Source organism: Paraburkholderia sabiae (assembly GCF_030412785.1).
GTDB lineage: Bacteria > Pseudomonadota > Gammaproteobacteria > Burkholderiales > Burkholderiaceae > Paraburkholderia > Paraburkholderia sabiae.
Genome location: NZ_CP125295.1, coordinates 6,087,706 through 6,145,376, shown reverse-complemented (window position 1 = coordinate 6,145,376; position 57,671 = coordinate 6,087,706). Strand labels below are relative to the sequence as shown.

Annotated in this window: 47 protein-coding genes, 2 tRNA genes and 3 rRNA genes (1 of these 52 running past the window's edge); 32 read left to right on the top strand and 20 right to left on the bottom strand. The window is 61.9% G+C overall.

Features of this window, described 5'->3' with window-relative positions; genetic code table 11:
- The 7 genes from QEN71_RS27570 to rpe form a co-directional block, all read right to left on the bottom strand.
- Positions 1-582, bottom strand: partial view of a CYTH domain-containing protein gene (locus QEN71_RS27570; RefSeq protein ID WP_201655602.1) — the 5' portion only. It extends 54 nt beyond the left edge of the window; the window shows 582 of its 636 coding nt (coding positions 1-582); it begins with the start codon at positions 580-582; the stop codon falls past the left edge of the window.
- Positions 583-612: 30 nt separating this feature from the next.
- Positions 613-1,398, bottom strand: a complete 786-nt coding sequence (gene trpC, locus QEN71_RS27565) for an indole-3-glycerol phosphate synthase TrpC (protein ID WP_201655605.1) — start codon at positions 1,396-1,398, stop codon at positions 613-615.
- A gap of 18 nt (positions 1,399-1,416) precedes the next feature.
- Complete coding sequence (gene trpD / locus QEN71_RS27560) at positions 1,417-2,448, bottom strand: anthranilate phosphoribosyltransferase (protein ID WP_201655651.1); 1,032 nt, start codon at positions 2,446-2,448, stop codon at positions 1,417-1,419.
- 17 nt (positions 2,449-2,465) lie between these two features.
- Positions 2,466-3,053, bottom strand: coding sequence for an aminodeoxychorismate/anthranilate synthase component II (locus QEN71_RS27555; RefSeq protein WP_201655608.1), 588 nt, complete (start codon positions 3,051-3,053; stop codon positions 2,466-2,468).
- 12 nt (positions 3,054-3,065) lie between these two features.
- Complete coding sequence (trpE, locus tag QEN71_RS27550; protein ID WP_201655610.1) at positions 3,066-4,559, bottom strand: anthranilate synthase component I; 1,494 nt, start codon at positions 4,557-4,559, stop codon at positions 3,066-3,068.
- A 417-nt stretch (positions 4,560-4,976) separates the two neighbouring features.
- Positions 4,977-5,705: a phosphoglycolate phosphatase gene (locus QEN71_RS27545; RefSeq protein WP_201655613.1), complete on the bottom strand. Its 729-nt coding sequence runs from the start codon at positions 5,703-5,705 to the stop codon at positions 4,977-4,979.
- A 1-nt stretch (position 5,706) separates the two neighbouring features.
- Complete coding sequence (gene rpe, locus QEN71_RS27540; protein WP_201655616.1) at positions 5,707-6,390, bottom strand: ribulose-phosphate 3-epimerase; 684 nt, start codon at positions 6,388-6,390, stop codon at positions 5,707-5,709.
- 267 nt (positions 6,391-6,657) lie between these two features.
- On the opposite strand from rpe, the gene apaG reads away from it, so the two are divergent.
- Complete coding sequence (gene apaG / locus QEN71_RS27535; RefSeq protein WP_028369623.1) at positions 6,658-7,032, top strand: Co2+/Mg2+ efflux protein ApaG; 375 nt, start codon at positions 6,658-6,660, stop codon at positions 7,030-7,032.
- A gap of 24 nt (positions 7,033-7,056) precedes the next feature.
- On the opposite strand, the gene QEN71_RS27530 is transcribed toward apaG, so the two are convergent.
- The gene (locus tag QEN71_RS27530) at positions 7,057-7,230 is read right to left on the bottom strand and encodes a hypothetical protein (protein ID WP_201655619.1); all 174 of its coding nucleotides are present in this window, start codon (positions 7,228-7,230) and stop codon (positions 7,057-7,059) included.
- Between QEN71_RS27530 and mltA the strand changes: the two genes are divergently transcribed.
- The gene (gene mltA, locus QEN71_RS27525; protein WP_201655622.1) at positions 7,151-8,383 is read left to right on the top strand and encodes a murein transglycosylase A; all 1,233 of its coding nucleotides are present in this window, start codon (positions 7,151-7,153) and stop codon (positions 8,381-8,383) included. The two genes, QEN71_RS27530 and mltA, sit on opposite strands and share 80 nt — an antisense overlap.
- A 102-nt stretch (positions 8,384-8,485) precedes the next feature.
- Here the strand turns inward: mltA and paaK are convergent, their stop codons facing one another.
- The 5 genes from paaK to paaN all read right to left on the bottom strand — a co-directional run bounded on the left by paaK (position 8,486) and on the right by paaN (position 14,198).
- Positions 8,486-9,790: a phenylacetate--CoA ligase PaaK gene (gene paaK, locus QEN71_RS27520; protein WP_201655628.1), complete on the bottom strand. Its 1,305-nt coding sequence runs from the start codon at positions 9,788-9,790 to the stop codon at positions 8,486-8,488.
- Between the two features lie 78 nt (positions 9,791-9,868).
- Positions 9,869-10,330, bottom strand: a complete 462-nt coding sequence (gene paaI / locus QEN71_RS27515) for a hydroxyphenylacetyl-CoA thioesterase PaaI (protein ID WP_201655631.1) — start codon at positions 10,328-10,330, stop codon at positions 9,869-9,871.
- A 1-nt stretch (position 10,331) separates the two neighbouring features.
- Positions 10,332-11,123: a 2-(1,2-epoxy-1,2-dihydrophenyl)acetyl-CoA isomerase PaaG gene (gene paaG, locus QEN71_RS27510; protein WP_201655634.1), complete on the bottom strand. Its 792-nt coding sequence runs from the start codon at positions 11,121-11,123 to the stop codon at positions 10,332-10,334.
- Between the two features lie 42 nt (positions 11,124-11,165).
- On the bottom strand, positions 11,166-12,368 hold the full coding sequence (gene pcaF, locus QEN71_RS27505; protein ID WP_201655637.1) for a 3-oxoadipyl-CoA thiolase: 1,203 nt from the start codon (positions 12,366-12,368) through the stop codon (positions 11,166-11,168).
- Positions 12,369-12,506: 138 nt separating this feature from the next.
- On the bottom strand, positions 12,507-14,198 hold the full coding sequence (gene paaN, locus QEN71_RS27500) for a phenylacetic acid degradation protein PaaN (RefSeq protein WP_201655639.1): 1,692 nt from the start codon (positions 14,196-14,198) through the stop codon (positions 12,507-12,509).
- A 136-nt stretch (positions 14,199-14,334) separates the two neighbouring features.
- Between paaN and QEN71_RS27495 the strand changes: the two genes are divergently transcribed.
- The 6 genes from QEN71_RS27495 (at position 14,335) to rrf (ending at position 20,875) form a co-directional block, all read left to right on the top strand.
- On the top strand, positions 14,335-15,111 hold the full coding sequence (locus QEN71_RS27495; protein ID WP_201655642.1) for an enoyl-CoA hydratase: 777 nt from the start codon (positions 14,335-14,337) through the stop codon (positions 15,109-15,111).
- A 458-nt stretch (positions 15,112-15,569) separates the two neighbouring features.
- Positions 15,570-17,100: ribosomal RNA gene (locus tag QEN71_RS27490) — 16S ribosomal RNA — on the top strand.
- Between the two features lie 64 nt (positions 17,101-17,164).
- A tRNA-Ile gene (locus QEN71_RS27485) sits at positions 17,165-17,241 on the top strand.
- 60 nt (positions 17,242-17,301) lie between these two features.
- Positions 17,302-17,377 (top strand) — tRNA-Ala (locus tag QEN71_RS27480).
- 305 nt (positions 17,378-17,682) lie between these two features.
- Positions 17,683-20,563: ribosomal RNA gene (locus QEN71_RS27475) — 23S ribosomal RNA — on the top strand.
- A 198-nt stretch (positions 20,564-20,761) separates the two neighbouring features.
- Positions 20,762-20,875, top strand: a 5S ribosomal RNA gene (gene rrf / locus QEN71_RS27470).
- Together the 16S, 23S and 5S rRNA genes with 2 tRNA genes alongside form the textbook arrangement of a ribosomal RNA operon.
- Positions 20,876-21,151: 276 nt before the next feature.
- Here the strand turns inward: rrf and QEN71_RS27465 are convergent.
- A complete protein-coding gene (locus QEN71_RS27465) occupies positions 21,152-22,345 on the bottom strand; it encodes a M20 aminoacylase family protein (RefSeq protein ID WP_201656062.1) in 1,194 nt (397 codons plus the stop codon).
- 169 nt (positions 22,346-22,514) lie between these two features.
- Between QEN71_RS27465 and QEN71_RS27460 the strand changes: the two genes are divergently transcribed.
- Both QEN71_RS27460 and QEN71_RS27455 read left to right on the top strand, forming a co-directional pair.
- Positions 22,515-24,593: a molybdopterin-containing oxidoreductase family protein gene (locus QEN71_RS27460; protein ID WP_201656039.1), complete on the top strand. Its 2,079-nt coding sequence runs from the start codon at positions 22,515-22,517 to the stop codon at positions 24,591-24,593.
- A 160-nt stretch (positions 24,594-24,753) separates the two neighbouring features.
- Entirely contained in the window at positions 24,754-26,427 is a 1,674-nt protein-coding gene (locus QEN71_RS27455) for a long-chain fatty acid--CoA ligase (RefSeq protein WP_201656036.1), read from the top strand.
- 205 nt (positions 26,428-26,632) lie between these two features.
- Here the strand turns inward: QEN71_RS27455 and QEN71_RS27450 are convergent, their stop codons facing one another.
- Positions 26,633-27,793: a porin gene (locus tag QEN71_RS27450; protein ID WP_201656033.1), complete on the bottom strand. Its 1,161-nt coding sequence runs from the start codon at positions 27,791-27,793 to the stop codon at positions 26,633-26,635.
- A 291-nt stretch (positions 27,794-28,084) separates the two neighbouring features.
- On the opposite strand from QEN71_RS27450, the gene coq7 reads away from it, so the two are divergent.
- The 18 genes from coq7 to lpxC all read left to right on the top strand — a co-directional run bounded on the left by coq7 (position 28,085) and on the right by lpxC (position 48,422).
- Positions 28,085-28,714 carry a 2-polyprenyl-3-methyl-6-methoxy-1,4-benzoquinone monooxygenase gene (gene coq7 / locus QEN71_RS27445; protein ID WP_201656031.1) on the top strand — a complete coding sequence of 210 codons (630 nt, stop codon included), beginning with the start codon at positions 28,085-28,087 and terminating at the stop codon, positions 28,712-28,714.
- A gap of 402 nt (positions 28,715-29,116) precedes the next feature.
- The gene (gene mraZ, locus QEN71_RS27440; RefSeq protein ID WP_041763615.1) at positions 29,117-29,545 is read left to right on the top strand and encodes a division/cell wall cluster transcriptional repressor MraZ; all 429 of its coding nucleotides are present in this window, start codon (positions 29,117-29,119) and stop codon (positions 29,543-29,545) included.
- A 27-nt stretch (positions 29,546-29,572) separates the two neighbouring features.
- Complete coding sequence (rsmH, locus tag QEN71_RS27435) at positions 29,573-30,514, top strand: 16S rRNA (cytosine(1402)-N(4))-methyltransferase RsmH (RefSeq protein ID WP_201656028.1); 942 nt, start codon at positions 29,573-29,575, stop codon at positions 30,512-30,514.
- Positions 30,511-30,861 carry a cell division protein FtsL gene (gene ftsL / locus QEN71_RS27430; RefSeq protein ID WP_201656025.1) on the top strand — a complete coding sequence of 117 codons (351 nt, stop codon included), beginning with the start codon at positions 30,511-30,513 and terminating at the stop codon, positions 30,859-30,861. Before rsmH ends, ftsL begins: the two co-directional genes overlap by 4 nt.
- A complete protein-coding gene (locus tag QEN71_RS27425) occupies positions 30,858-32,732 on the top strand; it encodes a peptidoglycan D,D-transpeptidase FtsI family protein (protein WP_201656022.1) in 1,875 nt (624 codons plus the stop codon). Before ftsL ends, QEN71_RS27425 begins: the two co-directional genes overlap by 4 nt.
- Positions 32,729-34,267: a UDP-N-acetylmuramoyl-L-alanyl-D-glutamate--2,6-diaminopimelate ligase gene (locus tag QEN71_RS27420; RefSeq protein ID WP_201656019.1), complete on the top strand. Its 1,539-nt coding sequence runs from the start codon at positions 32,729-32,731 to the stop codon at positions 34,265-34,267. The genes QEN71_RS27425 and QEN71_RS27420 overlap by 4 nt, the downstream gene beginning before the upstream one ends.
- Positions 34,264-35,679: a UDP-N-acetylmuramoyl-tripeptide--D-alanyl-D-alanine ligase gene (locus QEN71_RS27415; RefSeq protein ID WP_201656016.1), complete on the top strand. Its 1,416-nt coding sequence runs from the start codon at positions 34,264-34,266 to the stop codon at positions 35,677-35,679. Before QEN71_RS27420 ends, QEN71_RS27415 begins: the two co-directional genes overlap by 4 nt.
- Before the next feature lie 17 nt (positions 35,680-35,696).
- Entirely contained in the window at positions 35,697-36,866 is a 1,170-nt protein-coding gene (gene mraY / locus QEN71_RS27410) for a phospho-N-acetylmuramoyl-pentapeptide-transferase (protein ID WP_028371738.1), read from the top strand.
- 47 nt (positions 36,867-36,913) lie between these two features.
- A complete protein-coding gene (murD, locus tag QEN71_RS27405) occupies positions 36,914-38,428 on the top strand; it encodes a UDP-N-acetylmuramoyl-L-alanine--D-glutamate ligase (RefSeq protein WP_201656013.1) in 1,515 nt (504 codons plus the stop codon).
- A complete protein-coding gene (gene ftsW / locus QEN71_RS27400; protein WP_201656011.1) occupies positions 38,425-39,696 on the top strand; it encodes a putative lipid II flippase FtsW in 1,272 nt (423 codons plus the stop codon). Before murD ends, ftsW begins: the two co-directional genes overlap by 4 nt.
- Complete coding sequence (gene murG, locus QEN71_RS27395) at positions 39,693-40,811, top strand: undecaprenyldiphospho-muramoylpentapeptide beta-N-acetylglucosaminyltransferase (RefSeq protein WP_201656008.1); 1,119 nt, start codon at positions 39,693-39,695, stop codon at positions 40,809-40,811. The genes ftsW and murG overlap by 4 nt, the downstream gene beginning before the upstream one ends.
- The gene (gene murC / locus QEN71_RS27390; RefSeq protein WP_201656005.1) at positions 40,808-42,202 is read left to right on the top strand and encodes a UDP-N-acetylmuramate--L-alanine ligase; all 1,395 of its coding nucleotides are present in this window, start codon (positions 40,808-40,810) and stop codon (positions 42,200-42,202) included. The genes murG and murC overlap by 4 nt, the downstream gene beginning before the upstream one ends.
- Positions 42,199-43,140, top strand: coding sequence for a D-alanine--D-alanine ligase (locus QEN71_RS27385; RefSeq protein ID WP_201656002.1), 942 nt, complete (start codon positions 42,199-42,201; stop codon positions 43,138-43,140). Before murC ends, QEN71_RS27385 begins: the two co-directional genes overlap by 4 nt.
- A 15-nt stretch (positions 43,141-43,155) precedes the next feature.
- A complete protein-coding gene (locus tag QEN71_RS27380) occupies positions 43,156-43,908 on the top strand; it encodes a cell division protein FtsQ/DivIB (protein ID WP_201655999.1) in 753 nt (250 codons plus the stop codon).
- 27 nt (positions 43,909-43,935) lie between these two features.
- On the top strand, positions 43,936-45,168 hold the full coding sequence (ftsA, locus tag QEN71_RS27375; RefSeq protein ID WP_007747080.1) for a cell division protein FtsA: 1,233 nt from the start codon (positions 43,936-43,938) through the stop codon (positions 45,166-45,168).
- 123 nt (positions 45,169-45,291) lie between these two features.
- Positions 45,292-46,485 carry a cell division protein FtsZ gene (gene ftsZ, locus QEN71_RS27370; protein ID WP_201655996.1) on the top strand — a complete coding sequence of 398 codons (1,194 nt, stop codon included), beginning with the start codon at positions 45,292-45,294 and terminating at the stop codon, positions 46,483-46,485.
- Between the two features lie 238 nt (positions 46,486-46,723).
- The gene (locus tag QEN71_RS27365) at positions 46,724-47,233 is read left to right on the top strand and encodes a peroxiredoxin (protein WP_201655993.1); all 510 of its coding nucleotides are present in this window, start codon (positions 46,724-46,726) and stop codon (positions 47,231-47,233) included.
- Between the two features lie 271 nt (positions 47,234-47,504).
- The gene (lpxC, locus tag QEN71_RS27360) at positions 47,505-48,422 is read left to right on the top strand and encodes a UDP-3-O-acyl-N-acetylglucosamine deacetylase (RefSeq protein WP_201655990.1); all 918 of its coding nucleotides are present in this window, start codon (positions 47,505-47,507) and stop codon (positions 48,420-48,422) included.
- A gap of 93 nt (positions 48,423-48,515) precedes the next feature.
- Here the strand turns inward: lpxC and QEN71_RS27355 are convergent, their stop codons facing one another.
- Positions 48,516-49,019: a DciA family protein gene (locus QEN71_RS27355; protein ID WP_201655987.1), complete on the bottom strand. Its 504-nt coding sequence runs from the start codon at positions 49,017-49,019 to the stop codon at positions 48,516-48,518.
- A gap of 308 nt (positions 49,020-49,327) precedes the next feature.
- On the opposite strand from QEN71_RS27355, the gene secA reads away from it, so the two are divergent.
- The 4 genes from secA (at position 49,328) to QEN71_RS27335 (ending at position 54,875) form a co-directional block, all read left to right on the top strand.
- Entirely contained in the window at positions 49,328-52,138 is a 2,811-nt protein-coding gene (gene secA / locus QEN71_RS27350; RefSeq protein ID WP_201655984.1) for a preprotein translocase subunit SecA, read from the top strand.
- Positions 52,139-52,287: 149 nt separating this feature from the next.
- A complete protein-coding gene (gene argJ / locus QEN71_RS27345; protein ID WP_201655981.1) occupies positions 52,288-53,529 on the top strand; it encodes a bifunctional glutamate N-acetyltransferase/amino-acid acetyltransferase ArgJ in 1,242 nt (413 codons plus the stop codon).
- 39 nt (positions 53,530-53,568) lie between these two features.
- Positions 53,569-54,438 (top strand): ATP-binding protein, encoded by an 870-nt coding sequence (locus QEN71_RS27340; RefSeq protein WP_201655978.1) that lies wholly within the window; start codon positions 53,569-53,571, stop codon positions 54,436-54,438.
- A complete protein-coding gene (locus QEN71_RS27335; protein ID WP_201655975.1) occupies positions 54,435-54,875 on the top strand; it encodes an NUDIX domain-containing protein in 441 nt (146 codons plus the stop codon). The genes QEN71_RS27340 and QEN71_RS27335 overlap by 4 nt, the downstream gene beginning before the upstream one ends.
- A 28-nt stretch (positions 54,876-54,903) precedes the next feature.
- On the opposite strand, the gene QEN71_RS27330 is transcribed toward QEN71_RS27335, so the two are convergent.
- The 4 genes from QEN71_RS27330 to QEN71_RS27315 all read right to left on the bottom strand — a co-directional run bounded on the left by QEN71_RS27330 (position 54,904) and on the right by QEN71_RS27315 (position 57,644).
- Positions 54,904-55,098: a DNA gyrase inhibitor YacG gene (locus QEN71_RS27330; protein ID WP_201655972.1), complete on the bottom strand. Its 195-nt coding sequence runs from the start codon at positions 55,096-55,098 to the stop codon at positions 54,904-54,906.
- 59 nt (positions 55,099-55,157) lie between these two features.
- A complete protein-coding gene (gene zapD / locus QEN71_RS27325) occupies positions 55,158-55,913 on the bottom strand; it encodes a cell division protein ZapD (RefSeq protein WP_054918789.1) in 756 nt (251 codons plus the stop codon).
- 195 nt (positions 55,914-56,108) lie between these two features.
- Entirely contained in the window at positions 56,109-56,711 is a 603-nt protein-coding gene (coaE, locus tag QEN71_RS27320) for a dephospho-CoA kinase (protein ID WP_201655969.1), read from the bottom strand.
- A 3-nt stretch (positions 56,712-56,714) separates the two neighbouring features.
- Positions 56,715-57,644 (bottom strand): prepilin peptidase, encoded by a 930-nt coding sequence (locus QEN71_RS27315; RefSeq protein WP_201655966.1) that lies wholly within the window; start codon positions 57,642-57,644, stop codon positions 56,715-56,717.
- Positions 57,645-57,671 lie beyond the last annotated feature (27 nt).

Genomic DNA, 57,671 nt, shown 5'->3' with positions numbered 1-57,671 from the left:
ATCGGGACGCAAGCCATGAACGGCGTTCGCCAGTTCCGCCGACAACGTGTTCAGCGCGCTCGCCTCGCCGTGCTTCAGTTCCAGCTCGACTTCGCAGATCGGCGCACGACGCTGTTCGCCGTTCACGTCGGCGAGAACTTCGCCTTGATCGATGGCCGCTTCGATATCCGCGCCGTCGACGCTCACATGCCAGATCGTGCGCGAGAAATTCGTGCTGAACAGATGAATCAGTTCGTCACGCGCGCTGCGCAGCGCTTCTTTCGACGGCTCGTCGTCGCACGCTTCGAGCAGCGCGTCGATTTCGAGCGCGTTGCCTTTGACGGGCATTTCCCACTCGTGCCGGCTGTGCAAACCGCCCGTCGACGTGCCGACTGTCTTGTACGTCTGCAGCCAGCCGTCCGGCGTGCGGCGCACGCGCACCGCGCTTTTCGCGCGCGCGAGCGTCAGCGACGGCGTGTCGAAATAGCTGTTTTCCAGCGTGATCGTGCGGCCCGCGCCGCCTGCACGCTGAATGAACCATTGCGTGGCCGCGCCGACCTGATCGGTCGGCAGCGCCAGCTTGATCTCGTGTTCCATGCCCATCGCCAGACTCGCTTTTGACGTTCGCCGAACTCAGAAGAACATTCGCGCAAGTTCTGCGCCCGGCTCTTCCGCGCGCATGAACGCCTCGCCGACGAGGAACGAGTTCACGTCCATCGCGCGCATCCGCTCGACGTCGACGCGCGACAGGATGCCCGATTCCGTCACGACGATCCGGTCGTCCGGCATCATCTCGAGCAGGCCGAGCGTCGTGTCGATCGACGTTTCGAACGTGCGCAGATTGCGGTTGTTCACGCCGATCAGCGGCGTTTTCAGCGTCAAGGCTTCGACCAGTTCGTTCTTGTCGTGCACTTCGACGAGCACCGCGAGACCGAGCGAGTGCGCATACGCTTCGAGATCCTGCATCTGCGAGGTTTCGAGCGCGGCGACGATCAGCAGGATCGCGTCCGCGCCCATCGCGCGCGCTTCGAGGATCTGATACGGATCGACGATGAAGTCCTTGCGCAGCACGGGCAACTGGCACGCGGCGCGCGCTTCTTCCAGGTACTGCGCGCTGCCCTGGAAGAACTGCACGTCGGTCAGCACAGACAGACACGCCGCGCCGTGCTTCGCGTACGAGCGCGCGATGTCGGCAGGGACGAAGTTGTCGCGCAGCACGCCTTTCGACGGGCTCGCCTTCTTGACCTCGGCGATTACGGCCGCGAGACCGGCTTCGTGCTTCGCGCGGATCGCGCCGACGAAATCGCGCAGATCGCGCGAGGATGCCTGCAGACGCAGCTCTTCGAGCGGCGCGCTTTGCTGCGCGACGCGCACTTCTTCGCGCTTGACGCCGATGATGCGGTCGAGAATATCGCTCATGTGAATTCCGTTACTTGATCAATGCTTGAACTGCTGCGTGAAGCGGACCAGCTCGTCGACTTTCGCGCGCGCCTTGCCGCTCGCGATCGCTTCGCGCGCCATCAGGATGCCGTCGGCGATCGACTCCGCGACGTTCGCCGCGTACAGCGCCGTGCCCGCGTTCAGCGTGACGATTTCGCGCGCGACGCCCGGCTTGTTGTCGAGCGCTTCGAGCAGCAGCACCTTCGATTCCGTCGCGTCGGCCACTTTCAGCGTCCGGTTCGACACCATCTGCATGCCGAAGTCCTCGGGGTGAATCTCGTACTCGGTCACTTGACCGTTACGCAGTTCGCCGACCTGTGTCGCCGCGCCCAGCGACACCTCGTCCATGCCGTCCATACCATACACGACCAGCACGTGTTGTGCGCCGAGCCGCTGCATCACGCGAACCTGAATGCCGACGAGGTCCGGGTGAAACACGCCTTGCAGCTGGTTTGGCGCGCCGGCGGGGTTCGTTAGCGGCCCGAGGATGTTGAAGATGGTCCGCACACCGAGTTCGCGGCGCACGGGCGCGATGTTCTTCATGGCGGGATGATGGTTCGGCGCGAACATGAAGCCCATGCCCGTTTCGGCGATCGACGCCGCCACCTGTTCCGGCTGCAGATCGATATTGACGCCGAGCGCTTCGAGCACGTCTGCACTGCCTGACTTGCTCGATACGCCCCGGTTGCCGTGCTTCGCGACCTTCGCGCCCGCTGCCGCCGACACGAACATCGTGGCCGTCGAAATATTGAACGTATGCGAACCGTCGCCGCCCGTGCCGACGATATCGACGAAGTTCGAGTTGTCCTGCACGTCGACGTGACGTGCGAACTCACGCATCACCGTGGCGGCCGCGGTGATTTCGCCGATGGTCTCTTTTTTGACGCGCAAGCCGGTGATGATCGCAGCTGCCATCACGGGCGACATGTCGCCGCGCATGATGAGGCGCATCAGGTGCAGCATTTCGTCGTGGAAAATCTCGCGATGCTCGATCGTGCGTTGCAGCGCTTCCTGGGGCGTAATCATGATGACGTCTCCTTTTTTATTCAGGCGCTGCGTGCCGCAGTTTTCGACTGCTTCACGAAGTTTTCGAGCAGGGCGTGGCCGTGTTCCGACAGGATCGATTCCGGATGGAACTGCACGCCTTCCACGGCGAGCGTCTTGTGACGCACGCCCATGATTTCGCCGTCGTCGGTCCATGCGGACACTTCGAGGCAATCGGGCAGCGATTCGCGTTCGATAGCGAGCGAGTGATAGCGCGTGACGGTGAAATGCTTCGGCAGGTCGGCGAATACGCCTTTGCAATCGGTTTCGATCTGGCTCACCTTGCCGTGCATGATGGTCTGCGCGCGCACCACACGGCCGCCGAACGCTTCGCCGATCGCCTGATGGCCGAGGCACACGCCGAGAATCGGATACTTGCCGGAAAATTCGCGCAGCACGTCGAGCGTGATGCCCGCGTGTTGCGGATTGCTCGGTCCCGGCGACAGGCAGATGCGCTCGGGGTTGAGCTTCGCGATCTCGTCGAGGGTGATTTCGTCGTTGCGATAGGTCCGCACGTCTTCGCCGAATTCGCCGAAGTACTGGACCAGGTTATAGGTGAACGAGTCGTAGTTGTCGATCATCAGCAGCATGGTCAGTCTCCGTCAGAAGTCGCTATCGAGGCCGTCTTGGACCTGCTCGGCGGCGCGCAGCACGGCGCGCGCCTTGTTTTCGGTCTCTTGCCATTCGGATTCGGGCACCGAGTCGGCGACCACGCCCGCTGCCGCCTGAACATACAGATTGCCGTTGCAGATCACGCCCGTGCGGATCGTGATGGCGAGATCCATTTCGCCCGTGAACGACAGATAACCGACGGCGCCGCCGTACAGGCCGCGCTTCACGGGTTCGAGTTCGTCGATCAGTTCCATCGCGCGAACCTTCGGCGCGCCCGACAGCGTGCCCGCCGGGAATGTTGCGCGCAGCACGTCGAAATTGGTCATGCCCGGTTTCAGCTTGCCTTCGACGGAACTCACGATGTGCTGCACGTGCGAGTACTTTTCGATCACCATCTTGTCGGTCACGACAACCGAGCCGATTTCCGCGATACGGCCCACGTCGTTGCGCGCGAGGTCGATCAGCATCACGTGCTCTGCGATTTCCTTCGGGTCGTTCAGCAGTTCGGTGGCGAGTTCGGTATCGCGCTCGGGCGTGTTGCCGCGCGGACGCGTGCCCGCGAGCGGACGGATCGTGACGATACGGTCTTCGTTGCGCTTTTCCTGACGCACCAGAATTTCCGGCGACGCGCCCACCACATGGAATTCGCCGAAGTTGTAGTAGTACATGTACGGCGAAGGATTCAGCGAACGCAGCGCGCGATACAGCGACAGCGGATTGTCACGGTACGGTTTGGTCAGACGCTGGCCGACCTGCACCTGCATCAGTTCGCCTGCGGCGATGTATTCCTTCGCCTTGCGTACGGCGGCGAGGTAATCGTCCTTCTTGAACTCGCGGAAAATTTCAGTGCGCACGCTCGCCGACGTAACGGGCGGCTGCACGGTCGTGCGCAGACGCTGCTTCAGATCGCGCAGACGCTGTTTGGCGCGCGTGTAGGCTTCGGGCGTGGTCGGATCGGCGTAGATCACGAGATACAGCTTGCCTGCGAGGTTGTCGATGACGGCGACTTCTTCCGTCAGCAGCAACTGGATGTCGGGCAGGTTCAGATCGTCGGGCGGGGCCGTGTGCGCGAGCTTCTTTTCGATGTAGCGCACGGCGTCGTAGCCGAAGTAGCCCGCCAGACCGCCCGCGAAACGCGGCAGCCCCGGACGCAGCGCAACCTTGAAGCGCTTCTGGAACTGCTGGATGAATTCGAGCGGATCGCCGTCGTGCGTCTCGACGACCTTGCCGTCCTTTACGACTTCCGTCACGCCGTTGCTCGTGCGGATCAGCGTGCGCGCCGGCAGGCCGATGAACGAGTAGCGGCCGAAGCGCTCGCCGCCCACCACCGATTCGAGCAGAAACGAGTTCGCGCCGTTGCGCTCGGTCTGCGCGAGCTTCAGATACAGCGAGAGCGGCGTTTCGAGGTCGGCCAGCGCTTCGGCGATCAGCGGGATGCGATTGAAGCCCTCGTTGGCGAGGGACTGAAATTCGAGTTCGGTCATGTTCCGATCCTGTTCGTGTGTCCGGCGGTGTGGTGCGTCGGACATGGCATGGCTGCGTTACCGGTCGAATGTGCTCGTCACAGGTAAAGAAACCGGCGCGCGCTTACCCGACGACGCATGCACGGCTTCACAGCACGACGATAGTACGCAAGGTACGCGACGGCTAGCTGAAACTCGATACAGCGAGGTTGTACCGGTCGAAACCGGCAGGTCGGGAAAAGCGCGGAAGCGCAGCGAATGAAAAAACGGGTGCCAAAGACGAGCTTCAGCGTACCTCAGGGCGAGGTATCAGCGCGACCAGCGACGCCAGGGCCAGGCTCCCCGGTCGATCGTGCTCAGACTCCGTTTTTTATTCAGAAACATGAGGAAGACTTTGATTAAGTCGAATGATTAAGTGCCGCCTGAGCGGCGCTCGTTTTACTGCTTGTTTGCTGCATTGTGCGCTGCGATCGCCTTGGCGGCGCCCAACAGCGACACAACTATACCATCCGATTTTATGGTTTGCACAGCTTCGCCGTGGTTATAGCCATATGGCACAGTCAACGTCGACATCCCGGCCGCGCGGCCCGCGAACGCATCGTTCTGCGAATCGCCGATAGCGACGGCGTCCTGCGGCGACACGCCGAGGCGTTCGCAGGCCGTCAGCATCGGCAGCGGATCGGGCTTTTTCGCCGCGACGCTGTCGCCGCCCAAAACGACGCTGAAGTAGCGCAGCAGTCCGTGATGCTCGAGCAGTTGCGTCGCGAAGCGATGCGGCTTGTTGGTCACGCACGCGAGCTCAAGGCCGGCTTCGCGCAACGCGATCAACCCCGCTTCGACGTCGGGATAGAGCCGCGTGTGCAGACCGTTGATCTTCGCGTACTCCTCCTGATAGATCGCGAGCGCCTCGTCGAAACGCGACTGCGCCAGATCGGCCTCGAAGCGCGGCGCGAGCACGCTGCGAATCAGGTGCTCGGAGCCTTTGCCGACGTAGTCGATGACTTCCTCGCGCGTGGTTTCTTCCGCGTCGAACTGGGCGAGCATGCCGTTCAGCGAAGCAGTGAAGTCGTCGGCGGTATCGACCATCGTGCCGTCGAGATCGACGATGGCCGCGCGGATCTTGCCGGCCGTGAACGCGGGAGCGGGGAAAAGAGGCGTCGATTCCATCTCAGCGCTCGACCGATGCCAGCGCACCGCGCATCTTGTCGATGATCGTCTTGTAGTCGGGATGGCCGAAGATCGCCGAGCCTGCCACGAACGTATCCGCGCCCGCTGCCGCGATTTCCGCGATGTTGTCGGCCTTGACGCCGCCGTCCACTTCGAGATGGATCTCGCGGCCGGTCTTTTCCTTGTACGCGTCGATTTTCGCGCGTGCCTCGCGCAGCTTGTTCAGCGCCTCGGGGATGAACGACTGCCCGCCGAAGCCCGGATTCACCGACATGATCAGCACGAGATCCAGCTTGTCCATCACGTGATCGAGGTAGTTCAGCGGCGTCGCGGGGTTGAACACGAGGCCGGCCTTGCAGCCGTGATCGCGGATCAGCGACAGCGTGCGGTCGATGTGGTCCGAGCCTTCCGGATGGAAGCTGATCACGTTCGCACCGGCTTTCGCGAAGTCGGGCACGATGCGGTCGACGGGGCGCACCATCAGATGCACGTCGATGGGCACGTTCACGTGCGGGCGGATCGCCTCGCACACGAGCGGTCCGATCGTCAGGTTCGGCACGTAATGGTTGTCCATCACATCGAAGTGAATCCAGTCGGCGCCGGCGGCGACGACGTTGCGGACTTCTTCGCCGAGCCGCGAGAAATCGGCGGACAGGATGCTGGGAGCGATGCGGAATTGAGTCATGGCGTGGGGTGGGGCGGGAGACAGAAAGCGCTATTTTAGCGCTGGCGGACGCGCCGCGGCCTCGGGCGCATCATGCGCGCAGCTCGGTTGGCGTAATCTTCTCGGGCCTTGTCCTGTTGGCCAATGCGGTTGCGGGTCCGCGCGGCATCAAGCAGAATGCCAAACCATGTCAACGCCCTGTGCGGGCACGCCGCCATTCGCGCGCGAACCGCCAGCACACGGCCTCGCGCGGATCCTTCGCGCGCTTCGCTCACTATCGGAATCAGCATGAGTCAGTACGAATTCAGCGTGGCTTCCCAAGTGCGGTACATCGCCGAAGAGTCGGACCCGGAGCATCGGAAATACGCTTTCGCCTACACGCTCACCATCCGCAATACGGGCCAGGTGACCGCGCAGCTAATCGCGCGCCACTGGGTGATTACAGATAGCGAAAATCGCGTTCAGGAAGTGAAAGGCCTGGGCGTGGTCGGGCATCAGCCTTTGCTGAAGCCGGGCGAGCAGTTCGAGTACACCAGCTATGCGGTGATCGCGACGCCCGTCGGCACGATGCGCGGCGAGTACTTTTGCGTGGCGGAAGACGGCGAGCGCTGGGACGCGCCCGTGCCGGAATTCGTTCTGCGCATGCCGCGCACGCTGCATTGAACGGAAAGCGCTGCGCGCAGTCAGTTAGCGACGCGGCTGTTGCTGCGGCGGGACCGCTTTTGCGTCCTGCTTCTGGCGTGCGGCATTCTTTTTCTTGCCGGACGCTGTCCACACAACGATGAAAATCAGCAGGAAAAGCGCTACGAGCGATTCGAGCGCGAAGATGAGCATCGGGTATTCGTCGAACAGATCAGACATGGCAGTTTCCATCGAGAACAATCATTGTATGCGCTTTGCCCGTCGGACCGTTGCGTGGGCGGGCGCCTTGTCACTGGCCGTGTTGCTCGCGTCGTGCGGCGGCGGCGGCGTCGTACGTCCTTCCGTTTCGCCGCCCACGGGCGCCGCGATCATCCCCGGCCAGATCGCTTCGCAGCGGTTGACGGCCGTCGCCTGGCAACAGGTGCCGGGCTGGCAGGACGATTCGCTGATCGGCGCGGCTGCGGCGCTGCGCCAGAACTGCGCGCGCCTCGCGGCCCAGCCGACATGGCGGCGCGCCTGCGCAGCTGCGCTGATGCTGGACGACCTGGACGTAGCCAGCGCACGCACCTTTTTCGAAACCTACTTCACGCCGTTCCAGTTCGCCAACACCGACGGCTCGCTAGACGGACTCGTGACAGGCTACTACGAGCCCTTGCTGCGCGGATCGCGCGTGCGTCATGGCGTGTATCAGACGGCCTTGTACCGTTGGCCGTCTGCGTATCGTCCCGGTTCACCGATGCCGGCGCGTGCGCAACTCGAACGCTCGGGCGTGCTGAACGGCAATGAGCTGGTCTGGGTCGACGATCCCATCGAGGCCTTCTTCCTGCAGGTGCAAGGCTCGGGGCGCGTCGTGATGGAAGACGGCAGCGTGATGCGGGTCGGATTCGGCGGGACGAATAATCAGCCGTACAAGTCGATCGGCCGCTGGCTGCTCGATCGCGGCGAACTGACGCCGGCGCAGGCAACCATGCAAGGCATCAAGGGCTGGGCGCGTGCGAACCCGACGCGTGTCGATGCGCTGCTCGATACCAATCCGCGCTTCGTGTTTTTCCGCGAGATGCTGTCGAATGAGGCTGCGCCCGCGGGCGGCGCCGATGGCCCGATCGGTGCGCTGGGCGTGCCGCTCACGCCGGAGCGATCGATTGCCGTCGATCCGTCGTCGATTCCGCTCGGGACGCCCGTCTTCCTGCAGACAACGCGTCCGATGACGAACGCGCCGATGAATCGCCTGGTGTTCGCGCAGGACACCGGCTCGGCAATCAAGGGCGGCGTGCGTGCCGACTATTTCTGGGGACTCGGCGATGAAGCCGGGGATCTGGCCGGCAAGATGAAGCAGGCGGGTCGGATGTGGCTGCTGTTGCCCAACTCCTGATCTTGAGACGGAGCGGTTGCCTGTAACGGAAAAGCCCGACGGCAGATGTCATTGCCGTCGGGCTTTTGCTTTCTGTCAGCCAGTTGCGCTAGGCATCGACGCTTACGCGCCTGCCTTGCGCTTGTCGATCACACGACGCGCCTTACCCACCGACCGCTCGATACCATTCACGCCGAGCAGCACCACGTTCGCGGTGACGCCGATCAAGGCCTTGATGTCGTAAGCCAGCGCCTGTTTTGCCGCCGACAGTGCGGCCGTGTCGGGCGCGGTTTCCGGACATGGTTCGACGTTCAGCGTCATCACGTCCAGCGGGCCTTCCTTGGTCAGCACGATCTGATAGTGCGGCGCGAGCGCGTTCTGCTTGAGCAGCAACTCTTCGATCTGCGTCGGGAACACGTTGACGCCGCGGATGATCATCATGTCGTCCGAGCGGCCGGTGATCTTCTCCATGCGACGCATCGTGCGGGCCGTGCCGGGCAGCAGACGCGTGAGGTCGCGCGTGCGATAGCGGATGATCGGCAGCGCTTCCTTCGTTAGCGATGTGAACACCAGCTCGCCCAGTTCGCCGTCGGGCAGCACTTCGCCTGTCTCGGGGTCGATGATCTCGGGATAGAAATGGTCTTCCCAGATCGTCGGGCCGTCTTTGGTCTCGACGCATTCCGACGCCACACCCGGTCCCATCACTTCCGACAGGCCGTAAATATCGACGGCATCGATTCCCATGCGTTCCTCGATCGCGCGGCGCATGTCGTTGGTCCACGGCTCCGCGCCGAAGATGCCGATGCGCAGCGAGCAATCCTTGGGGTTGACGCCCTGGCGTTCCAGTTCGTCGGCGATCGACAGCATATAGCTCGGCGTCACCATGATGATGTCGGGACGGAAGTCCTGAATCAGTTGCACCTGTTTCTCGGTCTGTCCGCCGCCGAACGGAATGACAGTCAGGCCCGCGCGCTCGGCGCCATAGTGGGCGCCAAGACCGCCTGTGAAAAGGCCGTAGCCGTAGCTCACATGCACCTTGTCGCCGCGTCGCGCGCCCGCTGCGCGGATGGAGCGCGCGACGAGATTCGCCCAGTTGTCGATGTCGCGCGCCGTGTAGCCGACGACGGTTGGCTTACCCGTCGTTCCCGACGACGCGTGAATCCGCGAAATCTGTTCTTGCGGCACGGCAAACAGACCGAACGGATAGTTATCGCGCAGATCCTTCTTGGTGGTGAACGGGAAGCGCGACAGGTCGGAAAGCGTCTTGACTTCAGACGGGTGAACGCCCGCTTCGTCGAACTTGCGCCGGTAGACGGGCGAATTTTCGTATGCGTGCGTGAGCGACCATTTCAGCCGTTCAAGCTGCAGCGCAGCGAGTTCGTCGCGGCTCGCCTTTTCGATCGGGTCGAGCGGGAGCGGGTTAGTCATCGAATGTCTCCTTGCTTTCAGAATAGGATGCCGCCGCGCGAAAGGCGACGCAATTACTTGAAGGGGTGACGCTGCCCGTCAGTTGTCGACGGGGATCACCGTGCCTTTGATCTGCGCGGACTTGCCGCGAAACATTGCAACGGTCTCGTTTGCGCGATTCGTCACGCGAATGTCGTAGATGCCGTTGCGACCGCTCAATGTCTGCTCGACGGCTTCTGCCGTGAGGACGTCGTCACCTTGTACCGGGCGCAAAAACTCGATGGAGCAGCCTGCTGCGACGGTGTTGATGTTGTATGAGTTGCAGGCGAACGCGAATGCCGAGTCGGCCAGCGTGAACATCAGGCCTCCGTGGCAAATCTGATGGCCGTTCAGGAAGTCGGGCCGCACGTTCATGCGAAGGCGCGCATAACCGGCGCGCACTTCGAGGATTTCGATGCCGAGCGCCTTGCTGCAGGCGTCGTTTGCATACATGGCTTCGGCCGTTGCGCGGGCGAGTTCGTCGGGCGTCATTGTGTTGCTCAGGTCGGGTTGCGTGGACATGTCAGCGGCCTTCGAAGCGCGGTGCACGTTTTTCGATGAACGCGCGGACACCTTCGGAATAGTCATGCGACGCGCCTAGTTCACGTTGCATGTCGCGTTCGAGATCGAGTTGCTGATCGAGCGTTTGCGTCGCGCTGGAGCGCATCGCCTGCTTGATGGCGGCGATCGCGCGCGTGGGTTGTTGCGCGAGTTGCACTGCCAGCTTGCCGGCTGCAGCTTGCAGCTCGGTATCGTCGACGACTTGCCAGATGAGCCCCCAGCTTTCGGCCTTTTCGGCACTGAGCTTGTCGCCCGTGAGCGCCAGTCCCAACGCACGAGCCATGCCGACGCGCTGCGGCAGGAACCACGTGCCGCCCGAATCCGGCACCAGCCCGATTTTGACGAACGCCTGAATGAAGCTGGCGGAACGCGCAGCCAGAACCAGATCGCAGGCGAGCGCGAGATTCGCGCCCGCTCCCGCCGCGGTGCCATTCACTGCGGCGATAACGGGCAACGGCAGTGCTTGAAGACGGCGGATCAATGGATTGAAATGCTTGTCGATCAGGTCGCCGAGGTCCGTCATCGCGCCCGGCGTGAAGTCGAGATCGGCCAGATCCTGACCGGCGCAAAACCCGCGGCCCGCGCCAGTCAGTACGAGGGCACGAGCGCCCGAAGCCTCGACCTCGTCGAGCGCCGCGCTCAGTTCGTCATGCATCGCGCGCGTGAAACTGTTCAGCTTGTCAGGGCGGTTCAGCGTCACGGTGGCGACGCGCGTGGCCGCGTCGATGTCTACGCGGATCGCTTCATAGGGCATCGATTGTCTCCTCGTCTCCATAGGTTTCGAATCTCGGGCTGTTCAGACGCGCTCGATGGCGAGCGCGATGCCTTGGCCGACGCCGATGCACATCGTGCACAGGGCGTAACGGCCACTGGTGCGTTCGAGCTGATAGAGCGCCGTCGTAATCAGACGTGCGCCCGAAGCGCCGAGCGGGTGACCGAGCGCGATAGCGCCGCCGTTCGGATTCACTCGCGGATCGTCGTCGCGCAAACCGAGTTGACGCATGACGGCAAGACCTTGCGACGCAAATGCTTCGTTGAGTTCGATCACGTCGAACTGGTCGAGCGTCATATTGAGTTGCTTCAACAGCTTCTGCGTAGCGGGCGCCGGCCCGATACCCATGATGCGCGGCTCGACGCCGGCTGTGGCCATGCCGAGCACACGAGCGCGCCGACGCAGGCCGTACTGTTCAGAGGCTTCCCGGCCGGCAATCAGAAGTGCGCACGCGCCATCGTTGACGCCCGACGCGTTGCCCGCAGTGACGGAACCATCCGGACGTACAACGCCCTTCAGTTTGCCGAGCGCTTCGAGCGATGTTTCGCGCGGATGTTCGTCGAGCGTGACGCGGACCGGATCGCCCTTTTTTTGCGCAATTTCGACGGCCACGATTTCCTGTGCGAGCGTGCCGTCGCGTTGGGCGCGCGCTGCCTTCTCCTGGCTGCGCAGCGCGAACGCATCTTGATCTGCGCGGCTGATGTTGAAATCAACGGCGACGTTTTCTGCCGTTTCGGGCATCGAATCAACGCCGTGCGCGCGCTTCATTTGCGCGTTGACGAAGCGCCAGCCGATGGTCGTGTCGTAAATCTCCGATTGCCGGGAGAAGGCCGACGTTGCCTTGCCCATGACGAACGGCGCGCGCGTCATGCTTTCGACGCCGCCTGCGATCATCAGACGTGCCTCGCCCGCCTTGATCGCGCGGGCCGCCGAGCCGACTGCGTCCATGCCCGATCCGCAAAGCCGGTTGATCGTGGCGCCCGGGGCGTCTGTCGGCAAACCGGCGAGCAACGCGGACATGCGTGCGACGTTGCGATTGTCTTCCCCTGCCTGATTGGCGCAGCCGTAGATCACGTCGTCGAGCGCGCGCCAGTCTACGCCCGGATTCCGTTCGATCAGTGCCTTGATCGGGACAGCGCCGAGGTCGTCCGCGCGGACGTCTTTCAATGCGCCGCCATAGCGGCCGAAGGGAGTGCGGATCGCGTCACAGATAAAAGCGTCGGTCATGTCGGAGTTCCTGCGGAGAGAGGGCAGGCAATGCGCCGGCCCTTGGACTGCATGTTAGTTCGACGTTCGACGCATGTTCAGTCGGCCTGGAGTTATAGGCCAAAACGTCGGTCAAACGTCCTATATCGTTCAGCCGACTTACGCGGCGACGGCCTTCGGTTCAACATGAACCCGACTTTGAACGACGCGGAAGCGGTTCGCGACGAACGCGGCGTCGGCGAGCGCGGCATTTGCAGCCGGGTTGGCACCCGTCCCGTGGAAGTCCGAGAACGCTGCCGACTGATTGACGAATACGCCGCCCGTCAGGTTGATCGAGAGCGCGACGCCGCCTTGAATCGAGGCTTCCGTCGCTGCTTCGATTACTTTGTCGTCGGTGCTGTAGACGGAAAGCGTGAGCGCGCCGTGTTCGGCGGCGATGCGGCTGGCCAGTTCCAGCGACTGCGTGGTCGAGTCCGTCGCAATCACGAACGAGATCGGGCCGAACCATTCCTTCGTGAATTTAGGTTCGTCCGTTGCGGCGTCGAGTTGAAGAACAAGCGGCGTACGCACACGGGCGCCAGCGAACGCCGGGTGCTCGAGCGACTGGCTGTCCGCGAGAACGCGTCCGAGCTTGCGCGCTTCGTCGACGCGCTGCGCGACGCTGTCGTTCTGGATCGCGCCCAACAGTTCGACGGCGCGTGCCGGATCCGAGCCGAGCTTCTGGACTGCGCCGGCAATCGCTTCGGCGACTGCTTCGAACGTAATCGTGCCTTCGGCCGTGCGGATGCCGTCGCGCGGCACGTAGATGTTTTGTGGAGCCGTACACATCTGGCCCGAGTACAGCGCCAGCGAGAAAGCGATGTTGCGTGCGGCAGATTTGAGGTCATCGACAGAGTCGATCACGATCTGGTTCACGCCAGCTTTTTCGGTGAAGACTTGCGCCTGATGCGCGTTGCGTTCGAGCCAGGTGCCGTTCTGGGTGCTGCCCGTGAAGTCGATCAGCTTGATTTCGGGGCGCTGCGCAAGGGCTTGGACGAGTTCGCCGTCGTTCGGATCCGTTGCAAGCAAGGTCACGACGTTCGGATCGAAGCCGGCTTCGCGAAGCACATCACGCGCGACGCGGACAGTAATCGCGAGCGGCAGGATTGCACCCGGGTGCGGCTTGACGATCACGGTGTTGCCGGTCGCGAGGTCCGCGAAGAGGCCGGGATAGCCATTCCACGTCGGGAACGTGCAGCATCCGAGCACGAGGCCCGTGCCACGCGGCACGATGTTGAAGCGCTTCTGCATCGCAAGCGGGGGATTCTTGCCTTGCGGTTTCTCCCAGTGGGCATCTGCGGGAATCCGGCGCAGTTGATCCCAGGCATAGGTAACAGCTTCGAGCGCGCGATCCTGGGCGTGCGGGCCGCCCGCCTGGAAGGCCATCATGAAAGCCTGGCCGGTGGTGTGCATCACGCTATAGCCGATCTCGAAACTCAGGCGATTGATGCGAGCCAGAATTTCGAGGCTTACGCCGACCCAGGCTTTCGGGCCGGCTTCGCGCCATTGGCGCTGAGCTTGGGATGCCGCGGCGATGAGAGCGTCGGGATCCGATTTCGGGTAGCGGATGCCAAGAGGAAAGCCGAACGGCGATTGTTCCGCGCCGACTGTCTCGCCCGTGCTCGGTTGGTCAAGTTCGAAGGCCTTGTTCAAGTGCGCCTTGAAAGCCGACTCGCCGTCCGCATTGGCGGTTTCCCCGTACACTTTGGGACTCGGCATTTCGGAGTACGGGCTCCAGTAGCCGCGGGTCTCAATGGCGGCGAGTGCTTTCTGCAGCGTGTCTTCGTGCTTCGTAAAGAGTGAGTGGGTCATGGCGGGCAAGTTTCTGACTGAACGTGAGAAGGAACCTTGTCGATTTATTGACCGACCGGTTGGTTGGTGAATGTTAGCATTATTGGGATGCGGCGCGAGCCCCTTGCGCCTGCTGGTAAACACTTAGGAGGAGTGCATGACTTTCGAGAACATTCTGGTCGAGACACGTGGCCGCGTAGGTCTGATTACGCTGAATCGTCCGAAGGCGCTGAACGCGCTTAACGACGCTCTGATGGACGAGCTGGGGGAGGCGCTGCATGCGCTCGACTCGGATGAGAACATCGGCGCCATTGTCATTACCGGAAGCGAAAAGGCATTCGCTGCAGGCGCTGATATCGGAATGATGGCGACGTATTCCTATATGGATGTCTATAAGGGCGACTACATCACCAGGAATTGGGAGGCCATCCGATCCGTTCGCAAGCCGATCATTGCCGCGGTAGCTGGATTTGCGTTGGGAGGCGGCTGCGAGCTGGCGATGATGTGCGACATCATTCTCGCTGCGGACACCGCCAAGTTCGGTCAGCCGGAGATCAAGCTCGGCATCATGCCTGGAGCGGGCGGCACGCAGCGGTTGCCGCGGGCTGTGTCGAAAGCCAAGGCAATGGACCTGTGTTTAACGGCGCGGTTCATGGACGCCGCCGAGGCGGAGCGATCGGGATTGGTGTCGCGCGTGATTCCGGCTGCGAATCTGATTGATGAGGCAATCGCCGCGGCGACGACTATTGCCGAGTTTCCGATGCCGGCAGTGATGATGGTGAAGGAGTCGGTCAATCGCGCGTACGAGACGACGTTGGCTGAGGGAGTGCATTTCGAGCGCCGACTGTTCCACTCTCTTTTCGCGACCGAGGATCAGAAAGAGGGGATGGCAGCGTTCGTCGAGAAGCGTAAGCCTGTCTTCAAACATCGGTGATCGGATAAATCGAAAAAGCACTTGCAAGTGCCCGTGCAAGGGCCTAGAATTCCGCTCTTTCGCGCTGCGGACAACGCGGCGCGGGAGAAATGAGGAAGGGCGGGAAAGCCAGCATTGACGGGCTTTCCAGTTAAGTCGGCGGGTTAGGAAGTTAAAAAAACCGGTTGACGAGACGAAAAAGGTTCTTCATAATCTCGTTTCTCTGCTGCTGACGCAGCAACGCGGTGAAAGCAAGGCGCTTCCTGCGAATGTTCTTTAAAAACTAACAGCCGATAAGTGTGGGTGCTCGATGGCGGCGCACGGTGATCTTCGGGTTGCCGGATAGCGAAAGTAATCGAGTCTCACACGGAAGAAATTGAGGAAGGTTTGATGGAGTCGAAAGACTTGATCGAATCATCTGTCAGTGATTTTGAGTGAGCGACCGGGTTCGAAAGAGCCCGAAAAACAGTAACAGGTTTGAACTGAAGAGTTTGATCCTGGCTCAGATTGAACGCTGGCGGCATGCCTTACACATGCAAGTCGGACGGCAGCGCGGGGGCAACCCTGGCGGCGAGTGGCGAACGGGTGAGTAATACATCGGAACGTGTCCTGGAGTGGGGGATAGCCCGGCGAAAGCCGGATTAATACCGCATACGCTCGGGAGAGGAAAGCGGGGGATCTTCGGACCTCGCGCTCAAGGGGCGGCCGATGGCAGATTAGCTAGTTGGTGGGGTAAAGGCCTACCAAGGCGACGATCTGTAGCTGGTCTGAGAGGACGACCAGCCACACTGGGACTGAGACACGGCCCAGACTCCTACGGGAGGCAGCAGTGGGGAATTTTGGACAATGGGGGCAACCCTGATCCAGCAATGCCGCGTGTGTGAAGAAGGCCTTCGGGTTGTAAAGCACTTTTGTCCGGAAAGAAAACTTCGTCCCTAATACGGGTGGAGGATGACGGTACCGGAAGAATAAGCACCGGCTAACTACGTGCCAGCAGCCGCGGTAATACGTAGGGTGCGAGCGTTAATCGGAATTACTGGGCGTAAAGCGTGCGCAGGCGGTTCGCTAAGACCGATGTGAAATCCCCGGGCTTAACCTGGGAACTGCATTGGTGACTGGCGGGCTAGAGTATGGCAGAGGGGGGTAGAATTCCACGTGTAGCAGTGAAATGCGTAGAGATGTGGAGGAATACCGATGGCGAAGGCAGCCCCCTGGGCCAATACTGACGCTCATGCACGAAAGCGTGGGGAGCAAACAGGATTAGATACCCTGGTAGTCCACGCCCTAAACGATGTCAACTAGTTGTCGGGTCTTCATTGACTTGGTAACGTAGCTAACGCGTGAAGTTGACCGCCTGGGGAGTACGGTCGCAAGATTAAAACTCAAAGGAATTGACGGGGACCCGCACAAGCGGTGGATGATGTGGATTAATTCGATGCAACGCGAAAAACCTTACCTACCCTTGACATGTACGGAATCCTGCTGAGAGGTGGGAGTGCCCGAAAGGGAGCCGTAACACAGGTGCTGCATGGCTGTCGTCAGCTCGTGTCGTGAGATGTTGGGTTAAGTCCCGCAACGAGCGCAACCCTTGTCCCTAGTTGCTACGCAAGAGCACTCTAGGGAGACTGCCGGTGACAAACCGGAGGAAGGTGGGGATGACGTCAAGTCCTCATGGCCCTTATGGGTAGGGCTTCACACGTCATACAATGGTCGGAACAGAGGGTTGCCAAGCCGCGAGGTGGAGCCAATCCCAGAAAACCGATCGTAGTCCGGATCGCAGTCTGCAACTCGACTGCGTGAAGCTGGAATCGCTAGTAATCGCGGATCAGCATGCCGCGGTGAATACGTTCCCGGGTCTTGTACACACCGCCCGTCACACCATGGGAGTGGGTTTTACCAGAAGTGGCTAGTCTAACCGCAAGGAGGACGGTCACCACGGTAGGATTCATGACTGGGGTGAAGTCGTAACAAGGTAGCCGTATCGGAAGGTGCGGCTGGATCACCTCCTTTCCAGAGCTAGCGTTTCAAAGTTGAGCGCTCACACTTGTCGGCTGTTGTTTGAAGACAGGCTCAGGGGTCTGTAGCTCAGTCGGTTAGAGCACCGTCTTGATAAGGCGGGGGTCGATGGTTCGAATCCATCCAGACCCACCAACGCCTTGTCTGGTGCGGTTGATGATAACCGGCTGGAATACCTCTGTGCGCTGTATGACTGGGGGATTAGCTCAGCTGGGAGAGCACCTGCTTTGCAAGCAGGGGGTCGTCGGTTCGATCCCGTCATCCTCCACCAATTCCCAATGCACAGTGTTCTGCTGAAGCAGAAGACTTCGCATTGGCAATTGAGCCAGTCAGAGCGGTATCTGGCAGTAGCGGATATCGGCTGTCGTTCTTTAACAATCAGGAAGAAGTAGTAAAGAGATTCACGAAAGTGTACTTAGAGATGGGTGCATGAGTAGGTGAATCAGGGTTGTGATTGTATCGAAAGTATTTTTGAGTTCATCGAAAGACGAACCTGGAATACGGCACAACGCGAAAACTCAACCTGTAGCGGATGATCTTGCAGTGAGCAATCATTGGGAGACACACCCGTTATAGGGTCAAGCGAACAAGTGCATGTGGTGGATGCCTTGGCGATCACAGGCGATGAAGGACGCGGTAGCCTGCGAAAAGCGGAGGGGAGCTGGCAAACGAGCTTTGATCCTCCGATATCCGAATGGGGAAACCCGGCCCGAATGGGTCACCCGCAGCTGAATACATAGGCTGTGTGGAGCGAACGCGGTGAACTGAAACATCTAAGTAACCGCAGGAAAAGAAATCAACCGAGATTCCCAAAGTAGTGGCGAGCGAAATGGGACCAGCCTGTACTCTTTATCTTCGTTGTTAGCCAAACGCTCTGGAAAGTGCGGCCATAGTGGGTGATAGCCCCGTAGGCGAAAACAGCGAGGAAGAACTAGGTGTACGACAAGTAGGGCGGGACACGTGAAATCCTGTCTGAAGATGGGGGGACCATCCTCCAAGGCTAAATACTCGTGATCGACCGATAGTGAACCAGTACCGTGAGGGAAAGGCGAAAAGAACCCCGGGAGGGGAGTGAAACAGATCCTGAAACCGCATGCATACAAACAGTCGGAGCCTCGCAAGGGGTGACGGCGTACCTTTTGTATAATGGGTCAGCGACTTACATTCAGTGGCGAGCTTAACCGATTAGGGCAGGCGTAGCGAAAGCGAGTCCGAACAGGGCGATTCAGTCGCTGGGTGTAGACCCGAAACCAGGTGATCTATCCATGGCCAGGATGAAGGTGCGGTAACACGTACTGGAGGTCCGAACCCACTAACGTTGAAAAGTTAGGGGATGAGCTGTGGATAGGGGTGAAAGGCTAAACAAACCTGGAAATAGCTGGTTCTCTCCGAAAACTATTTAGGTAGTGCCTCGTGTATCACCTTCGGGGGTAGAGCACTGTCATGGTTGATGGGTCCATTGCGGATTACGTCGCCATAGCAAACTCCGAATACCGAAGAGTGCAATCACGGGAGACAGACATCGGGTGCTAACGTCCGGTGTCAAGAGGGAAACAACCCAGACCGCCAGCTAAGGTCCCCAAATATGACTAAGTGGGAAACGAAGTGGGAAGGCTAAAACAGTCAGGAGGTTGGCTTAGAAGCAGCCACCCTTTAAAGAAAGCGTAATAGCTCACTGATCGAGTCGTCCTGCGCGGAAGATGTAACGGGGCTAAGTCATATACCGAAGCTGCGGATGCACATTTATGTGCATGGTAGGAGAGCGTTCCGTAAGCCTGCGAAGGTGCGTTGAAAAGCGTGCTGGAGGTATCGGAAGTGCGAATGCTGACATGAGTAGCGATAAAGGGGGTGAAAGGCCCCCTCGCCGTAAGCCCAAGGTTTCCTACGCAACGTTCATCGGCGTAGGGTGAGTCGGCCCCTAAGGCGAGGCAGAAATGCGTAGCTGATGGGAAGCAGGTCAATATTCCTGCACCAGTGTGAAATGCGATGGGGGGACGGATCGCGGAAGGTTGTCCGGGTGTTGGAAGTCCCGGTCGCTGCGTTGGAGAAGGTGCTCTGGCAAATCCGGGCACGGGATTCAAGGGCGTGGCGCGAGCTCCTTCGGGAGCGAAGCAATCGGAAGGGGTTCCAGGAAAAGCCTCTAAGCTTCAGTTTCACATTGACCGTACCGCAAACCGACACAGGTGGGCGAGATGAGTATTCTAAGGCGCTTGAGAGAACTCGGGAGAAGGAACTCGGCAAATTGGTACCGTAACTTCGGGATAAGGTACGCCCCTGTAGCTTGACGCCCCTGCGGGCGAAGGGTGAAGGGGTTGCAATAAACTGGTGGCTGCGACTGTTTAATAAAAACACAGCACTCTGCAAACACGAAAGTGGACGTATAGGGTGTGACGCCTGCCCGGTGCCGGAAGATTAAATGATGGGGTGCAAGCTCTTGATTGAAGTCCCGGTAAACGGCGGCCGTAACTATAACGGTCCTAAGGTAGCGAAATTCCTTGTCGGGTAAGTTCCGACCTGCACGAATGGCGTAACGATGGCCACACTGTCTCCTCCCGAGACTCAGCGAAGTTGAAGTGTTTGTGATGATGCAATCTCCCCGCGGCTAGACGGAAAGACCCCATGAACCTTTACTGTAGCTTTGCATTGGACTTTGAACCGATCTGTGTAGGATAGGTGGGAGGCTATGAAGCGGGAACGCCAGTTTCCGTGGAGCCGTCCTTGAAATACCACCCTGGTTTGTTTGAGGTTCTAACCTTGGCCCGTGATCCGGGTCGGGGACAGTGCATGGTGGGCAGTTTGACTGGGGCGGTCTCCTCCCAAAGTGTAACGGAGGAGTACGAAGGTACGCTAGGTACGGTCGGAAATCGTGCTGATAGTGCAATGGCATAAGCGTGCTTAACTGCGAGACCGACAAGTCGAGCAGGTGCGAAAGCAGGTCATAGTGATCCGGTGGTTCTGTATGGAAGGGCCATCGCTCAACGGATAAAAGGTACTCTGGGGATAACAGGCTGATACCGCCCAAGAGTTCATATCGACGGCGGTGTTTGGCACCTCGATGTCGGCTCATCTCATCCTGGGGCTGTAGCCGGTCCCAAGGGTATGGCTGTTCGCCATTTAAAGAGGTACGTGAGCTGGGTTTAAAACGTCGTGAGACAGTTTGGTCCCTATCTGCCGTGGGCGCTGGATATTTGAAGGGGGCTGCTCCTAGTACGAGAGGACCGGAGTGGACGAACCTCTGGTGTACCGGTTGTCACGCCAGTGGCATCGCCGGGTAGCTATGTTCGGAAGAGATAACCGCTGAAAGCATCTAAGCGGGAAACTCGCCTTAAGATGAGATATCCCCGGGGCTTCGAGCCCCTTGAAGGGTCGTTCAAGACCAGGACGTTGATAGGTCAGGTGTGGAAGCGCAGTAATGCGTTAAGCTAACTGATACTAATTGCCCGTAAGGCTTGATCCTATAACAGGTGTGTTTCGTTTCGGGTTAGCGCTTTAGCGCTTAGCCGGAACAACCCCCGAAGGGGGCACGGAATGCAGGATGTTTGAGAGATCGTTGTTGTGCCAGACTAAACAACACATCCCACACTCTTTACGCTTCTTCCAGATTGGCTGTGGCGCCAGGTTGACTTCAACCCGCGCGACGCAGCAACCCGTCATGCCTGATGACCATAGCGAGTCGGTACCACCCCTTCCCATCCCGAACAGGACCGTGAAACGACTCCACGCCGATGATAGTGCGGATTGCCCGTGTGAAAGTAGGTAATCGTCAGGCTCCTTACCCAGACAAGACCCCGCCCTCAAAAGCGGGGTCTTGGCGTTTCTACAGACGAAGTTCTGGCGCTCCAATTGCAAGGCGCAAACCCGCAAACCAACTGGCCGTTGCGCTGCAGAGCCAAGCGAGTTCCGCATGTAGCTCCCGCAGCGGCAACAGCTTCACGATTCGCTCGACAGCGTGCATCGCTGAATCAGCACTTTCCGCTCGACGTCCACTGCGAGCAATTCATTCACGCTACGTACTCACACAGCGTGCACGCCAGGCATCATCTGCCTACTCCGCCGCCAAAAACTTCTGCGCCAACCGAACCCAATACGTAGCCCCAACCGGCAGCAGTTCGTCATTGAAATCGTAACTCGCGTTGTGCAGCATGCACGGACCTGCGCCATGTCCAGCTTCCCGATGGCCGCCCTCTCCGTTGCCAAGAAACGCGTAGCATCCCGGTTTCGCTAGCAACATGAACGAAAAGTCTTCCGCGCCCATTGTCGGCTCCACGGAGTCGTCCACATTTTCGTCTCCAACTACTTCCCTCATCACGCTCGCCGCAAACTGTGCTTCCTTGCTGCTATTGATCGTCGGCGGATAGTTACGATGGAAGGTCATTTCGACGGAACACTCGTACGCTTCAGCCGTGCTTTGCACGATCTTTCGCATGCGTGACTCGATCAGATCGAGCGTCTCCGTCGTGAAAGTCCGCACCGTACCCGCAAGCCATGCTTGATCGGGAACGACGTTGACGGCATCGCCGGCATGGATTTGCGTGATCGAAAGAACGGCCGTATCGAGCGGCTTCTTGTTACGCGTGATCACGCTTTGCAGTCCATTCGCGATCTGCACCGCGGTGAAAACCGGGTCGCGTCCGTTATGCGGCAAAGCCGCGTGTGAACCTACGCCTTTGATTTCAATGCGGAATTCATTGCTCGAAGCCATAATCGGGCCTTCCGTCACGCCGAAGTGCCCGGCCGGCATGCCCGGCCAGTTGTGGATGCCGAACACGGCATCGACGGGAAAGCGCGTGAACAGGCCGTCTTCGATCATCGCTTGCGCGCCGGCACCGCCTTCTTCGGCAGGCTGGAAAATGAACACGATCGTGCCGTCAAAATCGCCATGTTTTGCGAGATGCCGCGCCGCGCCGAGCAACATGGCCGTATGTCCGTCGTGACCGCACGCGTGCATTTTTCCTTCGTTTTTCGAGCGGTGATCGAACGTATTCAATTCCTGAATAGGCAGCGCGTCCATGTCGGCACGCAAGCCGATCGATTTGGTTCCTGTGCCACGCTTGAGCACACCGACGACGCCGGTTTTACCGATTCCCTCATGCACCTCGATGCCCCATCCGGCCAGCGTCTTGGCGACTAACGACGCAGTCTGCGTCTCTTCGTATCGCAATTCCGGATTGGCGTGGATGGTTCGTCGGAGGGTCTGAATTTCGCCGCGAGCGGCTTGGATTTCGGGGAGTAGTTTCATGATGAATTGAGTGTCTGGCTGGGAGCAGTGTGATCCGGACAGTCGATCCCGGAGAAAGTCAAAATCGATTCTACGCCCATCCCCATTTTTGACGGTCATGTGTCAAATCTGAAGGCCAGAACGTAATAAAATCAACACCTTCATCCGCGCAGCCCCCTTCGAAACAAACATGAACGCTCCCGCCGAATTCGCCCGCGCCGTCTGCCCGCACGATTGCCCTGACACCTGCGCGATGCGCGTGACGGTCGAGGACGGCCGCGCGATCAAGGTCGTCGGCGATCCGGACCATCCGCCGACGCAAGGCGTGCTCTGCACAAAGGTCAGCCGTTACGCGGACCGCGTTCATCATCCGCGCCGTCTGACCACACCAATGCGGCGCATCGGACGCAAAGGAGAGGGGCGTTTCGAGCCGATCAGCTGGGATGAGGCGCTGCGCCTCGCGGGCGAGCGTCTCTCGGAAATCGCCGCTCGCGCGCCGGAAGCAATCCTGCCGTACAGCTACGCCGGCACGATGGGTTTCGTGCAAGGCGACAGCATCGCGCAACGCTTCTTCCACAAGCTCGGCGCTTCGCAGCTCGATCGGACGATCTGCGCGGCGGCTGGCGCGGCGGGTCTCAAATACACGTACGGTGCGAGCCTCGGCATGCACACGGAGTTTTTCTCCGAAAGCGAAGTGATCCTGATCTGGGGCGCGAACCCGATCGCCTCGAACCTGCACTTCTGGACACGCGCGCAGGAAGCCAAGCGTAACGGCGCGCGCCTGATCGCGATCGATCCGTATCGCTCGTTGACGGCCGAAAAGTGCCATCAGCACATTGCGCTGAAGCCCGGTACCGACGGCGCGCTCGCGCTCGGCATGATGCACGTCCTGATCGCTGAAAATTTGCTCGACCGCGCTTACATCGCCGATCACACGCTCGGTTTCGAACAACTCGAGGCGCGCGTACTCGACTATCCGCCATCGCGTGTCGCCGAGATTTGCGGGATCGAAGAACAGGTGATCGTCGATCTCGCGCGTCTCTATGGCAGCACGAAAAAGGCGGCGATCCGGTTGAACTACGGCATGCAACGGGTGCGCGGCGGCGGCAACGCGGTGCGCGCGATCGCCTGTCTACCGTCGCTGACGGGCGCTTGGCGCGAGCGCGCGGGCGGTATGCTGCTGTCGTCATCCGGTTGGGCGCCCGTCGATTCGCACGCACTGTCGCGTCCCGATCTGATGCCCGGCTGGCCGTCGAAGCAGGCGCGCGTCATCAACATGAACGCAATCGGCGATGCGCTGTGTCATCCGGGCGATGACGCATTTGGCCCGAAGGTCGAGGCGATCGTTGTGTACAACTCGAATCCCGTGGCCGTGGCGCCCGACTCGGCGCGCGTCGCGGCGGGCTTCGCGCGCGAAGATCTGTTCACGATCGTTCTCGAACACTTCCAGACGGACACGGCGGACTACGCCGACCTGCTGCTGCCGGCGACGACGCAACTCGAGCATCTCGACGTACACAAGTCGTACGGGCACACGCATGTGATGGTGAATCTGCCCGCGATCGCGCCCGTCGGCGAAGCGCGTCCGAATACCGAAATCTTCCGTGGAATCGCGCGGTCGATGGATCTCGACGAACCGGCGCTCTACGAGAGCGACGAGGTGGTCGCTTCGTCGGCGTTCCGTTGGGACGATGCATCGCTGAAAGGCGTGACGTGGGACACGCTCAAGCGTGACGGCTGGGCGAAGCTGAAGGTGTCGGATACGCCGTTCGCGAACGGCGGTTATCGCACGCCATCGGGTAAATGCGAGTTCTTTAGCAAACGTCTCGCGCAAGCAGGCCTTGAACCCGTGCCGGACTATCTGCCGCCGCACGAATCGGCGGATGGCGCGCCGGAACTCGCCGCGCGGTATCCGCTGGCCATGATCTCGCCGCCCGCGCGCAATTTTCTAAACAGCACGTTCGTCAACGTCGAAAGCCTGCGCGCCACGGAAGGCGAGCCGCATCTCGACATGCATCCCGCCGACGCCCGCGAACGTGGCATCAACGACGGCGATCATGTCCGCATCTTCAACGATCGTGGCTCGATGAGCGCGCGCGTGCGTGTCACCGACAAGTCGCGCGAAGGCCTCGTGGTCGGCCTGTCGATCTGGTGGAAAAAGCTCGCACCGGACGGCCGCAATGCCAACGAGGTGACGAGCCAGGCGCTGACCGATCTCGGCGGATCGGCCACTTTCTACGACTGCCTCGTCGAAGTCGAGCCCGCCTGAGACTTTCACAAGCGCGGCGTACGCTGCGCCCTCGCGCCCCCGGTTTTGCGCTTTCGAGTGCATCGTCTAACTGGGGGCTTATCCCGAATATAGGTGCATTGGCGCATGCTACGATGCGGCTTTTAGCACGACCATTCGAAAATCACGCAGGAGACGCCGTATGGAAAAAGTCTGGCTGGAGTCGTATCCGCCCGGCGTGCCGAAAGAGATCGACCCGACGCAATACGAGTCGGTCACCGCGATGCTCGAAGAGAGCTTCCGCGAGAACCGCGCGAAGCCTGCGTTTGCCTGCATGGGCAAGCAGATCAGCTACGGCGAACTCGACAGCCTGTCGACGCGGCTGGCCGCCTGGTTCCAGTCGAAGGGCATAGCGCGCGGCGCGCGCATCGCGATCATGATGCCCAATGTGCTGCAGTATCCCGTCGCGCTCGCAGCGGTCTTGCGCGCGGGCTATGTCGTCGTGAACGTGAATCCGCTCTACACGCCGCGCGAACTCGAACACCAGCTGAAAGACAGCGGCGCCGAGGCGATCATTCTGCTCGAGAACTTCGCGGTGACTTTGCAGGCGATCGTCCGGAATACGGCGATCAAGCATGTCGTCGTGGCATCGATGGGCGACCTGATGGGCGCGAAGGGTTTGCTCGTCAATTTCGTCGTGCGTCGAGTGAAGAAGATGGTGCCCGCCTGGAATCTGCCGGGGCACGTCGCTTTCAACGACGCGATTGCTGAAGGCGCGCGCAGTCAATTCAAGCCGGTGAAGCAGACTCCCGACGACGTCGCGTTCCTCCAATACACGGGCGGCACGACGGGCGTCGCGAAGGGCGCGACGCTGACGCATCGCAATCTCGTCGCGAACGTGCTGCAGTCGCACGCGTGGGTCGAGCCGGCGCGTAGCAAACGCAGCGACATCGACCAGTTCGTGACCGTTGTCGCTTTGCCGCTGTATCACGTGTTTGCGCTGACCGTGTGCGGGCTGCTGACGATCCGCACGGGCGGCCTCGGCGTGCTGATTCCGAATCCGCGCGATATCGCGGGCATGATCAGGTCGCTCGAGGGCTACAAGATCACGACGTTCCCGGCCGTGAACACACTGTATAACGCGATGCTCAATCATCCCGATTTCGCGAAGCTCGATTTCTCGAACCTGCTGGTCGCGAATGCTGGCGGGATGGCTGTTCAGGAGGCCGTCGCGAATCGCTGGTACGAGCGCACGCATGCGCCGATCGTCGAAGGCTACGGTCTATCGGAAACGTCGCCGTGCGTGACCTGCAATCCGACGACGGTCACCGAATACAGCGGAACGATCGGGCTGCCGTTGCCTTCCACGGAAGTCTCGATCCGCGACGACGATGGCAACGAACTGCCGCCGGGTCAGGCCGGCGAGCTGTGCATTCGCGGTCCGCAGGTGATGGCGGGTTACTGGAACCGGCCGGACGAAACGGCCAAGGTCATGACGGCCGATGGCTTCTTCCGTTCAGGCGATATCGCGACCATCAATGCTGACGGCTTCGTGAAAATCGTCGACCGCAAGAAGGACATGATTCTGGTGTCGGGCTTCAACGTCTATCCGAACGAAATCGAGGATGTCGTCGCGAAGCACCCCGGCGTGTTCGAAGTCGCGGCCGTCGGCGTGCCGGACGAGCATTCGGGCGAGGCGGTGAAGCTCTACATCGTCAAGAAGGACGATGCGATCACCGACGCCGACATCTTCGCGTACTGCAAGACGCAGCTGACGGGCTACAAGCGTCCGCGCACGGTCGAATTCCGCAAGGAGCTGCCGAAGAGCAATGTCGGCAAGATCCTTCGTCGCGAATTGCGCGACGGCCGCGTGTGACAGTGCTGTTCGGCTAAGGCAAATCGATAGGCGAGAGAGACCAGCCGCGAACAGACCGGCACGACAGCCGGCATAAAAACGACGGCCCGACGGTTCAAACCCGTTGGGCCGTTTTTCTTTGCGAACTTGAACGGATGACGCCGGCAGCACCAATAAAAAAGGGCGTCCGAAGACGCCCTCGAGGGTACTACGCATTCACGACTTATTAGAACTTGTGACGGATACCGACGCGAGCCGTGAACTGGTTGCTGTTCGACGAAGGCGTCAGGTTGTTGATCGCGGCGACAGCTGCCTTGCCCAACGAGTCCGTACCCGAAGCGTGCTGGTACACGCCGATCAGGTAGACGTCCGTGCGCTTCGACAGGAAGTAGTCGACGCCAGCCGAACCTTGATGGTACTTGGCCGAATCGTTGCCGTTCAGGCTGCTGCCGTGCGTGTAGTCGTACGCAGCGCCAACCAGCAGGGCGGGGGTCAACTGATACTTGAAGTTGATTTCGCCGTTGTTGAACGTTGCGTTCTGACCTTGGAACGATGCCGACGCGAAGCCGTTGCCGATGCCGTAGAACTTCGTGTTCGAGTACGTTGCACCGATCGTTGCTGCGCCGAACGTGTACGCGCCGCCCGCACCGATGACCTGGTACGTATGAGCCGAAGCGTAGCCGCTGTACACCGGCGACGCAACGTTCGACTGGGTCGTCGCAACCGTGCCCGACGTGCTGTTGCCGAAGAACGAAACGTTCGGGTTACGAACGTTCAAATAACCGACGCCCAAGACCAGCGGACCGTTGTTGTAGCCAGCGCCCAGCGACCAGACCTGGTTACGCGTGGTGTCGCCAGCAACGCCGCCCAGGCTGTACATGCCGCCGAAGGTCAGGCCAGCGTAGTTCGCGCTCGTGTACTTGATCGCGTTGTTCGTGCGGTACGCGTTGTTGAAGTTGTCCAGGTCGCCCGGGTGAGCAGCGATGTAGCCGCCCCACTGGTCGCCTGCTTCGAGCGGACCGACGTAGTCGACGACGGAGTCGTACTGACGACCCAGCGTGACCGTACCGAACTGGCTACCCAGACCGACGTACGCTTGACGGCCGAACAGCAGGCCGCCTTGACCGGCCTTGCCATTGTTCACGTCGAAGCCGCTTTCCAGCACGAAGATTGCCTTCAGACCGCCGCCGAGGTCTTCCGTACCGCGCATGCCCCAACGGCTGCCTTGCAGCACGCCGCTCGACAGGTTGTACAGGTGATGGCCGCCCGAGTTGGTATTGATGTTAAAACCTTCGTCGATAATGCCGTACAACGTCACGCTGCTCTGAGCATGAGCGACGCCAGCAAATGCGCCCAGTGCTGCAAGAGCGAGAAGCGACTTTTTCATCGAAAGATCTCCAAGGATTTGCAAATTATTTTCAAGCAAGGCAAGTAGTTATCTGTGTTGCGACCTTGCGTAACTTCGTCAGGAAGTTGCACCGTAATGTAACAAAGACACCTAAGCGCACAAAGAAAAAGCAGGGCGCGGATCGGACCGCTGTTTCGTTTACGCAACATGGTCTAAAATCCAAAATCGGCTGTCGGAAACGCTTCGGAATTCCTTCTGCTACCGCGCAAAAATCCTTGCAGGACAAGGGTTTGCGAGAAGCGGTCCGCGCGCCGGGTTGTGGAGGCCAGAATGCTGCTTGATGAATTGATAACCGAGTTCGATCGGGGTTTACGCTCAATGACCGGGGTGTCGCGCATGTCGCGACCGCTACCCGTTCCACCGGCATCGACGGAGCATGTCGAACTGAGCGACGAAGAGCGCGCGCATGCGGCGGGATTGATGCGCGTTAATCATGTAGGCGAGGTCTGCGCGCAGGCGCTCTACCAGGCCCAAAAGCTGGCGACGCGTTCGCCCACGCTCAAGCAGGCCTTCGAGCACGCCGCGCGCGAAGAGGAAGATCACCTCGCGTGGACGTACAAGCGCCTCGAAGCGCTCGAGTCGCGTCCGAGTCTGCTCAATCCGCTCTGGTATGCTGGCGCCCTCGCGATCGGCTTCGCGGCCGGTCGTCTCGGTGACCGTGTGAGCCTCGGCTTCATGGCGGAAACGGAGCGGCAGGTGGAGCTTCACCTCGACGGCCATCTGACGACGCTGCCGGAAGGCGATCACGAGTCGCGTGCGATCGTCGAGCAGATGCGTGTCGACGAAGCTGCGCATGGCAAGGCGGCGACGGATGCAGGCGGTATCGAGCTGCCGTTTCCGGCGCGCGCGTTGATGCGTGCGGCGTCGAAAATCATGACGCGCACCGCGTATCACGTTTAACGCTAATTAAGACAGTCTGTTCGAAGTGGGACGGCGTTCTGCGCGCCGTCCTGAAAATCGCTCCAAATCCACAGTTACTCCGCGCTTTTCACCCTCCCGGAACGCTTTTATTCCACGCTCTTCCCCCGCACTTTTCACGTATCACCTTCACAACATTCACTAGCTCATTCATTTATAACGATTTTCCGTTTTAGACGCGGCGTGAGCAAGCAGCGCTAAGTCCTTGTTCTAGCAAACAAAATCCGCGAAAAATCCGCGCCGCTCCCTTGACCGGTGTATGGGGTTACTCTAAAGTGGGAGACAGTGTGAGAAAGTGTATTTTTGTGTGATCCAACGCGCTTTCTCCAGTAAATTTCCAGAATCGGGCGACATCTTTCAGCGCCCTGACAAAAGGGGAGTGAAGTGTTCCAAGGGGCGTCAGCGCTGACACTCGATGCGAAGGGGCGGATGTCCGTCCCGTCTCGCTATCGTGACGCGCTGCAAGGACAGGCAGAAGGCCGAATGACGATTACGCGTCATCCGGACGGCTGCCTGTTGCTATTTCCGCGCCCCGAGTGGGAAGTCTTTCGCGCCAAGATCGTCAACCTGCCGATGGATGCCAAGTGGTTCCAGCGCATCTTTCTCGGCAGCGCAGCGGACGTCGAACTGGATACAGCCGGTCGCGTGCTGATCGCGCCGGAATTGCGCCAGGCGGCGAAGCTGGAAAAGGAAGTGATGTTGCTGGGAATGGGTAGCCGGTTCGAGATCTGGGACAAGGAAACCTACGACGCGCAGGAGCAGGAAGCGATGTCGCAAGGCATGCCCGAGTCTTTGAAGAACTTCACATTCTGATCGCAGGTAATAGATATGGCGCCTGCGATGGGTAACGAATTGCAGCATCGCACGGTGCTGCTCGAAGAAGCGGTGAATGCGCTCGTCACGCGCGCGGACGGTCTCTATATAGATGGCACGTTCGGGCGCGGCGGACATAGCCGCGCGGTACTGGCAAAGCTGGGTGAAGCGGGTCGTCTGATCGCATTCGACAAAGACCCGCTCGCTATTGCTACCGCGCAGCAGGTCGGCGATCCGCGCTTCGAGATCGTGCATGAAAGTTTCGCATCACTGCGCGACGCGATGAGCGAGCGCGGGGTAGGGCGTGTGTCGGGAGTGCTGCTGGATCTGGGCGTGTCGTCGCCGCAGTTCGACGACCCGGAGCGGGGTTTCAGTTTCCGCGCCGACGGCCCGCTCGACATGCGGATGGACCCGACGCGCGGCGAATCCGCAGCGGACTGGCTGGCGCGGGCGACGGTGCAGGAAATGACGGAGGTGATACGGGATTATGGGGAAGAACGGTTTGCTTTTCAGATTGCAAAGGCGCTTGTTGCTCGCCGGGCAGAGTCCGACCGTCTTGGGCCTCTCGTCAGCACGGGCGAGCTTGCCCAAATCGTGGCTAACGTCGTCAAAACCCGTGAGAAGGGTAAGGATCCGGCAACCCGCACCTTTCAGGCTATACGGATTCACATCAATCAAGAGCTTGCGGAGCTGCAAGTCGTACTAGAAGCAGCATTGTCGTTGCTGGAGCAAGGGGGGCGGCTGGTCGTGATCAGCTTTCATTCGCTCGAAGACCGGATCGTCAAACGGTTCTTGCAGACGCACTCGAGTGCGCCTGCGGTGGATCGCCGTCTGCCGATCCGCGCCGTCGACCTGCCGAGCCCGCCTCTTAAACTGCTTGGCCGCGTATTCGCGAGCGACGCCGAAGTCGCCGCGAACCCGCGCGCCCGTTCCGCCGTGATGCGCGTTGCGGAGCGGATCGCGCCATGAACCGCCTCAATATCTTCCTGCTGATCGTCGTCATGGGTTGTGCGCTTTCCGTCGTCAACGCGACCAATCAGCAGCGCCAGTTCTTCATCCAGTTGCAGCGCGCCCAATCGCAGGAGCGCCAGCTGCAGCAGGACTATTCGCAGCTTCAATATCAGCAGAGCGCGCTGTCGAAGACTTCCCGCATCGAGCAACTCGCTACTGACTCGCTGAAGATGCAGGGCGCCACGACGGGCCGCACGCAATATCTGACGCTCGACGCCGGCTCCGCGAAGGCTGAAGACGCGCCCATTCCGGTTTCCGCGCCGAACCCGGCGTCTGCCACGAAAGCGCGTGGAGGCACGCGATGAAGAAATCGTCGAACAAGAACAAGAGCGTCGCGTTCTCGGCGAATCCGATTCTGTCGGTGCGTCTGCCGATGTGGCGCTCGAAGCTCGTCGTGTTTCTGCTCTTCATGGCGTTCGTCGCGCTGACGGCGCGCGCGTTCTGGATTCAGGGTCCGGGCAACGCGTTCTATCAGAAGCAGGGCGAAAGCCGCTATCAGCGCCGCCTCGAACTGCCCGCCACGCGCGGCAAGATTCTCGACCGTAACGGCCTCGTGCTCGCGACGAGCCTGCCCGTGCGCGCCATCTGGGCGATTCCCGAATCGGTGCCGGACGATCTCGGCGCGGACAAGCTCGCCGATCTGGCCAAGCTGCTCGACATGACGCAGCCGGAGCTGCGCAAGAAGCTGTCGGAAGACAAGACGTTCGTCTACGTGAAGCGCCAGGTGCCCGTCGATGTCGCCGCGAAAGTGGAAGCGCTGGGCATTCCCGGTATCTATCAGCGTAACGAGTACAAGCGCTTTTATCCGGAAGGCGAGATCACGGCTCACCTGATCGGCTTTACCAACGTCGAGGACGAAGGTCAGGAAGGCGTCGAGCTCGGCGACCAGAAGCTGCTGGCCGGCATGGCAGGGAGCCGGCGCGTGATCAAGGACCGTCTCGGGCACATCGTCGAAGACGTGGACGAGCAGGTCGTGCCGCACAACGGTCAGGACGTCGATCTGTCGATCGACAGCAAGATCCAGTACATCGCCTACACGAACCTGAAAGCGGCCGTGCAGAAGTTCAAGGCCAAAGCGGGCGCGGCGATGGTGATCGACGTGCGCACGGGCGAAGTGCTCGCGCTCGTCAATTACCCGACGTACAACCCGAACGACCGCACGCACCTGACGGGCGAGCAGCTGCGCAACCGCATTCTCACGGATACCTTCGAGCCCGGCTCGATCATGAAGCCGTTCACGGTGTCGCTCGCGCTCGACCTGCACCGCGTCACGCCGACTACACTGGTGGATACGGGTGGCGGCCGTTTCGTGCTGGACGGCGCGCCCATCACCGACGACGCTGGTTTCGGCGTGCTGACGGTCGGTGGCGTGATCCAGAAGTCGAGCAACATCGGCGCGACCAAGATCGCGATGCAGTTGCGGCCGGAAGAGATGTGGAACATGTACACCAGCATCGGTCTCGGCCAGGCGCCGAAGGTCGGTTTCCCGGGTGCGGCGGCGGGTCGTCTGCGTCCGTGGAAGAGCTGGCGCCGCATCGAGCAGGCGACAATGTCGTACGGCTACGGTTTGTCTGTGTCGCTGTTCCAGCTGGGCCGCGCCTATACGGCGATCGCGCACGACGGCCAGGTCATGCCCGTGTCGATTTTCCGCACGCAAAAAGATCAGCCCGTGACGGGCCCGCAGGTCTTCTCGCCGACCACCGCACGTGAAGTTCGCGCGATGCTCGAGTCCGTCGTGTCGAAGGACGGCACGTCGCCGGATGCAGCGGTGCCGGGCTATCGCGTCGGCGGCAAGTCGGGTACGGCGTACAAGCACGTGGGTCGCGGTTACGACCACAGCAAGTACCGCGCGTCGTTCGTCGGCATGGCGCCGATGCCGAATCCGCGCATCGTGGTGGCCGTGTCCGTCGACGAACCGACGGCGGGCAGCCACTTCGGCGGTCAGGTGTCGGGCCCCGTGTTCTCGTCGATCGTCGGCGATACGCTGCGCTCGCTGAACGTGCCGCCCGATCAGCCCGTCAAGCAGATGGTCGTATCGGACGAAGTGAATCCCGCGACGCCCGCCGCCGCGTCGCAACCGGCCGCGAACGGTGCGAAGAAACTCTCGACGCACGCCGCGCCGAAAAAGCTGCAGATTTCAGACAACACGAAGAACCGCCCCGGAGTAGTTAGATGAGTGCGCTGCGTTCTTCTCATCCGGCGCAACAGCAGATTGCTGACGCGCTAGCCTGGCTGCGCGCACATGCGCAGCCAGGTGCACATTTGCACGCCGATACCCGCAAGATCGCGGCGGGCGACGCATTTCTCGCGTACGCCGTCGACGGCGCGGATAACCGTCCGTTCATCGCCAATGCGATCGAGCGAGGTGCGACGGCTGTGCTGGTGCAATCGGATGGTTTTTCAGGCGATCTCGATCCCGCCACGATGTTCGCCGTGCCGCACCTGAACGAACTGGCGGGCACGATCGCGAGCGCGTGGTACGGCGATCCGAGCGACGCGATGCGCGTGATCGGCGTGACGGGCACGAACGGCAAGACGTCCTGCACAAACTGGATTTCGGCCGCGTTGACGGCGCTTGGTCAACCGTGCGCGATCATCGGCACGCTCGGCAGCGGCATGCCGGGCCAGTTGGTGCACACCGGCTTCACGACGCCCGATGCGCCGCAACTGCAACGCAGCCTCGAGCAACTGCGCGCCGCGGGCGCGAAGGCCGTCGCGATGGAAGTGTCGTCGCACGCGCTGCATCAGGGGCGCGTGAACGGCACGGCGTTTAGCGTCGGCGTGTTCACGAATCTCACGCAGGATCACCTCGACTATCACGGCACGTTCGCTGCGTACGAAGCAGCGAAGGCGCGTCTGTTCGCGTGGCCGGAACTCAAGGCCGCCGTCATCAATGCCGACGACGCAGCCGGCCGCCGCCTGATCGCGAGCACGAGCGGTCACGCGAAGACGATCGCGTACTCGCTGCAGCCGCACGCCGACGTGAAGGCCGATGCATCGATCGTCGCGTCGAACGTGCGCGCGACGCCGACGGGCACCGCATTTCACATCGCCTCGGACTGGGGCAACACGGACATCGAAGTCAACACGCTCGGCGCGTTCAACGTGAGCAATCTGCTCGGCGTGCTCGGCGCGCTGCTCGCATCCGACGTGCCGTTCGACGCCGCAATCGCGCAGATCGCAAAGCTCGAATCGGTGAATGGCCGGATGGAGCGCCTCGGCGGCCGTCTGCAGAACGACGAGCCGCTCGTCGTGATCGACTATGCGCATACGCCGGATGCGCTCGAACAGACGCTGACGGCATTGCGCCCGATCGCCGACGCGCGCGGCGGCAAGCTGGTCTGCATGTTCGGTTGCGGCGGCGATCGCGATGCGACCAAGCGTCCGCTGATGGGTGAAATCGCCGAGCGTTGCGCCGACGGCGTCGTCGTGACGAGCGACAACCCGCGCAGCGAGGATCCGCAAAAGATCATCGAGCAGATTGCAGCGGGTATGAAAGACGCGTCGAAGGCGCGCCGCATCGAGGACCGCGCGAGCGCGATTCTTCAGGCGGTGCGCTGCGCGGCGCGCGAAGACGTCGTCGTGCTGGCAGGCAAAGGTCACGAATCGACGCAGGAAATCATGGGCAAGAAGCGCGCGTTCTCGGATCAGGATCATGCACGGCTCGCACTCGCGGCCCGCGCGACGCACGCACGCGGAGGTGGCGAATGAGCATGTTCACGCTGCGTGAAGCCGCCGCGGTGATTCCGGGCGCAACGGTCGCCGGCAACGATTCGATCGCGTTTGATCGCGTGTCGACGGACAGCCGCACGTGCGGCCCCGGCGATCTGTTCGTCGCGCTGAAGGGCGACCGTTTCGACGCGCACGACTTTCTCGCCGACGTTGCCGCGCGCAACGTGAGCGCGGTGCTCGCCGCACGTCTGCCGGAAAACTTCGGCACGCCCGCACTGCGAGTGACGGGCGATACGCGCGTCGCGCTCGGCGCACTGGCCAACGGCTGGCGCAAGCGCTTTTCGATGCCTGTCGTGGCTGTGACGGGCAGCAACGGCAAGACGACGGTCAAGGAAATGATCTCGTCGATTTTCGCGGCGGCTGTCGGCGAATCGGCGCGGCTTGCGACGGCGGGCAACTTCAACAACGACGTCGGCTTGCCGCTGACGCTGTTCCGCCTGAACGATACGCACAAGCTGGCCGTCGTCGAACTCGGCATGAATCATCCGGGCGAAACGTCGCTGCTCGGCAAGATCAGCGAGCCGAGCGTTGCTGTCGTGAACAACGCGCAGCGCGAGCATCAGGAATTCATGGCGACGGTCGAAGCCGTCGCGCTCGAACATGCGAGCGTGATTCACGTACTGAAGCCGGAAGGCGTCGCCGTGTTTCCGGCGAACGACGCTTACGCGAGCATCTGGCGCGTCGCAGCGACGGGCAATCGCATTCTCGATTTCGCACTCAATACGGCTGAACGCACGACGGAAGCTGCGGTCCAAGGCTCGCTCGACGGTAACCAGTTGAGCATCGACACGCCCGAAGGCCACGTCGACGTCACGCTGCAAGTGCTCGGCGCGCACAACGCGCACAACGCGCTCGCAGCGACGGCGGCGGCGCTTGCAGCAGGCGTGTCGCTCGATGCGATCAAGCGCGGTCTCGAAGCATTCGGCGCAGTCAAAGGCCGCTTGCAGGTGAAGCGCGCGGTGCTCGGCGCGATGGCGGGCGCGACCGTGATCGACGACACGTACAACGCGAATCCCGATTCGATGATCGCCGCGATCGACGTGCTCGCTGCAAGTCCGTCGCCGCGCGTTCTGGTGATGGGCGACATGGGCGAAGTCGGCGACAACGGTCCCGAGTTTCATCGCGAAGTCGGTGCGTATGCGAAGGCGCAGGGCATCGATGCGTTGTACGCACTCGGCGACGCGTCGCGCGATGCGTGCGCGGCCTACGGCAGCGAAGCACACCACTGCGACGACGTGACTGCACTCGTCGCGCAATTGCAGCAGGCCGGTTACGGCGCGGCTGCGACGTATCTCGTGAAAGGCTCGCGCTTCATGAAAATGGAGCGCGTGGTGGACGCCGTTACGAGTCCACAACCCGCTGCACCGGGCACGGCGCCCGGCGCACACTGAAAGAGAAGGACAGAAGTATGCTACTGGCGCTGGCGCAATGGCTGCAGAACGACGTCGGCTTTTTGCGCGTGTTCAGTTATCTGACGTTTCGTGCTGTCGCGGCGACGATTACCGCGCTGCTGATCGGTCTCGTCTGCGGCCCGTGGGTGATCCGCAAGCTGACGCAGATGAAGGTCGGCCAGGCTGTGCGCAAGGACGGCCCGCAAACGCACCTCGTGAAATCGGGTACGCCGACGATGGGCGGCGTGCTGATTCTGATCGGCATCGCCGTGTCCACGCTGCTGTGGGCCGATTTGACCAACCGCTTCATCTGGATCGTGATGCTCGTCACGTTCGGCTTCGGCGTGATCGGCTGGGTCGACGACTACCGTAAGGTCGTCTACAAGGATCCGCGCGGCATGTCGTCGCGCGAAAAGTATTTCTGGCAATCGGTGATCGGTCTGTTCGCGGCCGTGTATCTCGCGTTCAGCGTGTCTGAAGCGAGCAACGTGCGCGTGTTCGACCTGTTCATGGCGTGGGTGCGCAGCGGTCTGTCGATGGGCCTGCCTGCGCGCGCCGACCTGCTGCTGCCGTTCCTCAAGTCGATGACCTATCCGCTCGGCGTGTGGGGCTTCATCGCGCTGACGTATCTGGTGATCGTCGGTTCGAGCAACGCGGTGAATCTCACCGACGGTCTCGACGGACTCGTGATCATGCCCGTCGTGCTGGTCGGTTCGTCGCTCGGCGTGTTCGCTTACGTGATGGGCAGCGCCGTCTATTCGAAATACCTGCTGTTTCCGCACATCGCGGGCGCAGGCGAAATGTTGATCTTCTGTTCGGCGATGGGCGGAGCGGGGCTCGCGTTCCTCTGGTTCAACACGCACCCGGCGCAAGTGTTCATGGGCGACGTCGGTGCGCTGGCGCTCGGCGGCGCGCTCGGCACGATTGCCGTGATCGTGCGTCAGGAAATCGTGCTGTTCATCATGGGCGGGATTTTCGTCGCCGAGACGGTGTCGGTGATGTTGCAGGTCACGTGGTTCAAGTTCACGAAGGCACGTTTCGGTGAAGGCCGCCGCATCTTCAAGATGGCGCCGTTGCATCACCACTTCGAATTGTCGGGCTGGAAGGAAACGCAGGTGGTCGTGCGTTTCTGGATCATCACGTTGATGTTGTGCCTGTTCGGTTTGTCCACGCTCAAGTTGCGCTAATCCAGTTGCAATAAGCAGCGCTCAAAGCAAGCAAGGGGAAGCAGTCGATGTTTGGCGAGAAGTTTCGGGATCGGCAAAAGCCGATGGTGCTCGTGCTGGGGCTCGGTGAATCGGGCCTCGCGATGGCGCGCTGGTGCGCGCGGCATGGTTGCCGCCTGCGTATCGCCGACACGCGCGAAGTGCCGCCGAACCTGTCGGCGCTCGAAGCGCACGGTATCGAAGGCAATTTCGTCGGCGGGCCGTTTTCGGACGTGCTGCTGGAAGGCGTCGAACTGGTCGCGATCAGTCCGGGCCTGTCGCCGCTCGCCGCCGATCTCGTTCCGCTGATCGCCGCCGCGCGCGAGCGTGGCATTCCCGTGTGGGGCGAACTCGAATTTTTCGCGCAGGCGCTGAAGACGCTCGGCGAAAACGGCTACGCGCCGAAGGTGATCGCGATCACGGGCACGAACGGCAAGACGACGACGACGAGTCTGACCGGCTTGTTGTGCGAACGCGCGGGCAAGAAGGTCGCCGTCGCGGGCAACATCAGCCCGGCCGCGCTCGACAAGCTCACGGAAGCGATCGACAACACCGCGCTGCCCGACGTATGGGTGCTCGAACTGTCGAGCTTCCAGCTGGAAACGGCGCATACGTTCGAGCCGGACGCGGCCGTGATCCTGAACATCACGCAAGATCACCTGGACTGGCACGGCGGCCTCGATGCCTACGCAGCCGCGAAGGGCAAGATTTTCGGCAAGAACACGGTGCGCGTGCTCAATCGCGACGACAGTCGCGTGATGGCGCTCGCGCCTTCCGAGCAGAGCGGCGCTCAACTCGTGACGTTCGGCATCAACGAACCGCTGCGCGACGGCGACTACGGTCTGCTGCGCGACAACGGCATGATCTGGCTCGTCCAGGCGCAAGACCGCGACGCTACCGACGAGCCCGTGCCGACGCGCCGTCGCAAGAGCGAATCCGCGACGCCGCCGGACATCACCCTCAAGCGCCTGATGCCCGCCGACGCCCTGCGTATTCGCGGCCTGCACAACGCGACGAATTCGCTCGCTGCGTTCGCATTGGCGCGCGCGATCGGTTTGCCGGGCGCGCCGCTGCTGCACGGCTTGCGCGAGTATCGCGGCGAGCCGCATCGCGTGGAGCTGATCGCGTCGATCGAAGGCGTCGACTATGTCGACGACAGCAAGGGCACGAATGTTGGCGCGACGGTGGCGGCGCTCGACGGTCTCGCGCAACGCGTCGTGCTGATCGCGGGCGGTGACGGTAAGGGTCAAGAGTTCGATCCGCTCGCCGAGCCGGTGACGCGCTGGTGCCGCGCGGTGATGCTGATCGGCCGCGACGCGCCGCAGATTCGCGCCGCGCTCGAACACACGGGTATCGCCATGACCGAACACGCGACGCTCGAAGAAGCGACGCGCGCAGCGGGCGCTGTCGCGCAGCCGGGCGACGCCGTGCTGCTGTCGCCGGCGTGCGCGAGCTTCGACATGTTCAAGGGTTACGCACATCGCGCCGCGGTCTTCCGCAGCGCGGTCGAAGACATCGCTGCCGAACGGGGGACGATGATATGAGCTGGACGGAACGCTTCGGTTCGCAACTCGGCAAGCAACGCGGCTCAGCGGGTGGCGCGGCTGCGTCCGAGCGCACGTCGCGCACGGGCGGGCTGTCGAGCGCCGTCAGCGGCGTGCGTCCGCTGCGCTCGCGGATGCTCGACTACGATCATTCGCTGCTGTGGGTCGTCGTCGCGCTGCTGGGTCTCGGCATCGTGATGGTGTACTCGGCGTCGATCGCGATGCCGGACTCGCCGAAGTACGCGTCGTATCGCGACTACGCGTTCCTCGTGCGTCAGGTCATCTTCGTCGTGATGGGTTCGGTGGCGGGCGTGATCGCGTTCCGCGTGCCTATCTCCACGTGGGACAAGTACGCGCCGAAGCTCTTCCTGATCGCGCTCGCCGCGCTCGTCGTCGTGCTGATTCCGCACGTCGGCAAGGGCGTGAACGGTGCGCGCCGCTGGATTCCCCTCGGCATCACGAACATGCAGCCGTCGGAAATCATGAAGCTCGCCGTGACGATCTACGCGGCGAACTACACGGTGCGCAAGCAGGAGTACATGCACAGCTTCGCGAAGGGCTTTCTGCCGATGGGCTTCGCCGTCGGCGCGGTCGGCATGCTGCTGCTGCTCGAACCCGACATGGGCGCGTTCATGGTGGTCGCAGCGATCGCGATGGGCGTGCTGTTCCTCGGCGGCGTGAACGGGAAGATTTTCGGCGGACTGGTCGCGACGGCGGTCGGTACATTTACCCTGCTCGTGTGGGCGTCGCCGTGGCGTCGCGAGCGGATCTTCGCGTACCTCGATCCGTGGGACGACCGCTACGCGCAGGGCAAGGCTTATCAGCTGACGCACTCGCTGATCGCGTTCGGTCGGGGCGAATGGTTCGGCGTGGGTCTTGGCGGCAGTGTCGAGAAGCTCAACTATCTGCCCGAAGCGCACACCGACTTCATTCTCGCCGTGATCGGCGAGGAACTCGGTTTCGTCGGCGTGCTCGTCGTGATCCTGATGTTCTACTGGATCGTGCGTCGTTCGTTCGAAATCGGCCGTCAGGCGCTCGCGCTCGATCGCACGTTCGCAGGTCTCGTCGCGAAGGGTGTCGGCATCTGGTTCGGCGCGCAGACCTTTATCAACATGGGCGTGAACCTCGGCCTGCTGCCGACCAAAGGTCTCACGCTGCCGCTCGTCAGCTACGGCGGCTCGGGCATCTTGCTGAACTGCGTCGCCGTCGCCGTGCTGATGCGCGTCGACTATGAGAACCGTGTCCTCATGCGCGGGGGCAAGGTATGACGATGCAACAACGCACGCTGATGGTGATGGCGGGGGGCACCGGGGGACACGTGTTCCCGGGCCTCGCGGTCGCGCACCTGATGCAGGCGTGGGGCTGGCGCGTCGTGTGGCTCGGCAATCCCAACGGCATGGAAGCGACGCTCGTCCCGAAACACGGCATTCCGATGGAGTACGTGCAATTCGGCGGGCTGCGCGGCAAGGGCATGAAGACCAAGCTGATGCTGCCCGTGAATCTGCTGCGCGCGTGCATGCAGAGTCTGTCGGTGCTGCGTCGCGTGAAGCCCGATGTCGTGCTCGGCATGGGCGGCTACATCACGTTCCCCGCGGGCGTGATGACGGCATTGAGCGGCACACCGCTCGTGCTGCACGAACAGAATTCGATCGCGGGTCTCGCGAACAAGGTGCTCGCGAAGCTCGCGCGGCGCGTGCTGGTCGCGTTTCCGAACGCGCTGCCGAACGCCGAGTGGACGGGCAATCCGATTCGTGAGGAACTTGCGCGCACGCCGGCGCCCCAAGCACGCTACGCGGCGCGCAGCGGTCCGCTGAATGTGCTCGTCGTGGGCGGCAGTCTCGGCGCGTCGGCTTTGAACGAAGTCGTGCCGCGCGCGCTCGCGAAGCTCGCGCCGCAAGAGCGGCCGCGCATCGTGCATCAGGCGGGCGCGAAGCATATCGACGCATTGCGCGCGAACTACGAAGCCGCGGGCATTGTGGCAGGCGACGACGTGCAGCTCGTGCCGTTCATCGACGACATGACGAGCGCCTACGCGAACGCGGACCTCGTGGTTTGCCGTTCGGGCGCGATGACGGTCGCCGAGATCGCGGCGGTGGGCGTGGCGGCATTCTTCGTGCCGTTCCCGTACGCCGTCGACGATCACCAGACAACCAACGCAGCGTTTCTCGCCGACAACGGCGCGGCGCTGCTCGTACAACAGCGCGATCTGTCGGCGGATGCACTCGCCGACTGGTTGCGCAGCCAGACGCGGGCCTCGCTCGCGGCGATGGCGGAGCGTTCGCGCTCGCTCGCGAAACCCGACGCCACCGAACAGGTCGCACAGATCTGCGCAACGGTGGCGGGCGTGACCCCGAGCCTGAGCCCGGAAGGAAAGCAGCAATGAAACATATCGTCAAACACATTCACTTCGTCGGGATCGGCGGCGCGGGCATGAGCGGCATTGCCGAAGTGCTCGTCAATCTCGGCTATCAGGTGAGCGGTTCGGATCTGTCGCGCAACGCGGTGACGGAGCGCCTCGCCGCGCTCGGCGCGCGGATCGCGATCGGTCACGACGCAGAGAACATCGAAGGCGCGAATGCCGTCGTCGTATCGACGGCCGTGCGCAGCGACAACCCCGAAGTGCTGGCCGCGCGCCATCGCCGTATTCCCATCGTGCCGCGCGCCGTGATGCTCGCGGAACTGATGCGCCTGAAGCAGGGCATCGCGATCGCGGGCACGCACGGCAAGACCACGACCACGTCGCTGGTCGCGAGCGTGCTGGCGGCGGGCGGTCTCGATCCGACTTTCGTGATCGGCGGACGTCTGATCAGCGCGGGCGCGAATGCGCGTCTCGGCACGGGCGATTTCATCGTCGCCGAAGCGGACGAATCGGATGCGTCGTTCCTGAATCTGTTTCCGGTGATCGAAGTCATCACGAACATCGACGCCGATCACATGGACACCTACGGCCACGATTTCGCGCGGCTCAAGCAGGCGTTCATTGAATTTACGCACCGTCTGCCGTTTTACGGAATTGCAGTACTGTGCGTCGACGATCCGAATGTGAAGGAAATCCTGCCGTTCGTGTCGAAGCCGATCATCCGCTACGGCTTTGCGCCCGACGCGCAGGTGCGCGCGGTGAACGTCGAAGCGCGCGAAGGCAAGATGCATTTCACGGCAATGCGCGAAGACGCGCCCGCCATCGACATCGTTTTGAACCTGCCTGGCCTGCACAACGTGCAGAACGCGCTGGCCGCAATTGCAATTGCGACTGAACTTGAGGTGAAAGATGCCGATATCCAGCGAGCGCTCGCGGATTTCAACGGCGTCGGCCGGCGTTTCCAGCGTTACGGCGAAGTGAGCGTCGCGAGCGGCGGCGCGTACACGCTCGTCGACGACTACGGCCATCACCCCGTCGAAATGGCGGCGACCGTGGCGGCGGCGCGCGGCGCATTCCCGGACAAGCGTCTCGTGCTCGCGTTCCAGCCGCACCGCTTCACGCGTACGCGCGACTGCTTCGAAGATTTCGTGAAGGTGCTGTCGACGGTCGACGCGCTCGTGCTGACGGAAGTCTATTCGGCAGGCGAAGCGCCCATCGTCGCGGCGGACGGCCGTTCGCTCACGCGCGCGATCCGCGTCGCGGGCAAGGTCGAGCCGGTGTTCGTAGAAACAGTGGATGAAGTGCCGGACGCGCTCGCTGCAATCGTGCGCGACGGCGATGTGGTGATCACGATGGGCGCGGGTTCGATCGGCGGCGTGCCGGGTCGGCTCGCAGGAAACGAAGGTGTGAAATGAGCGGTATCGATCCTAAATCTTTCGGCAAGGTTGCCGTGCTGCTCGGCGGTGCGTCCGCCGAACGCGAAGTGTCGCTGAACTCCGGACGTCTCGTGCTGCAAGGCCTGCGCGATGCGGGCGTCGACGCGCATCCGTTCGATCCCGCCGAGCGTCCGCTCGCGGCGTTGAAGGACGAAGGCTTCGTGCGCGCATTCAACGCGCTGCACGGCGGCTACGGCGAGAACGGCCAGATTCAGGGCGCGCTCGACTTCTACGGCATCCGTTATACGGGCAGCGGCGTGCTCGGCTCGGCGCTCGGTCTCGACAAGTTCCGCACGAAGCTCGTGTGGCAGCAGCTCGGCGTTCCGACGCCGCCGTTCGAAGCCGTCCTGCGCGGCGACGACTACGCCACGCGCGCGAAAGACATCGTCGCGAAGCTCGGCTTGCCGCTCTTCGTGAAGCCGGCGAGCGAAGGTTCGAGCGTCGCCGTGATCAAGGTGAAGACGGCCGACGCGCTCGTGCCCGCGCTCGAAGAAGCAGTGAAGTTCGACAAGATCGTCGTGGTCGAGAAGAGCATCGAAGGCGGCGGCGAATACACGGCGTGCATCGCGGGCGATCTGGATCTGCCCATCATTCGCATCGTGCCCGCCGGCGAGTTCTACGACTATCACGCGAAGTACATCGCCAACGACACGCAGTACCTGATTCCGTGCGGTATCGCGGCTGAAGAAGAGACGCGTCTGAAGAAGCTCGCGCGCCAGGCGTTCGACGTGCTCGGCTGCACCGATTGGGGCCGTGCCGATTTCATGCTGGACGGCGAGGGCAACGCGTATTTCCTGGAAGTGAACACGGCGCCCGGCATGACGGATCACTCGCTGCCGCCGAAGGCTGCGCGTGCCGTCGGCATCAGCTACCAGGAACTGGTGGTGAAGGTGCTCGCGCTGACGCTGAAGGATTAAGGAACACGCCTCGACATGTGGAACAACGTTCGCCAGCTCAATCTCGCCGCCAACGCGTTGCACGCGTTGTTGCTGGTCGTGCTGCTGGCGGCAGGCGGCTACTGGCTGATCCAGCGCCCGAGTTTTTCGCTGCGCGAAATCCGCATCGACGGCGACACGGAACACATCAACTCGCCGACAGTGCGCGCAGGTGTGGTCGGCCGGTTGAAGGGCAACTTCTTCACCGTCGATCTCGACACGGCGCGCCAGGCGTTCGAGCAGATGCCGTGGGTGCGTCATGCGAGCGTGCGCCGCGTGTGGCCGAATGCGCTCGCAGTGACGCTCGAAGAGTACAAGCCGATCGGGACATGGGGTACCGATCAGCTGGTGAGCACTGACGGAGAGGTGTTCACCGCGAACCAGGGCGAGCTTGAAGAAGAGCTGCCCGCGTTCGATGGCCCGGAAGGGTCGGCGAAGGAAGTCGTCGCGCGTTATCAGGACTTCAGGAAGTGGTTTGCGCCTGTTGGCGCGACGCCGGATGAAGTGACGCTGTCACCGCGTTTCGCGTGGACGGTGAAGCTGTCGAACGGCATGCAGGTCGAACTGGGACGCGAGCGCAATCAGGATACGCTCGCCGACCGCTGCAAGCGGCTCACCGCGGCATGGGGCGCGGTGACGCAACGTTGGGGGAAGGACATCGAATATGCGGACTTGCGCTATCCGAACGGCTTCGCCATTCGTGCAGCAGGCATGCGCTTCATTACGGAACCCGACAAGGGCAAGAAGTAACAGGACATCACACGCAATGAGCACGCTATGAGTAAAGACTATAAAGATCTGCTGGTAGCCCTCGACATCGGCACGGCGAAAGTGGTCGCCATCGTCGCCGAGTTGAAGGGCGAAGGTCATTACGAGGTGATCGGACTCGGCCAGAGCGAATCGAAAGGGCTCAAAAAAGGCGTCGTGGTGAACATCGAGGCCACGGTGCAGTCCATTCAACGGGCGCTCGAAGAAGCCGAGCTGATGGCCGACTGCAAGATCACGAACGTGTTCACCGGGATCGCGGGCAGCCATATCCGCAGCTTCAATTCGAGCGGGATGGTCGCGATCAAGGAAAAGGAAGTGACGCAGACGGACGTCGCGCGCGTGATCGAAACGGCCAAGGCGATCAACATTCCGACCGATCAGCAGGTGCTGCACATCCTGACGCAGGAATTCATCATCGACGGCCAGGAAGACGTGCGCGAGCCGATCGGTATGAGCGGCATCCGTCTCGAAGTGAAGGTGCACATCGTGACGGGCGCGGTCAGCGCGGCGCAGAACATCGTGAAGTGCGTGCGCCGCTGCGGCCTCGAAGTGAACGATCTGATCCTGCAGCCGCTCGCGTCATCGCTCGCGGTGCTGACGGAAGACGAGAAGGAACTGGGCGTGGTGCTGGTCGATATCGGCGGCGGCACGACGGACATCGCGATCTTCAGCGAAGGCGCGATCCGCCATACGGCCGTGATCCCCATCGCCGGCGACCAGATCACGAGCGACATCGCGATGGCGCTGCGCACGCCGACGCCGGATGCCGAAGACATCAAGGTCAGCTACGGCATCGCGAAGCAGGCGCTCGCCGATCCCGACGAGATGATCGAAGTGCCCGGTCTGGGCGAGCGCGGTCCGCGCACGCTGTCGCGCCAGGCGCTCGCGGCCGTGATCGAGCCGCGCGTCGAAGAACTGTTTTCGCTCGTGCAGCAGGTGGTGCGCGAGTCGGGTTACGAAGAACTGCTGAGCTCGGGCGTCGTGCTGACGGGCGGCGCGTCGATGATGCCGGGCATGGTCGAGCTGGGTGAAGACATTTTCCTGAAACCGGTGCGGATCGGCGTACCGGAATACGCAGGCGGTCTCGCGGACGTGGTGCGCAATCCGCGTTATTCGACGGCAATGGGTCTGCTCGTCGAAGGACGTTCGCAGCGCATGCGTGGTCGCAAGGTCGCGGTGCAGTCGGGATCGATGGGGCAGGTATTCACGAGGATGAAGGACTGGTTCCTCGGCAATTTCTAAGAAGAATTCGAAGTAAAGGGAAATTCGCGCCGGTGCCGGCGGCTGGCGCGCGACAGGAGGTTGCCCGATCTCCTGCCGAATAACGGCCGAGTAGCGGGTACTTTTTTTCTTGACGGAGGCAACATGGAATTCCAGATGCTGGAAACGGAAACCAACGGCACCATCATCAAGGTGGTGGGCGTCGGTGGTGCGGGCGGTAATGCAGTAACGCACATGATCAATCGCGGCGTGCAGGGCGTCGACTTCATCGTGATGAACACGGACGCTCAGGCGCTGTCGCGCTCGCGCGCACCGAACGTCATCCAGTTGGGCAACACGGGTCTTGGCGCAGGCGCAAAGCCGGAGATGGGCCGCGCAGCAGCAGAAGAAGCACGTGAGCGCATCGCGGACGCACTGCGTGGCGCGCACATGGTGTTCATCACGGCAGGCATGGGCGGCGGCACGGGCACGGGCGCAGCACCCGTGGTTGCGCAAATCGCCAAGGAAATGGGCATTCTGACGGTTGGCGTCGTCAGCAAGCCGTTCGAGTTCGAAGGCGGCAAGCGTATGCGCGTCGCTGAAGCCGGTTCGCAGCAACTGGAGGATCACGTCGACTCGCTGATCGTCGTCCTGAACGACAAGCTGTTCGAGGTGATGGGCGATGACGCCGAAATGGACAAGTGCTTCCAGTGCGCTGACGACGTGCTCAACAACGCAGTGGCCGGTATCGCGGAAATCATCAACGTCGACGGTCTGGTGAACGTCGACTTCGAAGACGTGAAGACGGTCATGGGCGAGCAGGGCAAGGCGATGATGGGCACGGCGACGGTCGCCGGTGTCGATCGCGCGCGTCTCGCGGCAGAACAGGCTGTCGCCAGCCCGCTGCTGGAAGGCGTCGATCTGTCGGGTGCGCGTGGCGTGCTGGTGAACATCACGTCGAGCCGTTCGCTGCGTCTGTCGGAAACGCGCGAAGTCATGAACACGATCAAGAGCTATGCTGCTGATGACGCGACCGTGATTTTCGGCGCGGTGTACGACGACGCGATGGGCGATGCGCTGCGCGTGACGGTGGTGGCAACGGGTCTGGGCCGCGCTGCGAAGAAGCAGCAGCAAACGCCGATGACGCTGCTGCGCACGGGCACGGACAACCAGCCGGTCGGCGCAATGCAACATGCGTACACGCCGCAACACGCAACGACGGCGGACTACGGTTCGCTGGACACGCCGGCAGTGTGGCGTACGTCGCGTGACACGGCTGCTTCGCACGTGCAGGCGCTGCAGGAAAAGGGCGTCGATACGTACGACATCCCGGCCTTCCTGCGCAAGCAGGCAGACTGAGGCTCACGCAGGAGCGGGCTTTCTGCGGCGTAATCTGATGGTTGTCTGATTACGCGCAGCAGAACTGCACGAGCGTGGCGGGTGGAATGGCGAACAGGCCGCGTTGGGTAGCGCACGCGGCATGGACAGGTGCCCTCTTCGTTAGCACGAAGCGGTTCGGGTCACTGTCGCCAGATGAAACGTCCACTGCGGCACGAGTACGTGCGAGCGTGCTCCGCATCGATGCGAAGGAACGAGCATGATTCAGGTAGGTGAAAAGCTTCCCCAGGCGATCGTTTACGAGTTGATCGAAGACGAGCGCGCGGGCTGCACGATCGGGCCGAACAGCTTCGACGTGCACGAGCAGACGGCCGGCAAGCGCGTGGTGATCTTCGGATTGCCGGGCGCGTTCACGCCGACCTGTTCGGCGAAGCACGTGCCGGGCTTCGTCGAACAGGCAGAGAAGTTGCGTGCTGCCGGTATCGACGAGATCTGGTGCGTATCCGTCAACGACGCGTTCGTGATGGGCGCGTGGGCACGCGATCAGCGAACCTCGGGCAAGGTGCGCATGATGGCGGACGGCAGCGCGGCTTTCACCAGGGCCCTCGGTCTGGAGCAGGATCTGTCGGCGCGCGGCATGGGAGTCCGTTCCCAGCGCTACGCGATGGTGGTCGATGACGGCGTGGTCAAGACGCTGCACGTCGAAGCACCCGGCAAGTTCGAAGTGAGCGATGCGGCCAGTATTCTCGCGACGTTGAGCCAGGCATGACACGGCGCTGAAGCTTCGTCGCAGTTGCAAACCAGTTGGTTGTTGCGCTGCGGCAACGCTTTGTGTGACCCCGTTGTGACAGGCCGTAACGCGGGCCGATGACCGGAAACGCCTCCGTTCCGGGCATCGGCCCGTCACGCTTCCCGATCAGGTAACGTAGAGAAACAGATTGAAACGCCAGCGCAACGACGCTCCGGAAACGATTGGAGTATAATTCGTGCTATGAATTAAAAAATCCTGATTGGGATTTTCAATCGAATAGAAGACCACCATGTTGAAGCAGCGCACTATCAAACAGATCGTCAAAACGGTTGGCATTGGCCTGCACTCGGGGCGCAAGGTCAACCTGACGCTCCGCCCGGCGGCGCCGGACACGGGTATCGTGTTTTGCCGCGTGGATTTGCCCACGCCGGTGGACATTCCCGCGTCGGCGATGGCGATCGGCGATACGCGGCTTGCATCGGTGTTGCAGAAAGACGGCGCGCGCGTGTCGACGATCGAACACCTGATGTCCGCGTGCGCGGGCCTCGGGATCGACAATCTGTACGTCGACGTCACGGCCGAAGAAATTCCCATCATGGACGGCAGCGCGGCGTCCTTCGTGTTCCTGATCCAGTCGGCGGGAATCGAAGAGCAGAACGCGGCGAAGAAGTTCATCAAGGTCACGAAGCCTGTTGAAATCCGCGACGGCGACAAGTTCGCGCGTCTCGATCCGTACTTTGGCTTCAAGCTGAAATTCACGATCGACTTCCGTCATCCCGCTGTCGACAAGACTGGGCAGGCGCTGGAAGTGGACTTCGCGAACACGTCGTACGTGCGTGAAATCGCTCGTGCGCGCACGTTCGGCTTTGCGCATGAAGTCGAAATGATGCGCGAGCTGGGTCTGGCGCGCGGCGGCAGCATGGACAACGCGATCGTGCTCGACGAGTACCGCATTCTGAACAACGACGGCTTGCGCTACGACGACGAGTTCGTGAAGCACAAGATGCTGGACGCGATCGGCGACCTGTACGTGGTCGGCCACCCGTTGCTGGCTGCGTACGACGCGTACAAGTCGGGCCACGGCCTGAACAACCAGCTGCTGCGCGAACTGCTGGCGAACGAAGATTCGTACGAAATCGTCACGTTCGACGATCCGCTGAAGGCGCCGCGCGGTTTTGCTTATGACACGCAGACGGCGTTTGCCTGAGGCCGGCAGTTTTACGGCAAATCAAGCAGTAACGAAAAAGCGGCCTGAAAAGGCCGCTTTTTTCATTTGCGCGCGTCTTGTCGACGATGAGGCTTACTTGCGGTGGCGAGCCGCCATACGCGCCAGCGCGGCTTGAAGCGGCGACGGTTCCAGCGATTCGCTGAGTTCATGCAGCGCATCGGCACCGACGCGCGACATCCGCGCTTCCTTTGCACGCGGCGCCTCTTTCGCCGGCTGCGGACGCACGCGAATCCTCAGAGCATTGACGGGCCAGCCGCGCTGCTGCAACTCCGACAACAGACGAGGTTCGAGATGCCGCAGCCGCGCGGCGAGCGCGTTGTGCGCGGCGAACAGCGCGAGCACGCCGTCCTTGATGAAACCGGGCTCGACGCTCGTCGCCAGATAATCGGGCAGCAGCTGGGTGAGATCGCGTTCCAGCGCGGCAATCTGCTCGACGCCCGCGCGCAATGCGGCGAATGCGTCGGTGCGAGTCAGGACTTCGGCGACGGCCTGCGGCCTGCGCACGTCGAACGAGCGCGAGCCCAGCTTGGGGCCGGGCCTCAGCGATTGCCTTGAAAACGGTGCAAAACGGCTCATTTGGGATCTTGTCGGCAGCACGCGCCCCGCGCGCGCTCATGCCGGGATTGTACCGTGCGGTACGCACGCCCGATGCCGTTTTGCGACCGGCCGGATGGCTACATCGGCAGCGCTTCGGCCCTGGCCGGATGGCCAACCATCTTGCCGCTGACACAGGCGTACGCGGGGGCGCGTGCTAAAATCCGTGATTCGAATTTACTCTGGACCTAAGCCGCCGAGGCTTCTTCGGCCAAGGGTTGCAACAAGGTGAAGAGGTGTAAAAAACCGGCCTTGCAACCCGACCGAAACCGCGACGCAACCACGATCCGATGACCACCGGTTTTCTACAAAAGATTTTTGGCAGCCGCAACCAGCGGCTCGTCAAGCAATATCAAAAGACCGTCGCGGCGATCAATGCGCTCGAGCCGCAGATCGAGCAATTGACGGATGATCAACTGCGCGCGAAAACCGAGGAATTCCGGCAACGCGTGAGCAGCGGCGAGTCGCTCGACAAGCTGCTGCCCGAAGCGTTCGCGGTATGCCGCGAGGCGAGCAAGCGCGTGCTGAAGATGCGGCACTTCGACGTGCAGCTGATCGGCGGCATGGTCCTGCACTACGGCAAGATCGCGGAAATGCGCACGGGCGAGGGCAAGACGCTCGTCGCGACGCTGCCCGTGTACCTGAACTCGCTGTCGGGCCGCGGCGTGCACGTCGTGACGGTCAACGACTACCTCGCACAGCGCGACGCCGAATGGATGGCGCGTCTGTACAACTTCCTCGGGCTGTCGGTGGGTATCAACCTGTCGCAGATGGATCACGGCCTCAAGCAGGAAGCCTACGCCGCGGACATCACGTACGGCACGAACAACGAGTTCGGCTTCGACTACCTGCGCGACAACATGGTCTACGAGACCGACGCGCGCGTGCAACGGGCGCTGAATTTTGCGGTCGTCGACGAAGTGGACTCGATCCTGATCGACGAAGCGCGTACCCCGCTGATCATCTCCGGCCAGGCCGAAGATCACACCGAACTCTACGTGCGCATGAACGCGCTGCCGCCGCTGCTCGAGCGCCAGATCGGCGAAGAGAAGGCGGACGGTACGGGCGTCGAGAAGCCGGGCGACTACACGCTGGACGAGAAGGCGCGCCAGGTGTTCCTGACGGAATCGGGCCACGAAAAGGCTGAGCGTCTGCTCGCCGAGTGGGGCCTGATCGGCGAGGGCGAAAGCCTGTACGCGCCGCAGAACATCACGCTGATGCACCACGTGTACGCCGCGCTGCGCGCGCATACGCTGTTCTACAAGGATCAGCACTACGTCGTGCAGAACGGCGAAGTGGTGATCGTCGACGAATTCACGGGTCGTCTGATGGCGGGCCGCCGGTGGTCGGATGGTCTGCACCAGGCCGTCGAAGCGAAGGAACACGTGAAGATCCAGAGCGAAAACCAGACGCTCGCTTCGATCACGTTCCAGAACTACTTCCGCATGTACGCGAAGCTGTCGGGCATGACGGGTACGGCCGACACCGAAGCGTACGAATTCAACGAGATTTACGGCCTCGAAACGGTCGTGATTCCGACCAACCGTCCGCCTAAGCGGATCGACAAGCAGGATCAGATCTACAAGACGGCGCTGGAGCGCTACAACGCGGTGATTCGCGATATCCGCGAATGCTACGACCGCGGTCAGCCGGTGCTGGTCGGTACGACGTCGATCGAAAACTCGGAACTGCTGTCGCAACTGCTGAACAAGGCCGGTTTGCCGCACGAAGTGCTGAACGCGAAGCAGCACGCGCGTGAAGCAGCCATCGTCGCGGAGGCGGGTCGTCCGAAGCGCGTCACGATCGCAACGAACATGGCCGGCCGCGGTACCGACATCGTGCTCGGCGGCAATGCCGAAAAGCAGGCTGCATTCATCGAAGCCGATCTGTCGATTCCCGAAGACGAAAAGGCCGGCCGCATCCAGAAACTGCACGACGAGTGGCAGACGCTGCACGATCAGGTGAAGGCCGCGGGCGGTCTGCACATCATCGGCACCGAGCGTCACGAATCGCGTCGTATCGACAACCAGCTGCGTGGCCGCGCGGGTCGTCAGGGCGATCCGGGTTCGTCGCGTTTCTATCTGTCGCTGGAAGATCCGCTGCTGCGCATTTTCGCGGGCGACCGCGTGCGCGCGATCATGGACCGCCTGAAGATGCCGGAAGGCGAGGCGATCGAAGCGGGCATCGTCACGCGTTCTATCGAATCGGCGCAGCGCAAGGTTGAAGCGCGCAACTTCGATATCCGCAAGCAGCTGCTCGAATACGACGACGTGTCGAACGATCAGCGCAAGGTGATCTACCAGCAGCGCAACGAACTGCTCGAAGCGCACGACATCACCGAAACGATCGGCGCGATGCGTCACGGCGTGATTACGGACGTTGTTGGTCAGTTCGTGCCGGCGGGCAGTATCGAAGAGCAGTGGGACGTGCCTGAACTCGAAGAAGCGCTGCGCAACGACTGGCAGCTCGATCTCGCGATTCAGGAGATGATCAACGAGTCGCAGCAGATCGACGCCAACGAGATTCTCGAAGCGGTGACCGCGGCCGCCGACGAAGCGTATGAAGGCAAGGTCGAGCAGGTTGGCCGCGAGTCGTTCAGCGCATTCGAGCGCTCGGTCATGTTGCAGACGCTCGATCGCAGCTGGCGCGAACACCTCGCCGCGCTCGATCACCTGCGCCAGGGCATCCATCTGCGCGGTTATGCGCAGAAGAATCCGAAGCAGGAATACAAGCGCGAGGCATTCGAACTGTTCGCCGCGATGCTCGACTCGGTGAAGCTCGAAGTCACGCGTATCGTGATGAACGTGCAGATCCAGTCGCCGGAACAGCTGGAACAGGCGGCCGAGCAGATGGAAGAGCAGGGCAGCCATCTGGAGAACGTCGAGTTCCGTCACGCCGATTACTCGGAAGGCGGCGCGGCTGTCGCGGCGGCGCCCGTTGCCGCGAACGCAGCGGCTGCCATGATCGGCGACGCAATGGCTCATGGCGGCAGCGCGGCAGCACCGTTGTCGGGTGACAGCGTGCCGAAGGTCGGCCGCAACGATCCGTGCCCATGCGGCAGCGGCAAGAAGTACAAGCAGTGCCACGGCAAGATTGCGTGACACACGAAGGCGGCGCGCATCATGCGCGCCGCGTCGTTTGAAGCGTGCATTGCTGGTGATTTCGCGGTGGCGCGGGTCCATCCGGCGCCATCAACCTTGATCCCCAATGCCGGCGCCCGCCGGCATTTCAGTCTCGACAGGTCGCAAACATGGCTGTCAATTTCCCCTCGATCGATCCCGCTCAACTCCATCCCGTCGCTGGCGTCACGCTAGGCTGGGCCGAGGCGAACATCCGCAAGCCGAATCGCAAGGACGTGCTCGTCATTTCCGTCGACGAAGGCGCGACGGTGGCGGGTGTGTTCACGTCGAACCGTTTCTGCGCCGCGCCCGTGACGGTGTGCCGCGAGCATCTCGAAAGCGTGCGCAAGGGCGGCAAGGGCATCCGCGCGCTGGTCGTGAACACGGGTAACGCGAATGCAGGCACGGGCGAGCCGGGCATGAAGCACGCTCGCGAGACCTGCGACGAACTCGCGCGGCTCGCAGGCATTGCGCCGGAACAGGTGCTTCCGTTTTCGACGGGCGTGATTCTGGAGCCGCTACCCATCGACCGGCTGAAGGCCGGTTTGCCCGCTGCGCTGGCGAACCGCCAGGCCGCGCACTGGTACGACGCCGCGCAGGCCATCATGACCACCGACACGCTGCCGAAAGCCGTGTCGCGTCAGGTGAAGATCGATGGCCAGACGGTGACGATGACGGGCATCAGCAAGGGCGCCGGCATGATCAAGCCGAACATGGCGACGATGCTCGGCTTCCTCGCATTCGACGCGAATGTCGCGCAGCCCGTGCTCGACGAACTGGTGAAGCATGTGGCCGATCGCTCGTTCAACTGCATCACGATTGACGGCGATACGTCGACGAACGACTCGTTCATCCTGATCGCGTCGGGCAAGTCGAGCCTGCCGGCGATCACGTCGACGGATTCGCCCGCGTACGCCGCGCTGCGCGACGCCGTGACGGAGACGGCGCAGCAGCTCGCGCAGCTGATCGTGCGCGACGGCGAGGGCGCGACGAAGTTCATGACGGTGCAGGTGGAAGGCGGATCGAGCGTCGCCGAGTGCCGCCAGATCGCGTATGCGATCGGCCATTCGCCGCTCGTGAAGACGGCGTTCTACGCGTCGGACCCGAACCTCGGCCGCATTCTGGCCGCGATCGGCTATGCGGGCGTGACCGACCTCGACGTCGGCAAGATCGACCTGTATCTCGACGACGTGCTCGTCGCGAAGGCGGGCGGCCGCAATCCCGATTACAAGGAAGAGGACGGACAGCGCGTGATGAAGAAGGCCGAAATCCTGATTCGCGTCGTGCTCGGCCGCGGCAATGCGCAGGCGACCATCTGGACGTGCGATCTGTCGCACGACTACGTGAGCATCAACGCCGATTACCGTTCCTGATCCGCTTCCGATCTGTATCCGATTCGTTCCGATAACCACATGGATAAACTCGAACAATTCCTGACCCGTGCCGAAGCCGTCCTGGTGCGGCTCGAAGCAATGCTTCCGCCTGCTGCGCCTCAGATCGACTGGTCGGCGGCCGTTGCATTCCGCTGGCGCAAGCGTCAGGGGCGCGGCTATCTGCAGCCGGTGCCCGCCATCTCGACGATTTCGCTCGACGATCTGCAAAACATCGATCGCCAGAAGAACCTGATCGAGCAAAACACGAAGCAGTTCGTGAGCAAGCAGCCCGCGAACAACGTGCTGCTGACGGGCGCGCGCGGCACGGGCAAGTCGTCGCTGATCAAGGCCTGTCTCAACGCATACTCGAAGGAAGGTCTGCGGCTGATCGAAGTCGACAAGGACGATCTGCACGATCTCGGCGATATCGTCGATCTGATTTCGGGGCGTCCCGAGCGCTTCATCGTGTTCTGCGACGACCTTTCGTTCGAGGAAGGCGAGTCGGGCTACAAGGCGTTGAAAGTGGCGCTCGACGGATCGGTGGCCGCGCAGTCCGACAACGTGCTGATCTACGCGACGTCGAACCGCCGGCACCTTTTGCCGGAGTACATGAGCGACAACGAGACGTACAAGCACACGTCCGACGGCGAGATCCATCCGGGCGAAGTAGTCGAAGAGAAGATTTCGCTGTCCGAGCGTTTCGGCCTGTGGGTCAGCTTCTATCCGTTCAAACAGGACGACTATCTGTCGATCGTCGGGCACTGGCTGCATCACTTCGGCTGCAATGACGCCGATGTCGAAGCGGCGCGTGGCGACGCGTTGATCTGGGCGTTGGAGCGCGGTTCGCGTTCGGGGCGTGTCGCGTGGCAATTCGCGCGCGACTGGTCAGGCAAGCGGGCGCAAGCATGAGCGACGCGTCGCAAAACAGCGCGAAAGCGGGCGAGGTGAACGAAGCGGGCCGACCGGTCACGGAAGTGGCCGTCGGCGTGCTCGTTCAACCGGACGGCCGCTACCTGCTCGCGCAACGGCCCGCCGGAAAGCCGTACGAAGGCTATTGGGAATTTCCGGGCGGCAAGCTGGAGCCGGGCGAAACGGTTGAGGCGGCGCTCGCACGTGAGCTGCACGAAGAGCTTGGTATCGACGTGCAGTCGAGCCATCGCTGGCACGTGCTCGAGCACGATTATCCGCACGCATACGTGCGGCTCTATTTCTGCAAGGTGACCGCGTGGGACGGCGAGCCGCACGGACGCGAGGGTCAGGCGTTCGCGTGGCAGACGCTGCCTGCTCAGGTGTCGCCGTTATTGCCCGCGACGATTCCCGTGCTGGAGTGGCTGGCGGCGGAGTGAAATGACGGCGTGCTGACGCGCTCGCGGTTCAATGCGAGCGCTGTTCGCCGGATGCGTCGTCGGTTGGCGGTTCTTCATCGGTGCCGCCAATCTTGTACTTTTCGGCAGCCCACGCGCCGAGATCGATCTGTTTGCAGCGCTCGGAACAGAACGGACGGAAGCGGTTCTCGGGAGTCCAGCGGACATCCTTTCCGCAGCTCGGGCATTTGACTACAGTAACCATTCGATCAGACGTTCAATCGCAAACAATAACGCCACGTATGTGAGGTTGTTTGCGTCAGATTAAAGACTGCACAGCGTCAACTGGAACGGCACGTCGACATCGACGGCACGCGGACGCAGATCGCCGTCCTGCACCGTGAAGCGTACCCACAGCATGTACTTGTTGGCGCTCGCTTCGGGGATGACGCGCAATTCCGGTGCCACGCGCACCTGCATCAGCTGATACGTGCGACCCGACAGCATCTGCTGGTAGCTGCCCTGCATTGCCATCACCTTCGAAGCCTGCCCCGATTCACGCGCGAGCCGCAGCACAATCGCGGCCGCATCGCGCAGCGGCAGAAGCGGCATGATCCACTTGGCGATGTCCTGGCGACGCTGATCGGGATGCGTCTGCTGCCACGCGTAGTACGACGGAAGATCGAATTTGCAGGTGCCGCCCGGAATGATCGCGCGGCTGCGGATGCTGGCGAGCCACTCGTTGTCCGCAAGATGCTGGCCAGTCTTGCCCTGCATTTGCGTGAGCCCGGCGAGCGTCTGTTCGATTTCGCCGAGCACAGCTTCGAGCGCATTCTGCTCGATGCCCGGATTGCCACGAAACGGAGCGAGCGTTTGACGCTGCCGCTCCAGTTCCTTCATCAGATCGGACTTCAGATCCGCGCGACCCGCGACTTCGGAAATTTCGAACAGCGTAGTCAGCGCGACGTGATGTTCCCTGGCATCTTCCTGAGTCAGAAAGAACGTGAAGCGCTCGAACAGATCTTCGAGGCGCAGCAGCGTCCGGATTCGCTCATTGAAGGGATACTCGTAAAGGATCAAGCGGGCTCGCCTCGGGCGTGGTCGGTGACGGAATTGCAGGACATTCTAATGCCGTGAGACTACCCTCGCAATCACACACTTTTTAGGCGAGCTTCTGTCAATTTTTGCGCTGGTTTGCGCGCATTCGTTGCGTCCAGGCGCCGTTCCCGACAACATGCGCCCACATTACAGACCCCGAACAGAATCGCTCACGGACTATGCGCCAGCGAGCGAAACATACGTGCGATGCAACTGATCGACATCAACGTCGAGTTGTTCGAGCGAACGGGCGTCGTTGACGATGACGTCGTCGGCAGCTGCGAGGCGCGCTTCGCGCGTGGCCTGGCGCGCGATGATCGCGAGCACCTGTTCGCGCGTGAACGCGTTACGCTGCATCACGCGTTCGATCTGCGTCTCGACGCTGCAATCGACGGTAAGCACGCGGTTCACACGTGTTTTCCAGCTACCCGACTCGACGAGCAGTGGCACCACGACAATCACGTAAGGGCCTGCCGCCTGTTGACGCTGCCGCTCCGTCTCCGCGCGAATCAGCGGATGCGTGATCGCTTCGAGCCGCTTGCGCGCGTTCTCGTCGCTGAAGACGAGCGCACGCATGCGGGCGCGATCGAGCGAGCCGTTTTCGGCGACAAACGATGAGCCGAACTCCGCAGCGATGGCGGGCATCGCGAGACCATTTGGCGCGGTGACGCGGTGCGCGATCACGTCGGTATCGACGAGCGTCACGCCGCGCTTCGCGAACAGATCGGCGACAGTGGATTTGCCGCTACCGATGCCGCCCGTCAATCCCACAGCAAACATGCGTCAGCCTCCCAAAGCCATGTAGAGCGGCGTGCCGGCAAACAGCGTCACGGCGCCGCCCGCCGCGAGAAACGGACCGAACGGCAGCGGCTCTTCGAACCGCATGCGTCCGATCCACGTTGCGACGAGACCTACGACAGCGCCTGTCACGGCAGCAATCAGAATGATCTGCGGCAGCGCCGCCCAGCCTAGCCACGCACCGAGCGCGGCCAGCAATTTGAAATCGCCATAACCCATGCCTTCGATGCCGCGCACGATCTTGAACAGCCAGTGCACGCACCACAGCGCGAGATATCCGGCGATCGCGCCGATCACGGCATCGTGAAGGCTCGCGAATACGGCATTGAAATTGACGATGAGGCCGGCCCACAGCAACGGCAAGGTCATCGAATCGGGCAACAGATGCGTGTCGATATCGATCGCGCTCATCGCGAGCAGCGTCGCGCACAAGCCGAATGCAGCGAGCGCCGTGCCCGTCGCGCCGAACGTCACGAGCGCGCCCAGTGCCAGCGCCGCGCTCGACAATTCGATCAGCGGATAGCGGAAGCTCACGCGTGACTTGCATTGCGAACAACGGCCGCGCAACACCAGATAGCTGAATACGGGAATGTTCTCCCAGGCGCGCAGCACGTGGCCGCAATGAGGACAGGCACTGCGAGGCAACCACAGGTTGTAGCGTTCGGGCAGGCCGTCTTCGTCGAACGCCTGGCCTGTCGCTTCGCTGACTTCAGTGCGCCATGCGCGTTCGAGCATGATCGGCAGGCGGTGCACGACGACATTCAGAAAGCTGCCGATCACGAGACCGAAGACGATGACGAACGCGATCTGCGCGCCGGCCGGCAACATGCCGAAGGCCGCACCGAGGCTGTCCGCGAAACGGGCGAGCGGGCCGCTGAAGGACGATTCTGATAAGGACGTGAGCGGGATCGGCATGATCGATTGTGTGATTTGGCTGCGATG

Bases quoted from the DNA above. Each gene is read 5' to 3' on its own strand.
- mraY (WP_028371738.1), top strand. From the start codon at position 35,697: ATGCTACTGGCGCTGGCGCAATGGCTGCAGAACGACGTCGGCTTTTTG.
- lpxC (WP_201655990.1), top strand. From the start codon at position 47,505: ATGTTGAAGCAGCGCACTATCAAACAGATCGTCAAAACGGTTGGCATT.
- ftsL (WP_201656025.1), top strand. From the start codon at position 30,511: ATGAACCGCCTCAATATCTTCCTGCTGATCGTCGTCATGGGTTGTGCG.
- QEN71_RS27455 (WP_201656036.1), top strand. From the start codon at position 24,754: ATGGAAAAAGTCTGGCTGGAGTCGTATCCGCCCGGCGTGCCGAAAGAG.
- ftsZ (WP_201655996.1), top strand. From the start codon at position 45,292: ATGGAATTCCAGATGCTGGAAACGGAAACCAACGGCACCATCATCAAG.
- QEN71_RS27530 (WP_201655619.1), bottom strand. From the start codon at position 7,230: ATGTCTGATCTGTTCGACGAATACCCGATGCTCATCTTCGCGCTCGAA.
- apaG (WP_028369623.1), top strand. From the start codon at position 6,658: ATGAGTCAGTACGAATTCAGCGTGGCTTCCCAAGTGCGGTACATCGCC.
- murD (WP_201656013.1), top strand. From the start codon at position 36,914: ATGTTTGGCGAGAAGTTTCGGGATCGGCAAAAGCCGATGGTGCTCGTG.
- murG (WP_201656008.1), top strand. From the start codon at position 39,693: ATGACGATGCAACAACGCACGCTGATGGTGATGGCGGGGGGCACCGGG.
- ftsW (WP_201656011.1), top strand. From the start codon at position 38,425: ATGAGCTGGACGGAACGCTTCGGTTCGCAACTCGGCAAGCAACGCGGC.
- paaK (WP_201655628.1), bottom strand. From the start codon at position 9,790: ATGACTAACCCGCTCCCGCTCGACCCGATCGAAAAGGCGAGCCGCGAC.
- QEN71_RS27385 (WP_201656002.1), top strand. From the start codon at position 42,199: ATGAGCGGTATCGATCCTAAATCTTTCGGCAAGGTTGCCGTGCTGCTC.
- QEN71_RS27465 (WP_201656062.1), bottom strand. From the start codon at position 22,345: ATGAAACTACTCCCCGAAATCCAAGCCGCTCGCGGCGAAATTCAGACC.
- QEN71_RS27330 (WP_201655972.1), bottom strand. From the start codon at position 55,098: ATGGTTACTGTAGTCAAATGCCCGAGCTGCGGAAAGGATGTCCGCTGG.
- paaI (WP_201655631.1), bottom strand. From the start codon at position 10,330: ATGTCCACGCAACCCGACCTGAGCAACACAATGACGCCCGACGAACTC.
- QEN71_RS27315 (WP_201655966.1), bottom strand. From the start codon at position 57,644: ATGCCGATCCCGCTCACGTCCTTATCAGAATCGTCCTTCAGCGGCCCG.
- QEN71_RS27340 (WP_201655978.1), top strand. From the start codon at position 53,569: ATGGATAAACTCGAACAATTCCTGACCCGTGCCGAAGCCGTCCTGGTG.
- argJ (WP_201655981.1), top strand. From the start codon at position 52,288: ATGGCTGTCAATTTCCCCTCGATCGATCCCGCTCAACTCCATCCCGTC.
- mltA (WP_201655622.1), top strand. From the start codon at position 7,151: ATGAAAATCAGCAGGAAAAGCGCTACGAGCGATTCGAGCGCGAAGATG.
- coq7 (WP_201656031.1), top strand. From the start codon at position 28,085: ATGCTGCTTGATGAATTGATAACCGAGTTCGATCGGGGTTTACGCTCA.
- trpE (WP_201655610.1), bottom strand. From the start codon at position 4,559: ATGACCGAACTCGAATTTCAGTCCCTCGCCAACGAGGGCTTCAATCGC.
- murC (WP_201656005.1), top strand. From the start codon at position 40,808: ATGAAACATATCGTCAAACACATTCACTTCGTCGGGATCGGCGGCGCG.
- coaE (WP_201655969.1), bottom strand. From the start codon at position 56,711: ATGTTTGCTGTGGGATTGACGGGCGGCATCGGTAGCGGCAAATCCACT.
- QEN71_RS27380 (WP_201655999.1), top strand. From the start codon at position 43,156: ATGTGGAACAACGTTCGCCAGCTCAATCTCGCCGCCAACGCGTTGCAC.
- QEN71_RS27460 (WP_201656039.1), top strand. From the start codon at position 22,515: ATGAACGCTCCCGCCGAATTCGCCCGCGCCGTCTGCCCGCACGATTGC.
- QEN71_RS27425 (WP_201656022.1), top strand. From the start codon at position 30,858: ATGAAGAAATCGTCGAACAAGAACAAGAGCGTCGCGTTCTCGGCGAAT.
- QEN71_RS27415 (WP_201656016.1), top strand. From the start codon at position 34,264: ATGAGCATGTTCACGCTGCGTGAAGCCGCCGCGGTGATTCCGGGCGCA.
- QEN71_RS27495 (WP_201655642.1), top strand. From the start codon at position 14,335: ATGACTTTCGAGAACATTCTGGTCGAGACACGTGGCCGCGTAGGTCTG.
- QEN71_RS27555 (WP_201655608.1), bottom strand. From the start codon at position 3,053: ATGCTGCTGATGATCGACAACTACGACTCGTTCACCTATAACCTGGTC.
- paaG (WP_201655634.1), bottom strand. From the start codon at position 11,123: ATGCCCTATGAAGCGATCCGCGTAGACATCGACGCGGCCACGCGCGTC.
- rpe (WP_201655616.1), bottom strand. From the start codon at position 6,390: ATGACTCAATTCCGCATCGCTCCCAGCATCCTGTCCGCCGATTTCTCG.
- QEN71_RS27450 (WP_201656033.1), bottom strand. From the start codon at position 27,793: ATGAAAAAGTCGCTTCTCGCTCTTGCAGCACTGGGCGCATTTGCTGGC.
- pcaF (WP_201655637.1), bottom strand. From the start codon at position 12,368: ATGACCGACGCTTTTATCTGTGACGCGATCCGCACTCCCTTCGGCCGC.
- QEN71_RS27365 (WP_201655993.1), top strand. From the start codon at position 46,724: ATGATTCAGGTAGGTGAAAAGCTTCCCCAGGCGATCGTTTACGAGTTG.
- rsmH (WP_201656028.1), top strand. From the start codon at position 29,573: ATGGGTAACGAATTGCAGCATCGCACGGTGCTGCTCGAAGAAGCGGTG.
- QEN71_RS27335 (WP_201655975.1), top strand. From the start codon at position 54,435: ATGAGCGACGCGTCGCAAAACAGCGCGAAAGCGGGCGAGGTGAACGAA.
- ftsA (WP_007747080.1), top strand. From the start codon at position 43,936: ATGAGTAAAGACTATAAAGATCTGCTGGTAGCCCTCGACATCGGCACG.
- QEN71_RS27545 (WP_201655613.1), bottom strand. From the start codon at position 5,705: ATGGAATCGACGCCTCTTTTCCCCGCTCCCGCGTTCACGGCCGGCAAG.
- secA (WP_201655984.1), top strand. From the start codon at position 49,328: ATGACCACCGGTTTTCTACAAAAGATTTTTGGCAGCCGCAACCAGCGG.
- QEN71_RS27420 (WP_201656019.1), top strand. From the start codon at position 32,729: ATGAGTGCGCTGCGTTCTTCTCATCCGGCGCAACAGCAGATTGCTGAC.
- paaN (WP_201655639.1), bottom strand. From the start codon at position 14,198: ATGACCCACTCACTCTTTACGAAGCACGAAGACACGCTGCAGAAAGCA.
- QEN71_RS27355 (WP_201655987.1), bottom strand. From the start codon at position 49,019: ATGAGCCGTTTTGCACCGTTTTCAAGGCAATCGCTGAGGCCCGGCCCC.
- trpC (WP_201655605.1), bottom strand. From the start codon at position 1,398: ATGAGCGATATTCTCGACCGCATCATCGGCGTCAAGCGCGAAGAAGTG.